Here is a 55,309-nt window from a genome sequence, read left to right as displayed (position 1 = left end):
CAGAGCAGATAGCCCGCGACCAGGGCGATGCCGCAGCCCATCAGGGAGTCGAGCAGACGGGGCACGAGGAGGGCGGTGCCCTGGTGGTTCAGGATGTCCGACAGCAGCAGGATGACCGGGGTGATCGCCGCCGTCTGGTAGCCGTAGCCCCGCGGCGTGAGCGCCGGGATCAGGGGGGCCAGGACCAGCATCACCGGGACGTCCCACCAGCCGCGCGGCACCTCCGCCAGGACCGCCGCCGCGATCACCAGGCCCGCCACCGTGCCGAGCGCGCGGAGCAGGGCGCGGGAGAACACCGAGCCGAAGTCCGGCTTCATGACGAAGGTGATGGTCAGGGCCACCCAGTACGAGCGCGGTACCGGGAGGATCGAGACGAGGACCTGGGCCACTCCGATGCACAGGGCCAGGCGCAGCCCGTAGCGCCAGGAGGCCGCGGACAGCGCCACGTTGCGGGTCGCCCGCGCGGCGCGGACGCGCAGTGCGGCCGGGCGGCCCAGGCGGTCGTCGAGGCCGCCGGGGTCGAGGTCCGGGGTACGTACGACCTCCGCCGCGTGGCGCAGGGCGTGGTCCACCGCCCGGGTCGTCTCCGAGGTGGGGGTGGGCAGCTTCAGGGCTATCGGGCCGGTGTAGCCCGTCTCCACCGCCTCCGCGAGGTGGCGCACCGCCTCGGTGACCTCCGGCGGCAGCGGCTCGCCGGTGACATGGGCCGCCGGGGCCGCCTCGACGACGGGGGTGATGGCGTTCAACTGGGCGAGGAGGCGGGTGAGGTCGGGGCTGCGGCCGTGGTGGCGGGTGCGGCGGGCCAGGATGAGGTCGTACGACTGGTTCAGGGACTGGGTGACGGTGTGGCGGGCCTGGTCGTAGGCCTCGTTGCCACAGGCCGACATCAGGGTCGCGACCGTACGGTACGTGTCCGCGACCGCCGAGCGTTCCGGGACTCCGGAGCGCAACGGCCAGGCCAGCAGCGCCAGGACCAGCACCAGCAGCCCGCCGCCGCTCATCAGCAGCGGCGCCAGCCACCACTCGCCCGGCATCGGCAGCCCGGCTCCCACCACGGAGTTGAGGAGCAGCAGCAGCCCGGACACCGACGCCACCGCGCCGATCGTCGAGATCATGCCCGAGACGAGGGCCACTGCCGTGACCACGGCCACCGCCAGCCATCCCTGGCCGAACACCAGCGACCCGACCGTCACGCCCACCGCCCCGAACAGCTGCGGGATCGCGATGTTGAGGATGCGCATGCGGTACGCGTCCGCGGTGTCGCCGATGACGCCGGACAGGGCGCCCATCGAGGCCAGGGCCCCGTACTCCACCTTGCCGACCGCGAGACCGATCGCCAGCGGCAGGGTCATCGCGATCGCGGCGCGGGCCACGGCCGCCCGGTTGACCGGGGCGGGCTGGGTTTGGAGGTTCCTGACCAGCCAGTCGGGAGGGGTGAGGCTGATGGGGAACTCTCGGGACATGCGCCTATTACACGTCATCCGCCCTGGTGCAGGTCCAGTTCGACCAGCAGCGCCCGGTGGTCGGTGTCGGGCAGGTCCAGGAAGCGGGCCTTCTCGCAGGAGAAGTCCGGCGAGACCAGCACGTGGTCGATCTGGGCGCCGAACGCGGGCGCGGTGCGGGCCGGCCAGCTCGGGGTGCGGTCGGAGCCGGCCAGCCGGGCGGCGTCCCGGAGACCGGCGTCGAGGAGGTGCCGGAAGGCCGCGTGGTCCTGGGAGGCGTTGAAGTCACCGGCCAGGACCAGCGGTGCGCCCCGGTGCCGGGCGGCGAAGTCCCGGAGCGTGCCCAGTTCCCGCTTCCACACGCCCACCTGGCCGGGGAGGGGCGGCATGGGGTGCGCGAGCTGGAGCCGTACGGCCCGGCCGTCGACGTCCGCCACCGCGCCCGGCATCCCCATCGTGCCCGGGACCGGGTCGGCGGCCGTGAGGCGGTGGCGGCTGAGGATCACCGAGCCCTCGGAGCCGGCGCCCGGCACGGTCCGCCGGTTCGGGTAGGCGACGCCGAGGGTCCGCTTCAGCTCCGCCGCGCAGGTGTACTCGCACTCCTGGACGAAGACGAGATCGGGTTTCTCCCGGCGCACCACGTCCACCAGGGCCCCCGTACCGCGCCCGAACTCGACGTTCGAGGTGAGGACGCGGAGCGAGGCGAGGACCTTGCCGTCGGGTTCGCTGATCTTCCCGTACGGCTCGATGAACCACGCCAGCAGGCCGAGCAGGGCCACGCCCCAGACCAGGCCCACCCACCACCGGGACAGCAGCGTGAGCAGCAGTCCCGCACCCGTCGGCACCAGCAGCCACGGCAGGAAGGCCAGCAGCTGGGGCACGGGCGTGATGCCGTCCGTGTCGGCCGTACGGCAGCCGACGACGATGCTCACGACGGCGAACAGCAGCCCCCCGAGCCAGGCCCCGGCCCGCCTGCCTCCTCGCTTTCCCGGCACGGCGCGTACATCGGTGTCCCCGGTGGTGGACTGGTGTGTCACGGGACCGACCCTACGAGCGCTCGTCCACCTGTGTCAGGAACGCCGCCAGCGCCGCGTTGAACTCCTCCGGCCGCTCCAGGTTCGGCATGTGGGCGGCGCCGGGAACCACCAGCAGCTCCGCGTCGGGGAGCGCCGCGTGCATCGCCTCCGCGTCGGAGACCGGGGTGTACTCGTCGTCCGTGCCGACCACCACCAGCGCGGGGACCTTCACCCGGGTCAGCAGGTCGCGGTAGTCGGGCCGCAGGGCGCGGGCGCGCAGGGCCGCCGCGGCGCCCTCGGGGGAGGTCGCCGTCATCATGCCGTGGACGTGCGCCTTGACCCGCGCGTCGGCGTACGGGGCGACCATCTTCTCCAGCACCTCGTCGGCGTACCCGCGCATGCCCTCGCGCAGCAGCCGGTCCGCCGTCGCGTTCCGGGCCCGGGCGCCCTCGGGGGTCTCCGGGGCCGGGAAGGTGTCGGCGAGGACCAGGCCGCGGACCCGGTCGGGGTACTGGCGCTGGAAGTCCATGACGATCTGCCCGCCCATCGACAGGCCCGCCAGCACGGCGGCCCCGACCCGCAGGTCGTCCAGAAGCGCCGCGATGTCCCGGGCGAAGTCGGGGAACTCCCTGACGCCGGGGAGCACCGGGGAGGTGCCGTAGCCGCGCAGGTCGGGGGCGATCACCCGGCGGCCGGCGGAGAAGGCCTCGATCTGCGGGGTCCACATCGTGTGGTCGAAGGGGTGGCCGTGGATCAGCACCAGGGGTGCGGGATCGGTCATGGTCCCGACCCTAGGCAGCCCCCGCTCCTCGGTGCAATAAAATCTTTGCCCTCGGTGCAATCGCAAGGAGCACGTGGGGGAACCGTGGACGACTACCGGGCCATCGCCGACCGGCTGGCCGACGACATCACGGCCGGGCGCCTCAAACCCGGCCAACGGCTCATGCCGCAGCGCCAGTTCGCGCGGCGGCGGGGGATCGCCGGGTCGACGGCGGGGCGGGTGTACGCCGAACTCGTACGGCGGGGCCTGGTCGTGGGCGAGGTCGGCCGCGGCACCTTCGTACGGGCCGCCGCGCACGACCCCACCGGCCGGGCCCTCATCGAGCAGGCGAGCGCCGCGCCGGTGAACATGGAGCTCAACTACCCGGCCGTGGCAGGGCAGTCCGAGCTCCTCGCCCCGCTCCTCGCGCCCCTGCTGCGCCCCGACGTCCTCACCGAGGCGCTTCTCCCGGCCGCCGCCACCGGCACGGCACCCGCGCGTCAGGCCGCGGCGAGCCTGCTCGCGACCCCGGGCTGGCGTCCCGGACCCGGCCGGGTCCTGTTCGCCGGCAACGCCCGGCAGGCCATCGCCGCCACCCTCGCCTCCCTCGTGCGCCCCGGCGGCCGGGTCGGCGTCGAGCCGCTGACATACCCGCTGGTCAAGGAGATCGCCGCCCGTCTCGGCCTGGTCCTCGTGCCGCTGGCCGACGACGAGGACGGGCCGCTGCCCGAATCGCTCCTCGCCGCCCATCGCACGGCTCCGCTGTCCGCGCTCTACCTCCAGCCGACGCTCCACAACCCGACGTCCCGGACCATGAGCGACGAGCGGCGGCGGCAACTCGCCTATGTCATCGGCGAATTGGGGCTGCCGGTCGTGGAGGACCGCATCTGGTCCTTCCTGCACCCCGACGCCCCCGACCCCTTCGCCGCCCACGCGCCCGCCCTCACCCACGTCGTCGACAGCCTCTCCAAGCGGGTCGCGCCGGGGCTGACGGCCGGCTTCGCCGTCGTACCGGAGCACCGGGCCGACGCGGTCGCCGCCGCGATCCGGTCCGGGGGGTGGAGCGCGGGGCGGTTCGCGCTGGAAGCGGCGGTGCGGGTCATCGGGGACGGGGTGGTGGAGCGGCTCGTCGAGGCCAAGCGGGCGGACGCCGCGCTGCGGCAGCGGATCGTCGCCGAGGAACTCGACGGGTTCGCCGTACGGGCTCATCCGCAGGTGTACTACGCCTGGTGGGAGCTGCCCGCGCCGTGGCGGGCCGACACCTTCGCGGCCGCCGCCGCGGCGCACGGGATCGCGGTCACGCCGGGCCCCGCCTTCGCCGTCGACCCCGGCCGCACCCCGGACGCGGTCAGGCTCGGGCTCGCGTCGGCCGCGGTGCCGGATCTGCGACGGGCACTGCGGACACTTGCCGGCGTCGCGCGTACCGGGCCGTGAGCCAGGTCGCGCAGGCCACCGTGAGGCCGAGGGCGACCAGCAGCCAGGAGACCGTGCGCAGGGTGCCGGTGAGGGCGTCGTAGATGACACCGGCGGCGCTGCGGTGGTCGGCGTCGGGCAGGTCGGCGAGGGTCATCCGGCGGCCGACGGCGACGGCGAGGCCCAGCAGTCCGCCGCCGAGCGCCGTGCCCAGCGAGGTGGCCGTCACCGCGCGGCGGCGGCAGGCGGCGACGGCGATCCCGGCGGCGGCCAGCACCAGGGCGCTGACGGGCAGCCAGAAACCGGCGAGGTCGAACGGCACGTAGGCGTCGGTGAGTCGGCGTCTGACCTGGGCGAGCTCGACGGTCGTCCAGTACGCCGCCCAGGACGCCAGCACACTGAACGGCACGAGCAGACAGGCCAGGCCGATGAGGGCGGCCGAGAGGGCGTTGCGAAGGCGTGGGCGCACCCTTCCAGGCAAGGCCGCGGCGGGTGGGGGCGCGAGCGGGGGCGGTGCATTCGGGTGTACGGCCCCCTGAGCCTGCCTCTGAGGTCGACCCTCCACGGCCTCACACCCCAGTCCCCCCAAGCCCTCTCGCTCTCCAGTGGAGGGTTCACCCGAACGGGTGTTTCCTGGATCTGGGGAGAAGGAGGCCGATCCATGCGCACCACTCCGGCCCTGCGGACCCTGGCCGCGGCCCTGCTCACCGGCGGCACCCTCGTCGCCGCGGCAGCGGGCACCACGGCCGCAGCCGCCACCCCGCCGACCTTTGCCGACGGACACGGTGGAGGCGGCGGATCCGGCGGTCCGATCTGGGGCACCATCGTCTCCGGCGTCGACCTCAACGTGAGGGCCGCGCCCACCACACACTCGCCCGTCGTCGACCAGCTCTCGCCGTGGAGCCAGGATCGCGTGGACTGCAAGGTCCTCGGGCAGAGAGTCAACGGCAACCCCTACTGGTACTGGCTCGTCGGCGCACAGGGCTGGGCGAGCGCCGCGTTCGTCGACACCGGCGGGCGCGGGGTGCCGACCTGCTCCGACCCGTGTCCCGAGTGGAAGGACGGCTCCTGGAGCAACTGGGACGACCCGTACATGAACGACTCCTGGAGCGTGTCGAGTTCCGGCACCTGGAGCTTCTCCGGCTCGTGGAGCTTCACGGTGACCAGTTCCTCGGCCGGCTGGTGAGAGAGGGAGACAGAAGGGCCCGGCAGCGGCTGCCGGGCCCTTCTGCCGACCACGTCCGGGCGTCAGCGGATGCGGTTGCCCTCGGCGTCCTCGCGCGTGTAGTAGCGGTAGAAGAACACCATGAAGATGCCCGCCGTGACCGCCACCCCGAGCGCAACGGACCTGAGCACGCTCTCGCCGGTCTGGCTGTAGAGGAAGCCGATCGCCGCGCCCGCGAAGGCGGACTTCACCAGCGAGTGCAGTTCGCGCTTGAGCTTCGGCGCGAACGTCGCCACCGCGAGGCACAGCACGATGAACGCCAGCGCGGTCACGAAGCCGAACAGGATGTTCCAGCCGGTGATCTCGCCGCCGCCGCGCCGGTTGGCGGCGGCCCAGTAGCCGTAGACCAGCCCCAGGACGACGGGAATCCCGTACCGGGCCGCCGTGTGGACCTGCGGGCTGAAGACGTCGGGCGACCGTCCGGCGAGTCCGGACCTGGCGCCGGACGCGGGTGCCGCATGAGCCATGAGAGGTCTCCTCTCTCTCCTCGCCCCCGCCTACCAGAGCACACCGGGGAGAGGGGCCTGGCAAGTCGGAGTGCGGCCCCCGTCTCCCCGTGTTTCGCTGAATCGCATGAAGCACGGGCTGAGGCCGGTCGGCGGGCGACGCGGTCCGATGGCCCGGCTGCCCCGGCCCGCCGAGGAGAGCGACGTCCTGCGCCGGCAGCAGCTGCTGCGGGTCCGCGGGCACAGCCTCGCCTGGGTACCGCCGCTGCTGATGCTCGCCGGGATCGCACTGATCGACTTCTACACCGCCGGCGAGTTCCGGATGATCACCTGGGTGGTGCTGGTGCCCGGTATCGCCGCCGCGATCTGCGGGGTGTGGGGCACGGCCGGCTTCGCGGTGCTCGCCCTGCTCACCTACGTCCTCGCCGACTCCTCCTACCCGACCTGGTACCGGAGCGGACTGGCCGACTTCCTCCTCGTCGGCATCGGCGGGGCGCTCGCCGTCCTCGCCTGTGTGGTCCGGGTCCGCGGCGAGCGGCACATGCTGCACATGCGGGACGTCGCCGAGACCACCCGCCGCACGGTGCTGCGCCCGCTGCCGCCGGACTGGGGCGGCCTCGACCACGCCGCCGTCTATCTGGCCTCCGACGTCGAGGCCCGGGTCGGCGGCGACTTCTACGACGTCCAGCAGGGCCTGCACGGCACCCGCGTCCTCGTCGGCGACGTGCAGGGCAAGGGCCTCGGCGCGGTGGAGGCGGCCGCCGCGCTGCTCGGCACGTTCCGCGAGGCGGGGTACCACGAGGAACTCGGCACCGTGGCCGAGCGCCTGGAGCTGCGCATGCTGCGCCACGGCCGGCACCTCGCCGCCCTCGGCCGTGACGACGGCGACCGCTTCGCCACCGCCGTCCTGCTCGGCTTCCCCGACGACACCTCCGGCGTGGTGGACGTCGTCGTCTTCGGCCACGAGCCCCCGCTGGCCGTCGGCCCCGACGGGGTACGGCAGCTGCCGGTCGGCAGCGGACTCCCGCTGGGCCTCGGCGAGCTGTCGGCCGACGGGCCGCCGCCCGTGCAGCGCGTCCCCCTCGCCGACACCGAGACCCTGCTGCTGACCACCGACGGCGTCACCGAGGCCCGCGACGCCGACGGCGTCTTCTATCCGCTGGCCGCGGACGTCGCCCGGGCCGTCGCCGCCGATCCGCGGGCCGCCGAACCCCGCCGCCTGGTCGCCCACGTCCGCGACGGCACGCTCCGGCACAGCGGCGGTCTTCTCGCCGACGACACCACGGTGTTCGCGGTCCGCCGCGCACCGACCGGAACCGGCCGAAAGGGACGTTCGCAGTCCTGAGGTCCACCTTTGCAGCCGCAGCCGTTACGGTGCTGACGTACGTGATCGACGGGGGATGGGGAGGGACCGATGCCCGGAACCGTGCTGCTGCTGGCCGCCGCACCGGCGGGCAAGGGGTGTCTGGTCGACGCCGCGTCCGTCCTGCCCGTCCTCGCGGCCGTGCCGCCCGCCGTGCTCTCCGGCGCGGACACCGCCAACGTGGTGGAACTCGCGGACCCGTTGGACCCGCAGGCCGTGCTGACCCGGCTGCGCGCCGCCGCGGCCGCCCCCGGACCGCTCACCGTCTTCGTCACCGGCCAGCTCCAACTGGACCGCCGCCAACGGCTGCCGCACCTCGCGCTGGCCCGCACCACCCCGGCGACCGTCCGCTACAACGGGTTCCCCTGGCACTGGTTCAAGGACGAACTGCGGCTGCGCCCGGCCGGCGCGACGGCCTTCGTCCTCGACCTGCACGCCGACCCCGAGACCTGGGAGTGGCTGCGCGCCAACCCCCTGGACACCGGCCGCAACAACGCGGTGTACGGGCGGATCGCCCCGCCGCCGTCCCGGCGCAGCCTCGGCACGCCCGCGTACATGAAGACGGTCGCGACGATCCTGCGCAGCGGACACCGGCCGCCCCTCGACCAGTTGCACCAGCAGGCGCTCGGCCGCCTCCCGCAGGAGAGCGTCGGCTATGTGCTGAGCGCGCAGGGCCCCGAGGCCGGAGATCCGCACGCCCTGATCTCGGCCGCTGTCGCCGCCCGGCGCCACGGTGACGCGGACGCTCTCGCCGCACACCACGAGCTGAACGCCGTACGGGCGCACGGCCCCGCCTCCGAGGAGGCCCTGCACTGGAGTGAGGTCCGGGCAGACCTGGCGATGTTCGCCGGGGACCCGGTGCGCAGCTGCCGGGCCTGGCTGGCGGTGGCGACCACGCGCCTGACGGCCGGGCAGGCACCGGACGCGCCCGCCGTGGAGGCCGCCGTCGACCGCGCCCACCACCAGTGGGGCCGCATCGACGACCCAACGCGGGCCCGCGAACTGGGGCCCGCGCTGGCGGAGTTGAGAGCCCGGGTGCCAGGGCGCCGGGAGGGTGCCCTGGACCATGTGCACCGGCACCTCAGTCAGTTGCAGACGCTCACTTCGTGAACGTGAAGTACTTCCAGGAGCCGTACGTCGTGGTGTTCACGCTGTCGCCCGAGCCGCTGACATAGGAGTTGCGGACCCGGAAGCGGACGCCCGTCGGCGGGGTGCCGGTGAGCTGCACGGCGGACGTGCCGGCCGAGTCGAGCTTGAAGTACTCGCGGTACGTGGTCACCCAGCTGGTGCCCGACCAGTACTGGATCTGGAGCAACTGCTTGCGGCCCCCGTACGGCGGCAGCTTCGCCGTGACCACCGGGTCCTTGGACTGGCGGAAGAACAAGTACGTGTGGCCCCACGTGGACTTGGACTTGTAGGCGCCGCTGACCGACGTGGAGATCGACACCTTGGCGCCGACCGTGCTCTGCGTCGACTTCGGCGCGTAGCGGGCGTCGCCCGCGAACTTCGCCGTCAGCTTGGTCTTGCGCTTGAGGTCCACGACGACGGACAGATTGCCGTCGGCGTTGACGGTGCCGGTCTTCACCAGCTTGTTGGGCTTGTCCGCGCCGTAGGGGTCGGCCCAGATCTCCACCGTGCGGTTCTTGTACGTCGTACCGAGGTGCGCGGTGAACTTCACGTCCTGGCCGTACGCGTAGACCTTGCCGTTGTTGTTCAGCGTCAGGGTCGGGGTCGCGCGCGAGACGTCGACGGTGTCGGAGGCGGTGGCGGCGGTGTGCTCCGCGTCGCCCGCGTACGCGACCTTGTACGTGACCTTGGCGCCGGCCGGCGGGACGTCCGTGAAGCTGAACTTGCCGCCCGTGCCGAGGGACTTGGTGCCGAGGGACGTGCCGTTCGGCGACTCCAGGTCGGTGCGGGTGACCGTGATCGGCGTACCGGCGGGCAGCGCCAGGTCGGCGGTGAGCGTGCCGGTCACCGTCAGGGTCTTGGCCCGGGGCGCGGAGGTCGGTGCGTTGACCTTGAGCGTCGCGGCGTACTTGCGGGGCTCGTCCACGACCCGGAACTGGGGCGTGTAGTAGGTGTCGGTGACGAGGAACAGCTTGCCGCCGTCCGCCGACCAGTTGGTGAGGTGGCCGCCCGGCATCCAGTCGTGCGACAGGTTGCGCACGTTGACCGGCTTGCTCGCGTCGGTGGGGAACACGTACGTGTCGCCCACGTCGTCGGTGTCGAGGACCGTGGCCGCGACCGTGCCGTCCGGGGCGACGGAGACCGTCAGCGGGTTCGACGGGACGGGGTAGGTGCGCACCTCGGCCAGGTCGGAGAGACGGTACTCGGTGAGGGCCCGGGTGCCGGGTCCGGCGACGACGACGTTCAGGCCGTCGGGGGTGAGCGCCGCGTCCTTGTAGAAGCCGTCCTTGTCCTCGGTGACCTTGAGGACCGGGGTGCCGGAGGAGATGTCGTAGACGACCATCGGGCCGGAGCTGATGTTCGTGTCGAGGGCGAGCAGCGTGCCCGGGTTGTCGGGGTCGGCGTAGAGGGCGGGCGGGCTCGAGAAGTCGTGGCCCACCGCGAGGCCCAGGGTGACCGTCGGCGTCTCGGCGGTCAGGTCGACCACGCCGAGGTCGGAGTCCCACTGGTCGCCGTAGCCGAACCACAGCTTGCCGTCGGCCCAGGCGAGGCGGGACGGGATCGTCCCGGTGCCGGTCGGGTACTCGGCGGTCTGCGCGAGGGTCGCCGTGTCGAACGCGACGATCTTGTCGGCGCCGGGGACCGCGGCGTACAGCGTGCTGTCGTCCGGGCTGAGCGTCAGGTCGCGGACCTGGGGCAGGCCGGTGAGGGTGCCGACGACGGCGCCGGTGCCGTCGGCGACGGCGATCTGGTTCGTGAACGGGTCGCTGATGAAGACCCGCTGGTGGGTGCCGTCCACGACCGTGTCGGACGCGTCCTCGAGGGCCGTGACGGGCTTGACCGAGTCGGCGAACGCCGGAGTGGCGGTGAGAGCCGCCGAGCTGAAGAGGACCGCCAGCGTGGTGGCGGCCGCGAGGGAGCGCATACGCACTTCTGTTTCGAACCCCCCGGAACGAATGTGGAGACCGCACGCGGCCGGTCACGTGCGGGACCTGTGCGTCGCGTGTGGCGAGTGAGCGAAGAGTAAGTCATGCCGCCGACAACGACGCCGGAGGGGTCACAGGTGGGCCAGCGCACCGGCGACGAGGGCCCGGACCCCCGGGCCCACCGCCGAGATGTCCGGTGCGAAGTGGGGGCTGTGGTTGCTGGGGATCGCGTCGAGCTTCGCGAACAGGTCGTCGCCGCCCGGCGCCGCGTCCCAGGTCGCGGCGGGGGTCGTGGTCACGAACCAGTAGGCGTACGGCTGCCCGTCCGCGGCCAGCAGGGAGAAGTCCTCGCTGCCCATCGCCGGGCCCGGGTCGAGGACCGTGCCGTCGCCGAAGACCTCGCGGTGCACGGCGGCCACCCGCCGGTCGGCCTCGGCGTCGTTGACGGTCGCCGGGAAGGAGGCGCCGACGCTCACCTCGGGCTCGCGCGGGCAGCCCGCGGCATGGCACTCGCCCTCGGCGATCCGGCGGATCGCGGCGACCATCCGGTCCCGGACGGCCTCGGACCGGGTCCGCAGGTTGAGGGAGATCCGCGCGGTGGAGGGGATGATGTTCGGCGCGGTGCCCGCCTCGATACGGCCGACGGTCAGCACGGCCGACTCGCGCGGCGCGATCTCCCGGCTGACGACGCTCTGGAGCCGGGTGACGAGATACGCGGCCGTCAGCACCGGGTCCACGGTCGTCTCCGGCCGCGACCCGTGCCCGCCGCGCCCGTGCACGACGATCTCCACGTCGGTCGTCGCGGACAGGATGAGCCCCGGAACATGCGGGTACAGCCCCACCGGACCCGGCGCCGCGTGCTGCCCGAGCAGCACGTCAGGCCGGGGCACGCGCGCGTAGAGCCCGTCCGCGACCATCGCCGCGGCCCCGCTGCCGGTCTCCTCGGCGGGCTGCCCGACGACGACCAGGGTCCCGTTCCAGGCGTCCCGCCCGGCGGCCAGCGCCCGGGCCGCGCCCGCCAGCCAGGTCACGTGCAGATCGTGCCCGCACGCGTGCATCACGCCGGGCGTCCGGGAGGCGTACGGCAGCCCGGTCTCCTCGGTCACCGGCAGCGCGTCCATGTCGGCCCGCAGCAGCACCACGGGTCCGTCTCCGTTGCGCAGCACCCCGGCGACACCGGTGCCGCCGACGCCCTCGACGGTGTCGTACCCGGCCGCCTTCAGCCGCCCGGCGAGCAGCCCTGCCGTGCGGTGCTCCTGCCCGGACAACTCGGGATGACGGTGCAGATCCCGGTAGAACTCCTCCAGCTCGGGGAGCCCGAGCTCAGCGGTCAGATCCAGCGCGGTACGAGCGGCGGCGGAGGTCATGCGGGGCAGCGTATGCCGAGGAACGTCCTCAGGGTCCGTCCTGGGTGTCCTGGGACCGCATACCGAGCCACTGCTCCGCGTCCCAGGCCACGAACCGCTCCACCTCGGCGAACCCCAGCTTCGCCGCGAGCCGCATGGAGCGGGCGTTGGCGGTCTGGGTGTGCAGCACGACCGGCTCCCCGGGAAGCGCGCCGGCGAGCCAGTCGAGCGCCGCGGCGCACGCCTCGCCGGCGTATCCGTGCCCCCACGCGCGCGGCAGGAACAGGTAGCCGAGATCGACCTTCCCCGCGGCGGCCGGGCGGACGTGCTCCGGCGCCCGCCTCAGCAGGAGCTGTCCGATCATCGCCCCGTCGGCCTCGACGACGAAACTCCCGGGCCACTGCTCGGGCACCTCGGGAGTCCCGCGTTCGAGCTCGTCGCGCGAGCGAGGCCCACCGAGGTAGGTGTGGACATCCGGCGAGGCGAGCAGCTCGATGAACGCCGCGCGGTCCCGGGCCTCGGGGGCGCGGAGGACGAGCCGTTCGGTCTGGATCGGTGCGGGAGGCCAGGTGACGGGTCCTAGATCACTCATGGCGGCAACGTAGCCCCCCGGCTTGATGGAACCTTTACCGGGGCAGGGGCGTTGTGCGGTGGGGATCCGTCAGACGAGTACGAGCACCGAGGTGACGTCAATGGCACTGTTCGACCGGCTCAAGGACCAGGCCAAGGGCCTGCAGCAGCAGGTGCAGGGCGGGCGCGGCACGAGCGGCGGCCATGGGGGCGGCCACGGCGGTGGCCGTGCGGGCGGCGGCTCGCGCTCTCAGCTCGTCGGGCTGTTCAAGACGCAGCTCGGGTCGATCAAGGCCGAGCTGAAGAGCGGTGCGTACCGGGACGCGAGCATGGCGATGTGCGCGCTGGTCGCGGCGGCGGACGGTCAGGTGGACGCGTCCGAGATGCAGCAGATGGAGTCGATGATCCTCACCAACGAGGTGCTGCAGAACTTCCCGCCGGAGCAGCTGCGCACGCGGTTCCACAAGCACGTGGAGCAGCTCACCCGCAACTTCGCGCAGGGCAAGTCCGAGGCGCTCCAGGACATCGCCAAGGCCGCGAAGAAGCCGACGGAGGCCCGCGCGGTCGTCCAGACCGGCATCGTCATCGCCGGCGCCGACGGCCACTTCTCGCAGGCCGAGCAGATGGTCCTGCGCGAGGCGTGCGCGGCACTGAACCTGGACCCGGCGGAGTTCCAGCTCTGACGCCGAAGCGGCCGGCGACGCGAAGAGGAGAGCAGGCGTCGCCGGCCGCGACGTGCGTCAGAAGGCGGGGACCGCAGAGGGCCGGGCCTTGTTGATGTTGTTGACGAGGTTGTTGGTCAGCGGGAAGTTGGCCCTGCCCCACTGGGAGTTCCACAGGGCGTCGCGCGGTGCCTGGGGCATCTGCTCCATGGTGACCAGGGCCGGGGTGTCCCAGTGGTTGCCCGGGCCCCAGGCCTCCGTGTCCTCGCCCCATCCGGCGAAGCGGAAGGCGTGGGTGCTCGCGCCGTCCTTGTGATAGACGATCTTGACGTGGTTGCCGTCCATCGGCACCTCGTTGATCGGGTGGGTGCTGTAGTCGCCGTGCCGGGAGGCGGCCAGGTACCGGGGGCGTTCCTCGCCCTGCTTCTGGAAGACCACGACGGATTCCCAGTCGTGGCGGTGCCCGAAGGCGTCGGCGCCGTTGAGCGTCTGGTCCTTCTCGAAGTACAGCGCGTACACGTAGGCGCACCAGCCGTTCTCGCACCGGGACTGTGCGTAGGTGTTGGCACGGCCGAGGTGGTTGCTCTGGCAGCCGCCGGTGATCGAGCCGCTGGGGTTGAGGCCGCCGTTAAGGTGTCCGCTCGCGTCCACGGCAGCCGCGGGGTAGCAGCCGTCGTTGTCGTAGTCGAACTCCGGCATGTACTTGTTCTGGAACGTGCTCGCGTTCCACGGCAGCGGGTTCAGGATCTCGGCGCTCGCGCTTCCCGTCAGACCGACGGTCAGGGCGGCGGCGCTGCCCAGGACGAGGGCGGCCCGGGCGAGGCGGGACCGGCGGCGGGACGTGGCTGTCTGCGGCATGTGGGTGCTCCAGCTGTTCGGGAGGGTCGTTCTGCCGGGACTCCGGCGGTGACGACACCGAGACTGGAGTACGGGGAATTGATCGGCGGCATGCTCTGACCAGGTCGTTCAAACATTTTCGGGGCTTCGTCCACAGCTGTGGACGGCGCCCGCGCCACGCAAAAAGGCCGCCGGCGGACGGGGGGGCGTCCACCGGCGGCGGGCCGGCGGACGGGGGGCGTCCGCCGGCGTGTGCACCTCGGGGGGATGAGGGGCACGGACTCAAGACTGGCAGCCGGAGAGTTGATCGGCAGCCCGTCTGATCAGGGCAATCAATGCAGGTCGGGTCAGGGCGTGGTGCCGAACGCCGAGGGACTTGTCCCGTATGCCGGGTCGATCGACTTCGTGGCGGAAGGGGATTGATGGACGTCACATGCCGTATCGCCGGTATGTCACCTGTCGGCAACCTGGCCGTCACCGCGTGACTTGTACGTTCGTCGCGCTCGTCGTCCCGTTCGCGAGCTGTACGGAGGTGAGCGCATGGGGCGCCCGGAAAGACCCCTGGACCCGACGGCCGGTCCCGTCGCGCGGCTCGCGCATGAGCTGCGCGAGCTGCGCAAGGCCGCGGGCAGCCCCTCGTACCGGAGGATGGCCGAGGCGGCGGGCTTCTCCGCGACAACGCTGTCACAGGCCGCGGCCGGTGAACGGCTGCCGTCCCTCGCCGTCGTCCGGGGCTATGTACAGGCCTGCGGCGGCGACCCGGACGCATGGGAGCCGCGGTGGAAGGACGCCGACGCGGAGGTGGCGGGCGAGGTCCGCGACGACGACGAGGACGTGGTGCCGTACCGGGGTCTCGCCCGGTTCGAGCCGGCCGACCAGGGGCTGTTCTTCGGGCGGGCCCGGCTGACGGAGGACCTGCTCCGGCTGGTGTGCGGGCACCGCTTCGCCGCGGTGTTCGGCGCCTCCGGCAGCGGGAAGTCCTCGCTGCTGCGGGCCGGGCTCATCCCCCGGCTCCAGAAGGAGATCGCCGGCCGGGGGCGTCCGGCGGTGCTGCGGGTGCTCACGCCCGGCGACCGGCCCGCCGCCACCTACGGTCATCTGCTGACCCCGGCCCCGGACGAGCCGGAGAGCTGGGTGGTGGTGGACCAGTTCGAGGAGGTCTTCACCCTGTGCCGGGACCGGGCCGAGCGGACCCGGTTCATCGACCTGCTGCTCGCCGCCCGGGACCCCGGCAGCCGGCTGCGCGTGCTCATCGCCGTACGGGCCGACTTCTACCCCCGCTGCGGCGAGCACCGGGGCCTCGCGGACACGCTGAGCGGCGCCGGGCTGCTGGTCGGTCCGATGACCGCGCAGGAGCTGCGGGAGGCGGTGGTCAAGCCCGCGCAGGAGGTCGGGCTCCTGGTGGAGCGGGAGCTGACCGCGCGGATCGTGGAGGAGGTCCTCGACGAGCCCGGCGGGCTGCCGATGCTCTCGCACGCCCTGCTGGAGACCTGGCGGCGGCGCAAGGGCCGGGTGCTCACCCTGACCGCGTACCAGGCGGCCGGCGGGGTACGCGGCGCCATCGCGGCGAGCGCCGAGGAGGCGTACGGGCAGCTGACCGAGGAGCAGGCGGACGCCGCGCGGCGGCTGCTGCTGCGGATGGTCGAGCCCGGCCAGGGCACCCCCGACACCCGGCGCCCGCTGATCCGGGCGGAGTGCCGGGAGTGGGCGTGCCCGCACGTGCCCGTGGTGGTGGAACGGCTGGCCCGCGCCCGGCTGCTGACGGTCGACGAGGAAACCGTGCAGCTCGCCCACGAGGCGCTGATCACCAGCTGGCCGCGGCTGCGCGGCTGGATCGAGGAGAACCGGGAGCGGCTGCGCCACCACCGCCGGCTGACCGAGGCCGCCCGGGTCTGGCTGGAGCACGACCGCGACTCCGGCGCCCTGTACCGGGGAACCCGCCTGGACCGGGTGGCGGAGCTGTTCCCCGACCACGAGCACGACCGCTTCCTGACCGCGCCCGAGTGCGAGTTCCTCACCGCCGCGCTGGCCGCCCGCGAGACGGAACGCCGGGCCGCCGCCCGCGCCGCACGCCGGGCACGGGCCGCGGTGGGCGTCCTGTCGGCCGTCCTCGCGGTGGCGCTGATCACCGGTCTCGCCGCGTGGCGGCAGGGCCGGGACAACGAGCGTCACCGCGTCGACGACGCGGCCCGCCGGATCTCCTCCGTCGCGGAGAGCCTGGCCACCACCGATCCGCGCACCGCGCAGTTGCTGGGCGTCGCCGCCTGGCGCGTGTCCCGGCTGCCGGAGGCCCGGGAGGCGTTGCTGGGCGCGCTCGACCAGCAGGAACTGGACGCGTTCAGCGACCGGGCACCGGGCGACGGCCCCTTCCGCCGGCTGACGGACTCCGGCCGGACCCTGCTCAGCGTCGAGGGGAGCACCTGGCGGACCTGGGACGTGGCACGGCACCGGCGGATCGCCGAGGGGCGGCTGCCGGAGGCCGGCATCACGGTCGGGGCGAGCCCAGACGGGCGGCTGCTGGCCGTCTACGGACGGGGCCCGGGCGACGGGGTGCGGCTGTGGGACACGGCCGCCGGACGATGGACCGGCGACCAGCTGCCGGCGTCGTCCGTCGTGGACTTCGGCAGCAGCACGTACACCGTGCGCGGCCTGGACGAGCCCCGGGCGGCGGTGCACTCGGCCGCGGACGGGAAGCCGCTGTTCGAGGCGGCGGACACCGCGGCGCCGAGCGAGGACGGCGGGCTGATCGCGGCCTGCCCCCGCGGCACAGGCGACGCGCCGCAACTGCGGGATCTCACGGACCGGAGCACGGTGCACGGCCCCTGGGAGCGCGCAGGCGGCATCTGCGGCCGGAAGACCCTGCAACTGGTGCTCGGCGGCGGGGGCCGCCGGCTCGCCGTGGTGCTGCCGGGCGGCGTGCGGCTGTGGGACGTCCGGTCGGGGAAACGGCTGCCCGACCTCGCCCGCACCGGAGTCAGGTACGCGGCCTTCGACGCGGAGGGGAAGTTCCTGGCGCTCGCCGACGGGGAGGAGATCACGCTGTGGCGGCTGGGCTACGGCTCCCCGGTGTTCCGGTACTCCCTCGACAACCAGCACCTGGGCGGTCTGGCCTGGGACCCCACCCGCCCGGTCCTGCGCTATCTGGAGGCCGGCACGGTCCACACCCTGGACGTGGCGACGGCCGTGACGCCCGCCTGGCGGGACCGGCCGCTGGACAAGGTGCTGATCAGCCCGGACGGCCGCACGTTCGCCACCGCGCGACGCACCGGCCACACCTACCGCTTCGAACTGCGCGCCACCGGCGACGGACGCCTGCTCAGCACCCTGCCGCCCACCCCGCTCGGCGTGTCGCACGACCCGTCCCGGCCGGTACGTCCCGAATACACCCTCCCCCATCTGGCCTTCACCCCCGACGGCAAGGAGCTCGCCTACGCCGTGACGGCCCCCGGCTACGAGGCCTCCCCGCAGCGCCTCACCGTCTGGGACGTCACCCGGGGCCGGGTCCGCACGACACTCGACCTGGCGGAGAAGACCTCGGCCAAGGCGGTGATCACCATCGCCCTCGGCCCGGACGCCCGCACCCTCCACCTCACCCGCACCACGACCGTCGGCGACCTGACCAACGAGACCTGGGACCTCACCCGCCACCGCCGCACGGCCGTCCTCACCGGCCTGGCCAGCAGCCACCTGGCCGTCCGCCCCGACGGCCGCCTCCTCGCCGGCGACAACCGGACGGCGACCCTGCCGGGCGGCAGGACCACCGGACGCGACCTGGTGCAGGGCGACGAGATCGGCGCCCTCGCCTTCGCCCCGGACGGTTCACGGTTCGCGGCCGGGGACCAGACGGGCCGGGTGGGGCTGTGGGACGCGGCGCTCCGGCAGCGCGAGGGCATCCTGCCGAACGTCTTCCCACCGCTGTCCGACGGAGAGACCGGCTGGCCGGACGGCGGCCCCGACCCGATCAGCGACGACACCTCCGAGGCCGTCAGCGCCCTCGCCGTCAGCCCCGACGGCCGCACGCTCGCGGTGGGCGGCGAGGCGGGCAGCCTCCAGCTGTGGGACATCGCCACCCAGCAGCCGCTCGGCGGCCTCCTGTCCACCCCCGGCGACCCGATCGACACGGTCGCGTTCGGCCCGGACAGCGGCACGGTGTACGCGGGGAGCGCGCATGTGCCGCTCCAGCGCTACGTCATCGACCCGGTCCGGGCGGTCGCCTCGGTGTGCGCGCGGGCGGGAGCGCGCGAGCTGACGCGGGCGCAGTGGCGGACGTACGTGCGGGACGTGCCGTACCGCACGGTGTGCGGCGGCTGATGCGAGGTCAGCTCCGCCCGCCGTGCTCGACCTGCTGCACCTGGTCGGCCCGCTGGCTCGGTCCGTGCTCCACCGCCCGTGCGGGCCCTGCGTTCGCCGCCAGGACCAGGGCCGCCACGGCGACCACGGCGGCGATGACGCCCCTTGCGTAACGCTCGGTGGTGCTGGTGCGTTCGAGCACGACGACCTCGCAGTGACGACGGTGACGAATGCGGTGACGGTGTTTTCCCCGCCTATTTACGTACTGCCTATTAAGCAGGCTTAATACGCCGTTTAACCTAGAGCCCGGCGCAGCCTAACGGCAAGAGGTGCAAGGGGAGTTGGCCCATGTCCGACCGTGACGACCCGGAGATCATCGGGCGCAGGGTGCAGCACCTCCGGGTCGAACGCGGCCTGACCCAGCGGCAGCTGGCCGAACCCGCCTACACTGCCGCCTACATCTCCACGCTGGAGTCCGGCCGGGTCCGCCCCTCCGACCAGGCGCTGCGCCATCTCGCCGACCGCCTCGGCGTCGCCTTCGACGAGCTGGCCACCGGCCGCCCCGCCCGGCTCGTCACCGATCTGCGGCTGCGGCTCATCGAGGCCCAGCGCACCCTCGCCACCGGCGACACCGAGGAAGCCGCCCGCCGTTACGCCGCCCTGCTCGCCCAGGCCGAGGAACTCCAGCTCGCCGAGGCGCAGTACGACGCGCTGATCGGGCTCGGCGAGGCGGCCGTGGAGAGCGGTGAACTCGTCGAGGGGCGGCGGTACTTCGAGCGGGCCGAACTCGTCCTCGCCGACGCGCCGCTGCCCGCCCGGGTGCCCGCCCTGCGCGGCCGCGCCCTCGCGCACTACCTGGCCGGCGAACTCCGGTACGCCGTCTACCTGCTGGAGACCACACTCGACGAACTCAACCGCGGCGGCCTCCACGACCCGGACGCCCTGCTCCTCCTGTACGCCAGCATCATCGGCCCGTACATGGACATGGGCGCCCACGCCCGCGCCGCCCAGGCCGCCGAACTCGCCCTCGCGCTCGCCCCGCAGGCCGGCGACCCGGCGCTGGTCGCCCGCATGCACCGCTCGGTCGCCCGCACCCTCATCGCCGAGGGCCGCGTCGCCGAGGCCGACGCCTCCCTCGCCAAGGCGGCCGAGCTCTACCGCGGGCTGCAACTGCGTACGGAACTGGCCAACTGCCACTGGATGCGCGGGTACGTGTGCGCCCAGAACGGCGAACTGGAGCGGGCGGAGGCGGAGTTGAGGCAGGCGCTCGCCATGCTGTCCGCGAAGCGCGCCGCGCTCTATTCCAGCCAGGCCGCGGTCGAACTGGCCGACGTACTGCACCGCCGCGGCAAGTCCGAGGAAGCCGCCGCCCTCCTCCACGACGTCCTCGGCGACCTCTCCTCCGAACGCGGCGCCGTCCACTCCGCCGCCGCGCACCGCCTGCTCGGCATCATCGCGGAGGACGCCCGCGACCCGGAGACCGCGGAGGAACACTACGTCCGTGCCCTGAGCCTCCTGGAACGCGCGGGCGCCGCGGGCGACCTGGCCGACCTGTGCCGCCTGCTGGGCGACCTGCTCCGCAGGGAGGGCCGGGTGGAAGCGGCCCTGGACGCCTACCGCACCGGCCTGGGCCACCGCACGGCCCCCGGCACCACAACCCTGGGCCCGGCCCCGGCCCAGCCCCCTCTGTGACCGGCCCGCGCAGCCTCCTCGGGCCCCGGCCCAGCCCCCTTTGTGACCGGCCCGCGCAGCCTCCTCGGGCCCCGGCCCAGCCCCCCTCTGTGACCGGCCCGCACAGCCCCTCGGGGACCCCGCACCACCCCCTCTGTGACCGGCCCCGGTCTCGTGCTCGCGCGCCCCGCGTTGGTGGGGCGGCCACCGCCCAGGTGGCCGGGGGTGGCCGCCCCTTGCGAGGACCGCGGATCCCTGCGGGGTCCTCGCCCGACATCCCCGGCCCCGCTCGGAGCGGCGGGAGACGCCCCGGTCGGCGTCGCGGGATCGGGGACAGGTCATGGCGAGACGGGTGCTGACAGGTGTCGATGGCTGTTGACGGGTGTTGAAGGTCCGGGTCGGATCGCCCAGGCCACGGGGGTGAGGCGGCACGAGGACAGCGCCGGGAGCGGCTCCGGCACGGGATGGACGTCGTGGGCGGCCGCTTCCTGACTCGCACCACGACCGACGGTAGCGAGCCGCCCCCCGCCGTGTGAAGCCCCCTTCGGGAACGCCCTTTCGCTGATGCCGGGCGGGGCAAGGGGGCCGCGGCGAGACGTTCAGACCTCCACGCGGGCCTGCTTGCGCACGTCCGCCAGTCGCTGCGCGGCCAGTTCGGTGACCGCCTGGGTGACCTCGGGGTAGACGTCGCCCAGGCCGCCGTTGGTGAGGATCAGCGCGTCGTCGCCGACGCGTACGGCGGCCACGTCGAGGGTGAGCACGGTCTCGTCGCCGTCCGCGTTCTCCCCGGTGAGGGTGAGCCGCAACGCCTGCCGGGCGTCGCCGATGCCCGGCAGCCGCGGATCGCTGACGGCGGCGTTCTGGACGGCGCCGGTGGCGGTCGCGGCGGTGAACGTCCCGCACTTCTTCGGCAGGGTCTTCAGCCAGGCCAGCGTCCTGTCCACGTCGGCGGGCCGTACGGCGACGATCTGGTGGTGCAGCTGGGAGTCGTTCCAGGTGTCGTCGAGCCCGGTCGCGGCCCGCACCTGGGCGCCCGCGCCGAACAGCCGCTCGGAGTAGAGGGAGTCGAGCAGCTTCTGGCAGTCCGGCGCGTTGGCGGTGGCCTTGAGCAGCCCGTCCCGCCAGGTGGCGGCGCCCTCGGTGGGCGCCCAGGGTTCACCGAGGTCGGTGTAGGTGACGAGCGCGGCCTGCGCCTGGGCGGGGGTGAGGGCGGGGACGGACGCGGGGGTGGGCCGGGCGGAGGCGGCGGGCGCCGAGGTCCTGGCGGCGGACGGGGTGGCGGTGGCCGGAGCCGCCTTCTCCGTCCGGATGGCGGAGCAGGCGGTGGTCGCGAGGGGCAGCACGAGCGCGACGGCGAGAAGGACGCGACGGGTCATGCCCCCAAGGGATCACCGCGGCTGAGGGGGCACCACTGGTCCGGGCTGTATGGGTTACGCGACGGCCGCCGAAGAGCGGGAGAAAAAGCCGTCGCCCTCGGGCCGACCCCTTGTTACGGTCCCCCCATGAAGCGCGCCAACCCGTCTTCCACGACGACGCCGGACATGGTCCCGGCGCGCTGACACCTGAGCTGACGCGAACCCCGGGGCGAGTGCCCCGGGGTTCGTGCTGTGCGGCGGCGCTCGTCTCTCGATACGGAGGACAACGCCATGAACGCCGACAACCCCCGACACGACCACCGCCGACTCGGCCGTGACCTCGGCCTGTTCGACACCGACCCCCTCATCGGCGCCGGGCTGCCGTACTGGCTGCCGGACGGGGCCGTCGTACGGCACACCCTGGAGGAGTACGTCAGGGAGGCGGAACGCGGCGCCGGGTACCGGCACGTGTACTCGCCGGTGCTCGGGAAACGGGAGCTGTACGAGATCTCGGGGCACTGGGACCACTACAGCGAGGACATGTTCCCGCCCATGAAACTGGGCGGCGAGGACGTCGTGCTGCGCCCCAGCCTCTGTCCGCACCACGCCCTCATCTACCGGTCACGGTCCCATTCGTACCGCGAACTTCCCCTCCGCATCGCCGAGTTGGGCGGCATGTACCGCTCGGAGCTCTCCGGGGTGCTCGGCGGGCTGACCCGCGTGCGGTCCATCCAGCTCAACGACGCCCATGTCTTCTGCACCCTGGACCAGGCCGTCGAGGAGGCCCGCGCCGCCCTCGCGCTCATCCGCCGCGCCTACGCCGACCTCGGCATCCGCGCCGCCCGGTACCGGCTCTCCCTGCCGGGGGAGGGCGACAAGTACGTGGCCGACCCGGAGCTGTGGCGCCGGGCCACCGCACTGCTCGAACAGGTCCTGGACGGCGTCGAGTACGAGGCCGTCGAGGGCGAGGCCGCCTTCTACGGGCCGAAGATCGACGTGCAGATCGCCGACCCCGCGGGCCGCGAGTCCACCCTCTCCACCGTCCAGATCGACTTCCACCAGCCCGAACGCTTCGACCTGCACTACATCGGCCCCGACGGCGCGAAACACCGCCCGGTCATGGTGCACCGCAGCATCATCGGCAGCGTCGAACGGGCCGTCGCGCATCTCGTCGAGGAGCACGGCGGGGCGTTCCCGGCCTGGCTCGCGCCGGTGCAGCTGGTCGTGCTGCCGGTGGCGCAGGAGCAGTGTGCGCAGGCGGAGAAGGTCGTACGGCGGGCTCTCGACCTCGGGCTGCGGGCCGAGCTCGCCGGTCCGGAGCACGGCACCCTCGGCGCCCGGGTGCGCGAGGCGCGGCTCGTGCCGTACGTCGCGGTGGTCGGGCAGCGGGAGGCCGACGGCGAGCTGGCCGCCGTACGGCTGCGGGACGGCCGCAAGCCTGGGTCGGTGCGGGTGGACGAGCTGCTGCACCGCGTCCGGTCGGTCGTCGAGGATCGTGGCGCCGAACTATGGGCTGCTGCGTAAGGTCGGTGACACGACGGAAGGAGTCCCCGTGACCGCCCAGCCCCTCCCCGTGATCATCGACTGCGACACCGGCGTCGACGACGCGCTCGCCCTGCTGTTCGCCGTACGGCACCCCGGTCTCGACGTCCGCGCGATCACCTGCGTGGCCGGGAACACCGACGTCGACGGGGTCGTACGCAACACGCTGACCGTCCTGGAGACGGCCGGCGCCGGGGACATCCCCGTCGCGCGGGGCGCCGAGCGGCCGTTGATCGAGCCGGTGCGCACGGCCTCGCACGTGCACGGGCAGGACGGCATGGGCGACCTCGGGCTGCCCGCGCCGACCCGGCGCTCGGTGGACCTCGACGCGGTGGCCCTGCTGCGGCGCGAGATCCTCGCCTCGCCGCGCCCGGTGACCCTGATCCCCACCGCCCCGCTGACCAACATCGCACTGCTGCTGCGGACCCACCCGGAGGTGACCCGCAACATCGAGCGGATCGTGTTCATGGGCGGCGCGGTGGAGGTCGGCAACGCCACGCCGGTCGCCGAGTTCAACGTGTGGCACGACCCGGAGGCCGCCGCGATCCTGCTCACCGCGGGGGTGCCGATCACCATGTACGGCCTCGACGTCTTCCGGCGGGTCATCGTGCCCGCCGCGGACGTGCAGCGGCTGCGCGGCAGCTCGGACCCCCGGCTGCGGCTGGCCGGCGAGCTGCTCGCCCACCGCGACCCGGCCACCTCCGGCGACCCCACGCCCACCGGCGGCCTCGGCGACGCGGGCGCGGTGTGCGCGGTCGCCGACCCCGGCGGTCTCACCACCAGCCTCCTGCCCGTCGAGGTCTCCCTCGCCCCCGGCCCGACCCGCGGCCAGACCATCGTCGACCGCCGCCCGCGGCCCGGCGAGGCCGAGATCCACGAGGGCGAGCGCGAGCTGCGCCTGGTGGACGTGGCGTTGGACGTCGACGTCGAGCGGTACGTGAAGCTGTGGCTGGGTGCGGTGGAGGGCTAGGCAGCCCAGAACGCACTGGACGCACTGAACGCCGGGCAGGTCCCCTTGCCCGGCGTCCAGATGACGGTCGATTCCCTTGGCGGAATCCCTTACGCGCGCGTCGCCTTGCGCCGACGCGTCGCCAGGACGATGCCCGCACCGCCGGCCAGCAGCACGGCCGCGCCGCCCGCGATGATCGGGGTGTTGCTGCTGGCGCCGGTCTCCGCGAGGTCGCCACCGCCGCCGTTCGGGGTGGCGGCCGGGGCGGTGGAGGACGTGGACGCCGACGGGGTGTCCTCGCCCGCCGGGGTGGACTCCGAAGCCGACGGGGTCGGGGTCTCGGACTCGGACGCCGGCGGGGTGGTCTCCTCGGCCGGGGTGGACTCCGAGGCGGACGGGGTGGGCGTCGGGGTCGGCGACGGCTGGGCCGTGCAGTCCTTGGTGCCGCCGTTCCAGGCCGCGATCAGCTTGTCCTTGATGACCGGGTGGTCCGGGCCCTTGGGCAGGTCGCCGTGCTGGAAGCCGTCGTTGGCGTCGAGCTTGCCGTCGAACTTCGTGTTGCCCCGGTAGAGGTCGATCTGCGCGTAGCAGCCCTGGTCCGGGATGGCGATGTCGAGGGTGTCGGTCCCGCCGGCCTTGACGGTCACGGTGTCGAAGTCGTGGAAGACCTGCTCGCCGGAGGTGGCGAAGGTCGGACCGTGCGCCCGGTAGGAGGCGAGCGAGGCCGTGCAGGTGGACGCGTTGCCCGCGGTGCGGACCGTGACGTGGACCTTGCCGTCGTCGGTCGGCTTGAGGTTCTGGTCGTCGACCTTGACGGAGGGGAAGAAGTTCTTGCCGTCGAGGGAGAACTCGCACAGCTCGGTGCCGGTCTCGGTGCCGGCGCCCGTGCCGGGCTTGTAGCTGCCGCCGTCGTCCCAGCCCTTTCCGCCGGGGCAGTCGGTGGCCGAGGCGACGGAAGCGGTGAAGGCGCAGATGGCGAGCGTCGCGGCGCCCGTCCCCAGCAGGCGGCGCACAGTGACAGATCTCGCTATGGACATGCGTATCCCATCAGGGTGGAGTGAACCGAAAGGCGCTGTGGAGCGCTGCGGAGCGCAAAAGGGCGCTCGGAAACATTGGACCCATTGGTCACACGAGTCACACGCACAACAGCGTTCGGACATCGTGGATCTCCCGCCGGAACCCTGTCAACCTGCGGGAATACAAGGTTGGTTCGGCGGTCATCACAATTTCGCCACACAGGGAACGCGCTGCTCCACGAAATGCACGGGGTTCGCCCGTGCACAGCTGGGGACAGATTCCCCTTTGTATGTCTTTTCCGTCCGCACGGATCAGCCAGGAGCGCCGCGTGACCCCCGACCTCTCGTCCAAGGACCCGAACTGGTGGCGACAGGCCGTCATCTACCAGATCTACCCCCGCAGCTTCGCCGACGCCGACGGTGACGGCCTCGGGGACCTGAAGGGCATCACCGCCCGCCTCACCCACCTGGCCGCCCTCGGCGTCGACGCCCTGTGGCTGAGCCCCTTCTACCCCTCCGAACTCGCCGACGGCGGCTACGACGTCGCCGACTACCGTGACGTCGACCCCCGGCTCGGCACCCTCGACGACTTCGACGCGCTGGCCGCCGAGGCCCACCGCCTCGGCCTCAAGGTCATCGTCGACCTCGTTCCCAACCACAGCTCCCACCGGCACGCCTGGTTCCAGGAGGCGCTCGCGGCGGGGCCCGGCTCGGCCGCCCGCGCCCGGTACGTGTTCCACGACGGCCGCGGCGCGCACGGCGAACTCCCGCCCACCGACTGGCAGTCGGTCTTCGGCGGCAGCGCGTGGGAACGCGTCCCGGACGGACAGTGGTACCTGCACCTGTTCACCCCCGAGCAGCCCGACTTCGACTGGGGCAACGAGGAGGTCCGCGCCGACTTCCGCACCACCCTGCGCTTCTGGTCCGACCGGGGCGTCGACGGCTTCCGCGTCGACGTCGCCCACGCCCTCGCCAAGGACCTCGCCGAACCCCTGCGCGACCTGGGCGCACCCGCCCTCAGCGGCGAGGACGCGCTCACCGAGTTCGCCCCCGGCACCCACCCGTTCTTCGACCGCGACGAGGTCCACGAGATCTACCGCGACTGGCGCACGGTCCTCGACTCCTACCGCCCGCCCCGCATGGCCGTCGCCGAGGCCTGGGTCCCGAGCGCCGAGCGGCGCGCGCTCTACGCCCGCCCCGAGGAACTCGGCCAGGCCTTCAACTTCGCCTACCTGCAGACACCCTGGGACGCCGACGCGCTGCGCCAGGTCATCACCGACTCCCTCGCGGGTGCCCGCGCGGCCGGCGCCTCGGCCACCTGGGTGCTCTCCAACCACGACGTCGTACGCCACACCTCACGCCTGTTGCTCCCGCCGGGCACCGACGAGAACGCCTGGCTGCTGTCCGGCGGCCACGCCCCCGGGATCGACCCGGAACGGGGCCTGCGCCGGGGCCGCGCCGCGACCCTCCTCATGCTGGCGCTGCCGGGTTCGTCGTACGTCTACCAGGGCGAGGAACTCGGCCTGCCCGAGGTCGCCGACCTGCCCGTCGAGGTGCTCCAGGACCCCGTCTGGGAGCAGACGGGGCGGGTCCGCAAGGGCCGCGACGGCTGCCGGGTGCCGCTGCCGTGGACGCGGACCGGCCCCTCGTACGGCTTCGGGGCGGGCGGCGCCTGGCTGCCGCAGCCGGAGAGCTTCGCGGCGTACGCCGTCGAGGCGCAGGAGGGCGTCGAGGGCTCGACCCTGGAGCTGTACCGCACCGCCCTGAAGCTGCGCCGCAAGCTGCTTCAGGGCGAGACGCTCACCTGGGCCGCGGACGGCCCGCCGGGCGTGCTGGAGTTCGCCCGGCACGACGGCTGGCGGTGCGTGACGAACCTGTCGGACACGGCCGTCGCGCTGCCGGAGGGTGAGGTGCTGGTCGCCAGCGGCCCGCTGGAGGGCGGGCTGCTGGGACCGGACACCACGGTGTGGCTGGCGTAGCGGTCAGCCGATGGTCGGGCTCGGCGTCGCGCCCGCGCCCCCCTGCTCGCCCGGGATGGCGATCGGGGTGGACGTCGGGCTCGGCGGCGGGGTCAGCACGACCATGGGGGCGCCGGGCTGCGGGGCCGGCGGCGTCAGGTCGGTGTCCGGCAGCTTCGGCGGGGTGGTCTGCTGGAAGAGGGCCTGGTCGAAATTGACGAAGCCGGTCTTCTCCATGACCGTGATGTGGTCGAGGACCGTGTTGTTGGCCATGTCGGCCAGCGAGCGCACCAGCGAGTTCTTGGTGGTGGAGCGGATCTTGGCGATCGCGTTGAAGATCGAACCGTGCGTCGTGCGCAGGATGTTGGCGAAGTTCGAGTCGAACTCCCTGCCGTTGCTGGTCTCGATGGTGTTGACGAAGCCCTGCTGCTGCGGGCTCGCCACGTTCGGCAGCGTGACGTTGAGCATCGGGGCGATCTTGCGGCAGGCCGCGTCCAGGGCGGCGTGACCGTCGATGAGATGCCGGCCCGCCTCCTTGACCTCGGGGGTCGTGCCCTTCTCCAGTGCGACCTTCCCCAGCGGGTACTCCCACAGTCCCGCCGCCCGCACCTTGACCACGAAGTCGCGGTCCTGCTCGGTCAACGGCCCCCACTGCGTCTGTGCGATGACGCGGTCCTGGGCCGTGGCCGTCTTGCTGACTCCGAGCATCGTGGGATAGGCGAGCGCGACGATCGTCAGGCTGAGCGCACCGCCCACGAAGAGCGTTCCCGTCGCGTTCCGCGAAAAGCGCACCGTGGCTCCTGTCCGGTCGGGGGTCGTACGACCCTCTGTACGGACGAGGAGCCACGGTTGTTCATGCTGTGACAGGAGCCACGCGGGGTCTGCCACTTGAGGTCATGCCCCCCATCAGGCGACCGCTTCCGCCATACGGCCGCACAGCGCACGTGCCCCGGCACGGCACCCCGCGACAATCGCACCAGGGGGTGGGCCCGACCGACCTCGTCCGCACAGGGAGCCCGCACACGATGAGCAGGTCCAGGAACACCGTCGCCCTTGGCATCGCCTCCGCCCTCGCCGCGCTCGGCGTGATGACGCCCGCTCAGGGAGCGGAAAGCGCACGTGAACTGTGGGGAGACGTCACGGTCCTGCCCGGCCGGGAGGGCATCGTCGAGATCGCCGGGTACGAGGGGGGCGCGCTCGGCGCCGGGTCCCGGCTGACCCTGACCGCGCCGGAGGGCGCCGAGGTGACGCAGACGCCCCTGCGCGCCCAGGACTACCGGGGCCGGGTCGACGCCGACGGCGACAGCGCGTCGTACACCTGGTCCGGTCCGGCGAGCGGACGTCCCTGGCAGGGCCGTTCCTTCCCGTTCGTGCTGGCCGTGCCCGCCGACGCGGTGCCCGGCACCCGGCTCGCCGGCTGCGTGGTGCGTCTCACGGACGCGCGCGGCACCCGCAAGGACGTCGGGACCTGCGCGGTCACCGTCGGCCTGCCCGAACCGACCCTCACCCGCCCGGCGTCCGGGATCGCGCTCGCCGCGCGGCCGGTGACGGGCGGTACGGCCTACCCGGGGGCGCAGATCACCGTCCGGTACGAGGACACGAAGGACGAGGGCGTGACCGGGCAGGGCCCGGAGCCGGGCACCGAGGTGTGCACGGCGACGGCGGGCCGGGACGGCAGGTGGACCTGCGTCCCCTCCACCGCACTGCCGACGGGCCCGGGCCGGTTGCAGGCGACGGCGACCTTCAACGGGGTGACCGCGGTGAGCGAGCAGATCTATGTGGCGGTCGGCGGCGCCGGGCGGGCCGGGGGCCGTCAGGGCGGGGACGACCTCACGCAGTGAGCGTGACTGGCGAATTACTGAGTCTTGGGGTTCGTAATGCGGACGATTCAGTGCGTGACCTCCCGTATTCCGTCTGCACGTTGACCGTTCATTGACCGGTTCGCGGGGGAGTCCAGACCGGTTCGCGGGCGAGTCCAGAACCGGCCCGGCCCTAGATTCGGCGCATGCCCCCACACCCCTCCGGAACGCTGCCCGTTCTCCCGTACCGCAAGCCCACCAAGGGCCGCGACTACTGGGTCCTGGACGATGTCCTGCCCGACGCGCACGCCGTACGGGAACGGTGTCTCGCCAAGGACGACTGGGTGGAGGGATACCCGCACCGGCCGGAGACCTGGCCGGGGCTGCGGGCCATGCCCGGTCTGGAGCCGGGGGAGCTGGCCCGGGTCGAGCGGCTGGTGCGGCAGGCCACCGGCGCCAAGGAGCTGTGGGTGCAGTCGGCGCCCGGCGGCGGCACCCTCAACCACAACTGCGTCCAGGTCGTCGGCGAGGGCGAGAGCACACCCCGCCCGCACACCGACTCCCGCGCCCTGTGCCGGTACGCGGCGGTGCTCTACCTCAACCCGGGCGTCCCCAAGGACTGCGGGACCAGCTTCTACCGCCAGTCCCTGCCCGGCGGCCGGCTCGGCGGCAATGTCGTGCAGGCCCCGCACAACAACCTCGTCGAGGCGCTCGGCACCCGGTTCGTGGCGCCCGACGCGTTCGAGGAGGACGTACGCGTCCCGCACCGCTTCAACCGGCTGCTGCTCTACAACGCCAACCTCGTGCACAGCGCGACCGGCTACTGCGGTACGACGCTGGAGGAGAAGCGGATGACGGCGGTGTTCTTCTGGATGGCCTGAGCCGTCACGCCGGGTGGCCGCCGGGGCCTGCTCAGTAGCGGACCGCCCTCGCCACCTCGGCCTTCACCGTGCCGGACAGGTCGCGGTTGCTGCGGGCGGTGGCCTTCTGGGTGCCGCCCGCCGATACGCCGGAGACGGTGACCGCGGCCGCGTCGGCCAGGTCGCCGTCGGCGTTCCTGAAGTTCACCTGCACCAGGAACGACTTCTGCGAGCCGGCGGAGTTCCTGACGGTGATCTCGACCGTGGTGCGGCCGTCGGAACCGGTCCGCGGGGTGCCCAGGGTCACGTCGTCCTTGACGTCGACGCCGTTCTTGACGTCGTCGAACTTCTTCCCCGCCGCCGCCGTGGCCGACGCGAACACCTCCGTCGCCCGGGAGGCGGCGGACGCCGCCTTGCTCGCGACCGAGGACGGGGTGTCGTCGCCCGAGCAGCCCGTCAAGGTGGTCAGGGCCGTCAGCGCGGCGATCGCGACGAGCGTGATCGGGGCGCGGTGCGTCCGGTTACCGGTCATGTCCTCCAGTGAAGGTCCTCGCGCCCGCCGCCGCACTCGGGCCGTCACCCGAACGGCGCAGCCCCTCGGGCGCCGCCCCCGCACCGCGCGGATGGTCGAAGCATCACCGACACCGACGCGCGGACCCGCGCGAGAGACGGGGTACGGACATGACCCAGCAGCCGCACACGACACCGCCCAGCACGCCCACCACGCCGCCCGGGTGGGACCAGAGCCGGCAGCAGGCCGAGCCCGCTCCGCCGCCCGACCGCCCCGGCAGCGGCTGGGCCACCGGCGGAGTCGTCTTCGCCGGTGTGCTGATGCTGGTCAACGGTGTGCTGGCGATCCTCCAGGGCATCTCGGCGCTGGCCGCGGACGACATCTACGACCGGATCGGCGACTACGTCTACAAGATCAGCCTCACCGGCTGGGGCTGGATCATGCTGGTCCTGGGCGTGGTCCTGGTGGGCGCCGGCTACGGCGTCCTCAAGGGCGCCTGGTGGGCCCGGATGACCGGCATCTTCCTGGCGTCGGCGGCGATGGTGCTGCACTTCCTGTTCCTGCCGTACTCGCCCGTCTGGTCCGGGCTCATGATCGGCGTCGACTTCTTCGTGATCTGGGCCCTCGCCACGGCGCCCGACACCTCCGGCGCCCGGCGCGGCATGACCTGAGCGGCCTGAGCCGGGCCGTGTGAAGAGGGGCTGCCCCGCCTGACCGGCGGCGCAGCCCCTGCCGGGTGCCGGCTGTCAGACGTGGCCGAGTCCGCCGCTGCCGAAGCCGCCGCTGGAGCCCGGAAGCCAGCGTCTGCGGTTCTGGTCCTTTCCGCGTTTGGTGCCCGAGTGATGGAGCTGGTACGGCATGAGCCGTTCCTGCTCGGCGAGCGGGAGCTCGTCCGGTTCCCGCATCTCCCTGATCTCACGGATCGCGCCGGTGCTGGGCAGACTGGGCTGTTCCTCGGGGCGCGGCCGGGGGAGTTCCCGGTCCCGGACGCGCATCCCGAACTGTACGGCCCAGATCAGTGCCCCGGCGATGACCGCGCCACCGACGAATGCGGCGATCACGTTGAGCACATCGCTCCCCGCGGCCGCGACTACGAACGCTGCCGTACTCATATCGCAATTATCACCGAAACGGCCGAAAAGGGGAGTCCGGGCCTCCGGACCTCCGGGACCCCGGGAGCCCGGGATTCGGGGATTCCGCGGAGCACCCGCGCAGCACGCGCCCGCTCGCCATACTGGACGCCGACGACTCTGACCGGCGGGAGGAGCGCGGGTGGGCGACGTGGACACGGCGGCGCCGGTCCTGGTGACCGGGGGCAGCGGTTTCGTCGGCAGCCATCTGGTGAAACGGCTGCTGGAACGCGGCTACCGGGTGCACGCCACCGTCCGCTCCACCGCCCCCTCGGCCAAGACCAGGCCGCTCATCGCGTTGCAGGACCGATTCCCGGGCAGGCTCGACCTGTTCGCGGCGGACCTGCTCGTCGAGGGCTCCTTCGACGAGGCGGCGCGGGGCTGCGCGACCGTCTTCCACGTCGCCTCCCCGTTCCTCATGCCGGAGAAGATCAAGGACGGCCGGCGGGACGTCGTCGAACCCGCCCTGCTCGGCACCCGCAATGTGCTGGGCGCCGTCGAACGCACCCCGGCCGTCCGCCGCCTGGTGTTCACGTCCACGGTCGGCGCCATCTTCGGTGACTACATCGACGTACTGGAGACGATGAAGGACCAGGTCCTCACCGAGGAGTACGTCAACACCACCAGCACGGTGGCGAACAACCCGTACCACTACGCCAAGACGGTCGCCGAGCAGGCGGCCTGGGAGGCGGCGAAGGCGCAGGACCGCTGGCGGATGGTGGCCCTCAACCCGGGCCTGATCCTGGGCCCTTCCCTCACCCCCGCCTCCGAGTCGGGCAGCCTCTTCCTCCTGGAGGAGCTGTTCAAGGGCTACTTCTTCTACGGCGCCCCGGACTTCAGCTTCACCACGGTCGACGTCCGGGACGTCGCCGACGCGCACATCGCGGCGGCGGAGAACGAGGCCGCGCACGGCCGGTACATCCTCGCGGCGGAGACCATGAGTTCCTTCCACGACATGGCCCGCGTCCTGCGCACCGCCCACCCCCGTGACCTGCGCCTGCCCCGAACCCGCCTGCCGCACTGGCCGGTTCGGCTGCTGGGCCCCGCCTTCGGGCTGACCCAGGACTACATCCGCAAGCACCTCGGCATCCGCTTCCGCGTCGACAACAGCCGCAGCCGCACCGAACTCGGCGTCACCTACCGCCCGTTCGAGGAGACGATCCTCGACCACCACCGGGCCTGGCGGACGCCGACGGGATGACCGTCACCCGACGGAAGTTGCACACGTCCGTGGTGTCGGCCTGCGGCACCTGATGGGCCTTGAGGGCCATGCTGACCAGGCTCATCAGCAGGTCGACGTCGGTGTCGCAGTCCAGATGGACGGTGACCCAGCGGGAGCCGGGGACCAGCCGGATCGCCGTCGACTCCGCGAGGTCGACCCCGAAGCGGTCGAGTGCCCGGTCGGTGAGATGCAGGTCCACCTCGTGGGCGGAGTGGAAGTGCACGATCTCGCTGCGACCGGCGCGCAGCGCGCTTCCGGTGCCGCAACTGGCCTGCCCCGTGCGGAGGTCGGGCCAGACTCGCAGGCGCTCCAGGGCGCGCTCGGCCAGCGTCATGCGCCCATCGTCGCCTGCTCACCGCCTCGCAACCAGGGGTTGAGCAAAACGTAACCGTCCCTCCTTCGGAGGAACCCGGGCGGGACTTTCGGTTCAACAGGCAACCTCGACACACCATTTACCAGTCTCACAGGTTGCTCACAGAACCGGCCCAGGCGCGTTGGGGCGCGCCCGTATCAGCGGCCGTCCGGTGAGCTGTCCAGTCCGATGCCACTGACCATGGCACTCGCAGACGAGGAACCGATGACCAGTCAGCACCATCGAAGCCGCGCCCGACGCGTGGCGCTCGCCGCCTCGGCGGCACTCACCGTCGTCGCCACCGGCGCCGGGGCCGCTCCCGGAGCGGGTGCGGCGCAGGCCGCCACACCCGGCAAGCCGAAGCTGAAGCTGATCGCCGCGTCGAACGCCGTGACGCTCGACCGGTACGAGGGGGAACCGGGGGTCTACCTCGACCTCGGGACGTACGTCACCGTCGACAACGCGCCGCTGGAGTTCCAGGTGAAGCGCAAGTCGTACAAGGACCCGGTCGTCGCGCGGCAGATCCTGCGCGACGCGAAGGGCAAGAAGATCGGGAGCAAGGCCCTGCCCGCGGGGCTGGTGAAGGACTTCTCCGGACTGCCCGACTTCCTGGAGGTGTCCATCAAGAACGCGCAGGGCCAGGAGGTGGCCAGGCCCAAGGGCACGTTCTGCCCGAACAACGCCTCCGGCCGGCTCCGCCCGGACGCCCCGGCGACCTCGCACTACCCGGAGAGCTGCCCCACCAACCCCTTCACCCTCGGCTCGGTGTGGGGTGTCGAGAAGGGCTGGGCGGCCAACTCCTCGACCGTCGACTACGACAAGCCGGTCGATCTGCCGGCCGGTGAGTACACCGCGAAGGTGGGCGTCGCCAAGAAGTACCGCGAGCTCTTCGGCATCCCGAACGACCAGCGGACCATCAAGGTGACCGTCCGCCAGTACAGCGACGGCGGCGGCGAGGGCCGCGGCATGTCCGCCCTGCACGGCGGCCACGACATGAGCGGCATGAGCGGTATGGCGGGTCACTCCATGGCCCACCACTACGGCCCGCGCGGCGCCGACGAGCCCACCCCGGGCGCCCTCTCGCACGCGCTGGAGGACCGCGGCCTCGCCCACCACCTGGGCGACGGCACCGGCCACACCGACGGCTCCCGCATCGCGCCCGCGCTGAAGCCGGCGAGCCAGCGGCCCACCGGCCGGGCGGGCGCCCCCGCGGGCGTGCCCAAGCCCGACCTGCGGTCGCTGCCCGCCTGGGACATCGCCATCACCGACGGCGAGGACGGCGACGCGCCGGGCAAGGACTACCTCGCCTTCAGCGCCAACGTCTGGAACGCGGGACCGGCGCCGCTGGTCGTCGACGGCTTCCGCAAGCCGGGCGCCGACCTGATGGACGCCTACCAGTACTTCTACGACGCCAAGGGCAAGCAGGTCGGCTACGCGCCCACCGGCACCATGGAGTGGGACCCGCGCGTCGGCCACGAGCACTGGCACTTCACCGACTTCGCCAGCTACCGGCTGCTCGCCGCCGACCAGCACGAGATCGTCAAGAGCGGCAAGGAGGCGTTCTGTCTCGCCAACACCGACGCGATCGACTACACGGTGAAGAACGCCAACTTCAAGCCGTACAACACCGATCTGTCGACCGCCTGCGGCCAGCAGAACTCCATCTCGGTCCGTGAGGTCCTCGACGTCGGCTCCGGCGACACCTACACCCAGTACCGCCCCGGTCAGTCCTTCGACGTGACGGACCTGCCGAACGGCACGTACTACATCGAGGTCATCGCCAACCCGGAGAAGCGCCTCCAGGAGACGAACCTGAAGAACAACGTGGCCCTGCGCAAGGTGATCCTGGGCGGCGAGCCGGGCAAGCGCACGGTTCAGGTCCCGCCGATCGACCTGGTCAACGCGCCCTGACGCGGGCGTGAGCGACTGTGCGGGCCTCCCTCGGGGGCCCGCACTCCCGCTGTGCACGGGAATTGTGAAACATGGCGTGACGGGTGGGGGAGATTCCGCGCCCGACTGCTGGGAGCGGCCTGCGCGCGAGAGGCTCGGGATCCCGCAGGGCCGATGTCGCCGTGACGTGATCCGGCCGCCCTGCCGTGCAATCGCCCGGAAGGCCCTGGAACGTGAACGCTCGTACCCCCCACAGCACCGCCGCTCGTCTTGCCCTCGCCATCGGTTCCGCCCTCCTGCTCACCTCCTGCGGTGTCGTCGACGCCGCGGACGGCGGGGGCAGCACGCAGAGCCCGGCGAAGCGCGACGACCTCACGGTGGGGCTGCTCCTGCCGGACAAGGAGACGACGCGTTTCGAGAAGTTCGACCACCCCCTCATCGCGGCCCGCGTCGCCGCCCTCACCCACGGCAAGGGCAAGGTCCGCTCCGCCAACGCCGAGGCGAGCGCGAAGCGGCAGAGCAAGCAGTTCGAGCAGATGATCTCCGCACGGGTCGACGCCATCCTCGTGGACGCGGTCGACTCCAAGGCCATCGAGACGGACGTCAGGAAGGCCAAGGACGCGGGCATCCCCGTCATCGCCTACGACCGCCTCGCCCAGGGCCCGATCGACGCCTACATATCCCACGACAACGAACTCGTCGGCGAGGTGCAGGGCCGCGCCCTCATGGAGGCGCTCGGCGACAAGGCCGAGAGCAGCAAGATCGTCATGCTGAACGGCTCACCGGCCGACCCCAACAGCGCCCGCTTCAAGCAGGGCGCTCTCGGCGTGCTCCAGAACAAGGTCGCCATCGCCAAGTCCTACGACGTCGAGGAGTGGCTGCCGAAGATCGCCGAGGCGGACATGCGGAAGGCCGTCGCGGCCATCGGCCTCAACGACATCGCGGCGGTCTACGCCGCCAACGACGGCATGGCGGGCGCGGCGATCGACGCCCTGAAGAAGGCGGGCGCGACGAAGATCCCGCCGGTGACCGGCCAGGACGCCGACCTGCCGGCGGTCCAGCGGATCGTCTCCGGCGAGCAGTACATGACCGTCTACAAGTCGTTCCTGGAGGAGGCGAACGGCGCCGCGGACATGGCCGTCGCCAAGATCCAGGGCCAGGACATCATGTTCGACGCCCTCACCCAGGACACCGTGGACAGCCCGACCGAGAACGACATCCCCTCGATGCTGGTCCCGGTGGTGGCCCTGACCCAGGCCAACATCAAGGAGACGGTGATCAAGGACGGCGTCTACACGGTCAAGGACATCTGTACGGCGGCTTATGCGGCGCGGTGTGCGGCGATCGGTCTCACGTAGTCGTCGGACGGGGTTCTCGGCCGGGTCGGGGAGGGCGTAACGGTTCAGCACGCTCGTTCGAGTGAAGCGTGGGGCATCGCGGCGCAGGGGGCGTGGGCGGGGCCCCATCGTTCTGCCGGGGCACCCGCCGCGGGCTTAGCCTGGCATCAGCGTGATGAGGAGAACCAGGGATGAGTGCCGAACCCATCTGGGAGCAGCCGGTCATGGAGCAGCCGAAGCCGCAGGACCCCATCGATTTGTTGACCGCGCTCGAAAAGGCGTCCAAGACGCCGATTCGGCCGGAGTACATCGAGGGGATGGCCATCGTGCCGCCGACGCCGAACGACAACCACAACGAAGGCGCCTTCGAGCTGAGCTTCCAGTTCCGGGCCGCGGGCTTCCGGCTCGTGGGCATGGGCAACGGCTACCGGGCCGTCCTCAAGGACGGCGCGACCGCGGCTCTGCTCATCCCCGACTTCTACGTCCGTCGCCGCAAGCCGACCGAACTCGACGAGTCGTACCGCAAAGCCCACAAGGGCTGGTATCCCATCGACATGATCGAGCTCGTCGGCGAGGTGACCTCGACCAACCACGAAACGGACACCGGCCCGAAGCTCCGCGCGTACGCCGCCGCCGGGGTCCCCACCTACGTCCTCATCGACCGTCATTCCAAGACGGCCCACTGCTACACCCACCCGGTCCTCCCCGGCGACGACCCCACCGAGGCCTACTACGACACCGACACCAAGGTCAGCCTCGGTCAGACCCTCCCCCTCCCCGCGCCGTACCCCGCCCTGGACACCGCGGCGTTCAGCGCGGAGTGAGCGCCCTGGTCTGATCCACAACCGCCGCCTAGGGTCGGGGACATGTCTCCGACCGTGACGGACGTCGATCGTTTCGAGGCCTCCAGGTATCGCCTGCAGGCGCTGGCCTACCGTCTGCTCGGGTCCGTCGGGGAGGCCGAGGACCTCGTGCAGGAGACGTTCCTGCGCTGGCAGGCGGCGGACACCGAACGCATCGAGGTGCCGGAGGCCTGGCTGACCAAGGTCCTCACCAACCTGTGCCTCAACGAACTGACCTCGGCCCGCGCCCGCCGCGAGACCTGCGTCGGCCAGTGGCTCCCCGAGCCCCTCCTCGGCGGCGACCCCATGCTCGGCCCCGCCGACACCGTCGAACAGCGCGAGTCGGTGTCGTACGCCGTACTCACCCTCATGGAACGCCTGACCCCCAACGAACGCGCGGTGTACGTGCTGCGCGAGGCCTTCGACTATCCGCACCGCGAGATCGCCGAGATCCTCGACCTGACCGAGGCCGCCAGCCAGCAGCTCTACCACCGGGCGAAGAAGCACGTCGCCGACGGCAGGGCCCGCACGGCCCGCGAGGAGATCGACGAGGCCGCCGCCCGCCGGCTCGTCGAGGAGTTCCTCGCGGCCGCGACCAGCGGTGAGACGGCCTCCCTGATCCGGCTGCTCACCGACGACGCGACCAGCGTCGGTGACGGGGGCGGGAAGATCCCGGTCCGCGCCACGCCGTTCAGCGGTGCCGTGGCGGTCGCGAAGTTCCTGTGGAGCCTGTTCAGGCCCGCCCAGATCAAGCGGGACCACGCGGGCGGCCGGCCCGAGATGTACGCCTGGACGGCGAACGGCGAGCCCGCCGCGGTGGCGGTGGTGGACGGCCGGGTCGTAGGGGTGATGTGCCTGGAGGTCACCGCCGACGGCATCGTCGCGGTCCGCAACCAGGTCGACCCCGACAAGCTGACGCGGGCGACCGAGCGGTGGGCGGCGGTGGACCACGGGAAACCCCTGTTCCAGGCCTTCTGACACACCTGTGCGAGAGCAGTGACGCAGGTCACTTCCGGAAACTGTCAGGAATCCACGGGCTGTCCGGTTCAAGGTGCGGAACCGAACAGGAACGCCACCCTGAACCGGACAGGAGCCCGAACCATGAAGCACCGCATCGTCGTCCTGGGCGCCGGCTACGCCGGAGCGACCGCCGCCGGGCGCATCGCCCGCCGCCTGCGCCGCGGGGACGTCCGGATCACCCTCGTCAACGCCGAGCCCGACTTCGTCGAACGCGTCCGGATGCACCAGCTGGCCACGGGCCAGGAGCTGAAGCCGCGCCCGCTGGCGGACGTGTTCAAGGGCACGGGCGTCGAAGTCCGCGTCGCCCGGGTGACGTCGGTCGACACCGAGGCGAAGACGGTGACGCTTGTCGCCGACGGCGCCGACGGCGCCGAGGGCCGTCTGGAGTACGACACCCTCGTCTACGCCCTCGGCAGCGGCTGGACCGACCAGGGCGTCCCCGGCGTCGCCGAGCACGCCCACCAGATCGCGGGCCGCCCCGGCGCACTCCGGCTGCGCGCACGCCTCACCGAACTGACCGCCGGTGCCCCCGTGGTCGTCGTCGGCGGCGGCCTCACCGGCCTCGAACTCGCCACGGAACTCGCCGAGTCGCGGCCCGACCTGGACATCGCGCTCGTCGCCCGCGGCGGCCTCGGCGACTGGCTGTCCCCGCAGGGCCGGGCCCACGTCCGCAAGGTCGCGGCCGACCTCGGCATCACGGTCCACGAGCACACGACGGTGACCTCGGTGGAAGCCGACGCCGTCCACACCTCCACCGGCCCGCTCCCGGCGGCCGCGACGATCTGGACGACGGGCTTCGCCGTCCACCCCGTCGCGGCGGCGACCTCCCTGAAGGTCACGGACACCGGCCGGATCGTCGTCGACGCCACCATGCGCTCGGTCTCGCACCCCGACGTGTACGCCGTCGGCGACGCCGCCTACGCCCTGGGCCACAGCGACAAGCCCCTGCGCATGTCCTGCGCCTCGGGCATCCCGGCCGCCTGGCTCGCGGCGGATGTGATGGCCGCCCGCCTCGCCGGCACGAAGGTCCCGCAGACCGTGATCGGCTACACCCACCAGTGCGTCAGCCTCGGCCGCAACCAGGGCCTCATCCAGATGGTGACCCCCGACGACACGGTGAAGGACCGAGCGTGGACGGGCCGCGGCGCCGCCCGCTACAAGGAACTCATCTGCAAGGCGGCGTACTGGTCGGTGGCGAAGCCGGTCATGTATCCGGTGCGGCGGCGGAAGGTCGTGGGGCAGCCGGCCGGGGGGCGCGCGTTCGACACCGCCTCTGCGTGAACGGGTTGTACGGGTGGGCGTGCGGCTCAGGGGTGAGTCAGCTTCGGTGCGCCCTTGGGGGGACGGCGCCACTTGCGGACCTCGATGGTCTGCCGGGTGGCCGGATGGTTGTCACCGAGTACCGCGCGTTGGCGGTCGAGGGTTTCCGCGCGGAGGTTTTCCGCGTCCTCGAGCCGGCCGAGGGGCTCGAGGTCCATCGAGAGGTTGTGGGCGGTGTGCAGGGTGTCGGGGTGTTCAGGGCCGAGCACCCCCCGCTGGATGATCAGGGTCTTCTCCCCGAGGTCGGCTGCCTCTCGGTACCGGCCGAGGGCCGACAGGTCGACGGCGACATTGGTGGCGGTACGCAGTGTGTCGGGGTGCTCCACACCGAAGAGGTTCCGCTGCCGGCCGTGGAGCTCCGTGTCCAGCAGGTACGCCTTCTCGTGGTCGTCCGTGACGGAATAGGCGTGCGCCAGATAGCCGGCCGCGGCCAAAGTCTCCACGGCCTCCACGCCCAGCTCCCGTTTCCAGGTCTCGTACAGTTCCTCCAGCCTGCGCCGTGCCCCCGCGTTGTCGCCGAGGTCCATCAGGTACCAGCAGGCCCCGAGCGTCGCGAGCCGCGCGGCTTCGGTGACGAGGTCGCCCGGGTCGATGGCCAGGTAGTGGGGCAACAGGTCACGCCAGCGCTGCCAGGCGTCCGGGTCGGTGTCGCCGGGGACGACGGCGGCCAGCAGTCGGCAGGCGAGGGTGGCGGCGGGGGCCCGCTCCTCGGAGGCGAGCTGGTCGCGTAGCACGGCCTGGGCCAGGCGGGGGATCCGAATGCTGCCGCCGGACACCCGGGCCAGCCCGATCCGCTCGACCGTCATCACCATCTGTCGGAACGCGCGGGGGCTGGACCCCAGGTCGGAGGCTTTCAGAGGAAGCGGGGCGGGGGCGAGCAGCGTGCAGGCGCGCACCAGGAGGGCGGCCTCGGTGTTCTCCGCGGCCAGTCTCGTCAGGCTCAACTCCAGTTGGGAGGCGAGGGACCCCCGGTAGTCGGGTGGCCCGTCGTCGGCCAGTGCTTCGGCGGCGTGCTGTCGCAGCAGGAGCAGGTACTCCTCCGGGGGGAAGACGTACAGGGCGTCCGCGGCCTGTACCAGCGCCAGGGGCAGATGGTCCAACTCGTCGGCGAGTACGAACGTCAGCCGCTCGGGCAGGTCGCGACTGCGAGCCGTCAGCAGCGCGACCGCATCCGGGGGAGGCAGGGTGCCGACGTCGAGCGTGTTCGCGACCTGATGCCAGTGCGGGTTGCGGGAGGTGATCAGCACATGCCCGTCGCCGCTCGGCAGGTCCCTGGCCAGGTCGGCCGGGTTCTCGACGCCATCGAAGATCAACAGCCATCCCGACCGCTTGCGCAGGTCCTGTTGGAGGGCGCGCACGGCCGCGGGAGGTGAAGTGTCGAACTGCGCGCAGCCAAGGGCCACCGCCAACTCCGCCAGATGGTAGACCCGGTCCTCGCCCGGCGGCACATACCAGACCAGGTCGTACTCACCGCTGAACCAGTGCGCGTACTCGAAGGCCAACTGGGTCTTGCCCACCCCGCACGGCCCGGTCAGCACCAACGGCGCCGTGGAGTCCGCCAGCCTGGTCCTGATCTGCGGCAGCAGGTCGTCCCGCCCGATGAAGCCGGCATTGCGCGTGGGGACGTTCCACACGGTCGGCTGGTCCGCCCGTGCGCCCGCCGCATCCGCCGCCGGGAACGCGGGCGGAGCCGAGGGTGTGCTGCGGGGGTTGGCGACCGCTCGCAGCAGCGCCTCCCGTGCCTCCCGCTCGTCGACACCGAACAGGTCGGTGTACCCGTGCCGTTGGAGCTGTCCCGCCACCTCGACCTCCTCGACGCGCAGCGGAACGAACTTCTCCGGAGACGCCAGCAGCGCCGCCGTCCATGCGTCGGACATCAGGCCCTCGTTGGCGAGCGCGGCGGAGTACAGGACCACGATCCGGTCCTCGGGCGGGAGGCTCGTCACAGACGTGTGGACGCTGTCCTCCTGTCGCCCCGGCCACCCCTGGGCGACTTCGTACCCCGCCTCCCGCAGGATCCAGGTGACCCACTCCTCCCACGCCCGGTCGGGCCACGAGCGAACCACGAACACGCGCCCTCGTCCCGACGAAGACGCCACTTCGAAACCGGGCTGCGAAGCCTCCGACCGAACCCGCGCCGAGACCCCCCGCGCGACCTCCCCCAGCTGGTCCTCCGCAAGGCTGTAGGACGGCAGTGCCTGCACCAGCGACGGCAGGTCACGCAGCACCCGCGTCGAGCCGACCACCGGGAACACGGTGCGGTCCGACTGCTCGTCCAGCGTCTGCCGCAGGAAGTAGTTCAGCTCGTCCCGGTGCCAGGAGTCCACCGAGTCGCGGGCCAGGAGCAGGAGATGGCGGCTGCTGTCGATGACCGGCCGAAGGCTCTCGCGCGGGCCGGCGTCCGGTTGCTGGGCCGAGAAGCTGGACAGGCCCGCCTCCGCCAGCAGCGCCGCGAGCCTGGTGGCCGCGCTCTCCGTCTTCGGCGTACCGCTGATGAAGAAGTCGTACTGGTAGTGCCCGCCCCGACGCCCCGTTCTGATCGCCGCGTCCACATACGCGTCGCGGCTCTCCGTGAACAGCCGCGCGTCCTCCAGGTTGCGGGCGATCAGCGCGGCGATCGACGCGATGCTGTGGCTGATCAGCTGGGGGTTGCGGAAGTCCTCGGTGACGACCGGGAGGTCCTCGCCGAAGGACCAGTACGCGGAGTAGGGGACCGTGCAGTTGTCGAGGACCCGTTCGACGGGGGAGCCTTCGGGGACCCAGGCGTCGTAGCTGGACTTGAGTTCGCCGCGCAGCTTCTCCCGCCATTCGGCGGCCCGTTCGTACTCCTCGCTCATGTCGAAGCGGCAGAGGAGCGGGAGGGTGAGGAGGCGTGAGCGGTCGTAGGGGAGGGTGTTGCGGGTGGCGGAGGCTCGGCGTACGACGTCCAGCACGCCGTCGACGTTCTGCTGGTTCGCCGTGAACGTGTAGGCCAGGATGTGCGGCAGCTGGGCTGTGCAGATGCCGCCGGAGTCCGAGATCCCGGTACGGCTGTCGATGAGGATCACGTCGTAGGAGTCGAGCCAGCGCTCCCGCCAGCCCTCCAGCACGTTGCCGAAGTCGTGCTCCAGGTACAGCTGTTCCCAGTCGATGCTCTGCAGCTTGGGCACGTAGTCGTTGCCGACGCCGCCGGCGGCGATCAGGTCGAGCCGCGCCCCGTCCTCCAGGGTGACCGGTGTGATGTGGTCGAGCGCGCCGACGCGCTCCCCCTCGCGTACGGCGAGCGCCATGTCGGTCAGGCCGGTGGCGGGGACGTCCATGTACGGGCGGAAGTAGTAGTGCAGGCCCGGGGCTTCCAGGTCCCAGTCGACGCAGAGCACCCGGTAGCCCCATCGGGCCAGCAGCACAGCGGAGTTGGAGAGCAGGAAGCTCCGTCCCACGCCGCCTTTGTAGGAGTAGAAGGTCGCGATCCGGCCCTGGCCCATCGTCATCACAGCCTCGGGACGGAACGCTGGGGGGACTCCGCGTGCGCGGCGGGACGGACGATCGGCCAGCCCTCCTGCCACTCCGGCGCGCAGGCGAGACAGGCCGCGATCTCCTCGGCGACGGTACGCATCCGGTCCTGGAAGCCGAGATAGGCGGGGGTGTCCCGGAACTGGGGGCCGTCGTAGCCGTACTTGGTGAGTTCCTTGTACTGCTGGATCTTCTGCGCCTCCTCGGGGAAGTGCTCGCCGTCCATGAAGTTGATCGGGTAGACGAGCGTCGGCACCTGGCCGTTGACCTGTGGCAGCGACTCCTGGCGCAGCTGCATGCTCTTCCACTCCGCCATGCACCAGTCCGAACGGAAGTACGGCGGCGACCAGATGGCCACGAGGCAGCGGCTGCGCAGCAGCGCCTGTTCGAGGCGCTGGGGCCAGGGCGAGCCCGCGGGTATCTCGAAGTCGACGAAGACGCGCGGGTCGGAAGGCAGCAAGTCCTCCAGATACAGCTGGAGTTCCCGGCTGAAGTGGTTCTTCACCCAGTCCCGGACATGCCCTCTGTGGCTGTAACTGATGAAGACGTCGTAGTCGTAGTCCACCGTGCCCCCTCCGGCGTGCCGCACGGCGCCAAATCTAGGGCAGGAAGGTCAGATACGTCCTGACCTTCCCGTCCCGGGGTACCGAGAGACCTACAGCGTGACCTGCTTGCCGCCGAACGTGACCACCAAGCTTCCGTTGGACGCGAAGGACCAGCCCAAGGCGCCCGTGTACGACGAACACCGCGACCCGTTCGTGCCGGACCAGAACTGGTTGGAGCTGTCGGCGTCGCCGGTGTAGCGGTCGTTGGCGCCGCTGTCGCAGGACGTGTTGGAGCGGAAGACCGAGGTTCCGGTCTCGAAGTTGAAGTTGCGTTCGGTGTTGGCGACGGCCACGTTGCCCGTGATGGTCATCGAGCCCGGGTTGCTGTTGTACGTGAACCCGTGGTGGCCGTTGCCGTAGGCGATGCTGTGCTGGACGACGTGGTTGACGGCGATGGAGTCGCCGCCGAGCTTGTAGCCGTTGCGGTCGCCGTTGCCGGCCTGGGAGCCGTCGCTGAGGGTGCCGTTGTTGTACGAGAGGGAGTATTCGATGGTCACCGGGCCGATCGCGCCGGTGTCCGTCTTGGTGTAGAGGTCCCAGCCGTCGTCGATGTTGTTGTGGGACACCGCGTAGCGGAAGACGTTCCCCGTGCCCGTCGTCAGCTTCGCGGCGAAGCCGTCCGCGTCCTCGCCGTCGGAGTCGGCGTTGTCGTGCGACTCGGCGCTGAGGACGAGGTTGTTCGACGGCCATGCACTGCTCGGCGTGGTAGAGGCGATGCGGCCCAACTGGAGGCCGGTGTCACGGTTGTAGCGGGTCACCGTGCGCTCGATGACGTTGTTGCTGCCGCCGACGTAGATGCCGTTGTCGCCCGCGTGCTCGACGACGAGGCCGTAGAGCCGCCAGTAGTCGGCGAACAGCTGGATGCCGCGGTTCGTCGAACTCTCGCTCTGCGCGGAGAAGTTGAGGACCGGTGTCTCGCCCGGGTACGCGGAGAGGAGGGTGCGGGCGGTGGACGTGCCGTTGCTCCCGGCCGGGATCGTGATGGTGGACGCGTAGGTGTACGTGCCGCCGCGCAGGTAGATCGTGCCGCCCGCCGTGATACGGCTGATCGCCGACGTCAGCGTCGTCGGCGCGGACACCGTGCCGGCCGCGCCGTCCGTGCCGGTGGGCGAGACGTACAGGGCGGTGGCGGAGGGCGGGGTGGTCGTGCCGGACGTCTCCACGTCGATGTAGTCGATGTTGGCCAGGCCGCTCGCGCCGGTGGGGTTGAGGCGGAGGGTGTTGCTGCCGGCGTTCACCGGCACGGTGAACGTCTTCGTCACCCAGGCCGTCCACGCCCCAGTGCCCTCGAAGGACGCCGAGGCGGCGGTCGTGCCGTTGACGACGACGTCCATGGGGCGGGCGGTGGTGGTGCCGTTGGCGAAGCGGACGCTGACGGTGGCGGTGCCTCCGGCGGGGGCGGAGACGGTGAACTGGTTGTAGGCGCCGGCGGCGTTGGTGCCGTTGCAGTAGCCGCTGCCGGAGTAGCCGGTCCATTCCGTCTCGACGGCGCCGGTGCAGACCGCGGGTGCGGTCTCGGCCTCGTAGCGTGTGGTGGCGGCGTTCGCGGTGGTGCCGGACAGGGCGACCAGGGTGCCTGCGAGCAGCCCGATGGTCGCTGCGGCGGCCAGGGGTCTCGTGCGGGGAGCGGAGAACGTGGTCATGGGAGCCGTGCCCTTTCTGTTGCGGGTTCCAGAGAAGGGGAAAGCGCTTTCTCCGGACCGTAAGGGCCTGCTCTGTACGCGTCAATAGACGTGTATGTGATTACCGTTCATGACCATGAACTCGAAGAACGGGATACCAAGACCATCGCAATGATCCCGCAAAGATCATTGACGATAGGCCGTGCGGCGTTGTCGCATCGAGGCGACTAGGAGGAAACGTTGAACACTGCTGTTCGCCACGGCGCGGTCCTCGCCGCCACCGCCGGCATCCTGAGCGCGCTCGCCGCCCACGGTGCCGTGGCGGTGACCAAGGACGCCGCGACGGAGTACGACTGCCGGTACGGAGCCGTATCGGTCTCGGACCCCGCCGGATCGGTCGTACCCACCGCACAGAAGCCCGGCGTTCCCCTCCACGCCAAGCTCCGGCTCCACAACACCGAGAAGACAGCGCTGACCAAGGCCTCGTATGTCTTCGCCATCGGCAACCTCATGAAGAACCGGGGCCCCGCGCCGCACGTGCGCTGGCGCGTGGGCAGGGGCTCCTGGCACTCGATGACGCTGCACTGGAACAGCAGGACCAACGGCTCACTGCCCCTGTGGAACTCACAGTCCCTGGCCGTGGGCACCATCCCCGCGCGCGGCACTGTCACCACGGAGATCTCCGTGACGTTCCCCAAGAAGTCCATCAAGGCCGTCAACTACGACTTCCTGGACGTGCACAGCGGCTCCTGCGGCAAAACCCGCCTGGACTGGTACACCGGCAACGGCTTCTCCTACTGGCCGCGGAACGGGACCCCCGGCAAGCCCGCCTAGGCCTGCCTGGGCTCGGTCTGCTGGACGACCTCGAAGGACCACAGCGTTGATCCCGTGGCGGCCGGCTTCGGCTTCTCGCCGCCGTTCTCACCACCGCTCTGGTGAGCCGCCCGCATGGGGCCCTCGAGCCAGGCCTGGAAAGACTCCTCGTCACGCCAGCGCGTGTAGACGAGGTAGGTGTCGGTGCCCTCCACCGGGCGCAGCAGCTCGAACCACTCGAAGCCGTCCGAGCCCTCCACCGCACTGGCCCGGGCGGCGAACCGCTTCTCCAGGACCTCGCGCTGCTCTTCGGGAACGGTGAGGACGTTGATCTTCACGATGCTCATGCGCCCATTGTCCCCGGAGGTGGCGTCCGGGCGACGGCGGGCCGGGTGCGGAAGGTGCGGCGGTAGGTGTCCGGGGGGACGCCGACCGTGCGGTGGAAGTGGCGGCGCAGCGTCGTGGCCGTGCCCATGCCCGTCGCGGTCGCGATCGTGTCGACGCCGTCGTCGGTGGACTCCAGCAACTCCTGGGCGCGGCGGATGCGTTGGGTCAGCAGCCACTGCAAGGGGGTGGTCCCGGTGGCCGCGCGGAAGTGGCGGGTGAGGTGGCGTGAGCTCATCCCGGCCCGGCGGGCCAGGTCCGTCACGGTCAGCGGCTGGTCCAGGCGTTCGATCACCCAGGGCAGCAGCTCGGCGAGCGGGTGGTCGTCGCGGGCGGGCACGGGCGCGGCGACGAACTGGGCCTGGCCTCCGGCCCGGTGCGGGGGTACGACGAGCCGGCGGGCGGCGGCGTTGGCGACCGACGATCCGTGGTCGAGTCGTACGAGATGCAGGCACAGGTCCATCGCCGCGGCCTTCCCGGCGGAGGTGAGCACGCTGCCGTTGTCGACGTAGAGGACGTCCGGGTCGACCTCCACCTCGGGGTGGCGGGCGGCCAGCTCGTCGGTGTGCGCCCAGTGCGTGGTCGCGCGCCTGCCGTCCAGCAGACCGGCCGCGGCCAGCACGAACGCGCCCGTGCACAGCGAGGCCACCCGCGCCCCCGCCGCGTGCGCCGCGCGCACCGCCTCGACCAGCTCGGCGGGCGGATCCACCTCGACGTCCGCCCAGCCCGGCACGATCACGGTGTCCGCCTCACGCAGACGATCGAGACCGTGATCGGGTGCGAGCCGGAACCGGCCCACCCGGACCGGCGCCGAGCCGCACACGGTGACCTCGTACCAGGGGACGGTCACCCCGTCCGGCACGGCGCCGAACACCTCGTACGCCAGGGACAGCTCGAAGTGCAGCATGCCGTCGGTGACGGCGAGGGCGACCGTGGTCATGTCCGTAATTGTATGGGGCGTGTCGTTCCGGACGCTCACGCCGCGGTCCGCGGGCCGCCCAGGATGGTCGTCATGGGAACGGAACAGCCGGCCGGGAAGCGGGGAACGGACATGGCAGCGGGTGGGGGAGCGGGAGCCGGACGGACGGTCGCGGTCTTCGGCGCGTACGGGCACACCGGGCGCTTCGTCGTGGCGGAACTGATCGCACGCGGCTTCGTGCCGCTGCTCTCCGGCCGCGACGCCGTGCGCCTGAAGGCGATGGCCGTCGAGTACGACGTTCAGGCGCGTCCGGCGCCGGTCGACGACCCGGCCGCGCTGGACCGTGCGCTGGCCGGCGCGGCGGCCGTGATCAACTGCGCCGGGCCGTTCGCGACGACGGCCGCGCCGGTGATCGAGGCGGCGCTGCGTGCCCGGATTCCCTACCTGGACGTGGCGGCGGAGATCGAGGCCAACGTCGACACCTTCGCCCACTTCGCGGACCGTGCCCGGGCGGCGGGCGTGCCGGTGGTGCCCGCGATGGCGTTCTACGGCGGACTCGGCGACCTGCTCACCACGGCCGCGATGGGGGAGTGGACGGCGGCCGACGAGGCGCATGTCGCGTACGGCCTGAACAGCTGGCACCCGACGCCGGGCACCCGGATCGCGGGCGAGGTGTCGCGGGGGCGGCGGGACGGGCGACGCGTCCGGTTCAGCGGCGGGCGGCTGGAGTACCGGGACGACGCGGCGCCGGTGCTGGAGTGGGTGTTCCCGGAGCCGCTGGGGGCGCGGGAGGTCATCGGGGAGTTCACGATGGCCGACGTGGTGACGGTCCCGAGCCATCTGCCGATCCCCGAGGTGCGGACGTACATGACGGTGGAGGCGGCGCGGGACCTTTCGGCACCGGAGACCCCGGCACCGGTCGCGGCGGACGAGGACGAGGCGGGACGCTCGGCGCAGACCTTCCTGGTGGACGTGGTCGTGCGGTCGGGTGGGGCGGAGCGGCGGGCGGTGGCGCGGGGCCGGGACATCTACGCCGTCACGGCGCCGCTGGTGGTGGAGGCGGCGGAACGGGTACTGACGGGGCGGACCGAGGTGGGGGCGGGTGTGGTGTCGGCCGGGGAGATGTTCGACGCGACGGACTTCCTGCGAGCGCTGGCGGGCCAGGTGACGGTCGAACTGCCTTAGTGCCCCAGGCGGTTGTTGTGTGTCGTGTGGTGACTCTTGGTGTGGTGGGTAGGGCGGTTGTTGTGCGTCGCGCGGTGACTCTTGGTGTGGTGGGTAGGGCGGTTGTTGTGCGTCGCGCGGTGACTCTGGCGTGGTGGGCAGGGCGGTCGTTGTGCGTCGCGCGGTGATCCTTGGCGTGGTGGGCAGGGCGGTTGTTGTGCGTCGCGCGGTGACCCCTGACGTGGCGGAGAGAGACGTGGCTGCGCGTCGCGCGGTCACCCTTGACGCCGTCCTGGGCGGGCGGCATCTTGGGAGCGCTCCCAGACGGCTGGCCCCTCCGCTGTCCGACAGCACCCCGGATTGGAAGCGTGGCCCATGCAGAGTCAGACCAAACGCCGGCTGTCCCCCGCCGATCTCGACGCCCTGCTGCGGGCCTCGGCCGGGATCGGGGGCAGGCCGGAGGCCGAACTGACCGACGGCTGCTACAACACGGCCTACCGCGTCCGTCTCGACGACGGCCGCCCCGCGATCGTGAAGCTCGCTCCGCCGCCGGAGGTGCCGGTGCTGCGGTACGAGCGCGGGATCATGGCGACCGAGGCGATGGTCTACCGCAGGCTCGCGGAGCTCCCGCGGGGACAGGTGCCGGGCCCCGAACTCCTCTACGCCGACGACGAGTTCCTCATGGTCTCCCTTCTGGACGGCACCCCCTGGGACAAGGTGGCCAAGACCCTCTCCCCGGCCGCCACCAGTACCCTGCGTCGCGAACTGGGCGCGGTCACCGCCCGGTTGAACACCCTGGTGTCCGAGGACGGCCGGTTCGGCTACCCGGCGGCCGCGTCAGGGCTGTCGGCACCGGACTGGCGGACGGCGTTCACGGTGATGGTGGACGCGCTGCTGGAGGACGCGGCCCGCTGGAACTCGGCGCTCCCCGAAGAGCCGGACACGATACGGAAGTTGGTGGCCGAGGGCGGCTACGCGCTCGACGAGGTCACCGAACCCCGCCTGGTCCACTTCGACCTGTGGCCGGGCAACGTCTTCGTCGACGGCGGCGATCACCCCCGTATCACCGGCCTCATCGACCACGAACGCGCCTTCTGGGGCGACCCGGCGGCCGAGCTGATCTCTCTCGCCTTCGGCGGCGACGTCACCCCGGACAGCGACGTCGTCACCGGTTACGTCGAAGCCGGCGGCACCCTCGACTTCACCCCCGCCCTCCACCACCGCCTCGCCCTCTACGAGCTCTACCTGGGCCTCATCCTGGTCATCGAGGACGGCCCCCGGGCCACGGACGACGCGGGGCACGTCGCCTGGACCCGGGAGTATCTGGCGGAGGCGGTGACGCGGGTACGGGGGCTGGGGTAGGGCGCCGGGGTGCTCAGGGTCCGGCCGCGCGGGCTCGCTCAGCCCTGCGCCGCCGCCGTGATGTTCACCATCCACGGCACCCCGAACCGGTCCGTGCACATGCCGAAGACGTCGCCCCACATCTGTTTGTCGAGGGGCACCGACACCGAGCCGTCGGCGGACAGCTTCTCCCAGTAGCCGCGCAGTTCGGTGTCGTCGTCGCCGCTGAGGCTGATCGAGTAGTTGGTGCCCACGGTGTTCGGCATGTCCGGGTGGGCGTCGGCGGCCATGAGGGTGAAGCCGGACGGGGTTTCCAGCATGCCGTGCATGATCTTGTCGGCCAGCGGCGTGTCCGCCTGGCCGAAGTCGCCGTACGTGTTCAGCGCCAGCGTGCCGCCGAACACCTCCTGGTAGAACTCCATCGCTTGTCGAGCGGTGCCCTCGAAGCTGAGGTACGGGTTGAGGCGCGAGGCCATGGAAACCTCCCGGTATGGGGTGCCGGTACTCCTTCGGAGGCTAGCCGGGGCCACTGACAACAGCATCCGGTGAGTGATACCTTCACGAAGGAATTTTTTTTAGCGCCCGGTACCGTGCCGGGCCCCGAGGGGGAGGTTCTGGGAATGACGGTGGTAGCGGACATAGCCGGCGGCGTGCGGACCGACGCGGCGCATCGGCCGGCCTACCTGGTCTTCTGCGACGTCGACGAGACGCTCATCAACTGCAAGAGCATGTTCGAGTTCCTGCGCTTTCAGCTCGTGCGGCGGTTCGGTGAGGAGGGAGAGCACCGGTACCGCCTCGTCGAGGCCGACCTCAAGGGCCGCTCCGCCGCCGGCGTGCCCCGGGAGGACGTGAACCGGGCCTACTACCGCTCCTACGCCGGGGAGAGCGTCGAGGAGATGGCCGCACTCGGGCGGGAGTGGATCGCCCTCGCCGCCGCCGACCCCGGCTTCTTCATCACCTCCACCGTCGACGAGCTGAACCGCCATCGCGCCGCCGGCGCCGAGATCGTGCTGGTCTCCGGGTCCTTCCCGCCCTGCCTCGACCCGGTCGCCGAGCGCGTCGGCGCCCGGCACGTCCTGTGCTCCTCGCCCGTCGTGCGCGAGGGCCGCTACACCGGTGAGCTCGCCGAGCCCGTGATCGGCGAGGGCAAGCGGGCGGCGGCCCTGCGGATGCTCGCCGAGCACCCGGGCGTCAACCCGCGCGACTGCTTCGCCTACGGCGACCACCCCTCCGACTTCCCCCTCCTCGACTGCGTCGGCCACCCCCGTGGCGTCGGCGACGACCCCGTCGTACGCGGCTATCTCGCCCGGCGTGCGGACCGGGCCGCGGCCGCCGTCTCCGGGTGCGCGCTCGCCTGCTGGTCCATGGGCCGCGACGAGCACTCCGAGGGCTGCTCGGGGGGCTGCGCCCTGCCGCTCTGCTGAGCACACAGGGGTGGAGGGGCGGAGGGCCCGGACGGCCTCCGCCCCTCCACCTGTGTGCGGGGTCAGTCGATGCTCCGGCAGATGTGGGGCTCCAGCTCCGCGTCGTCCGCGTCCCCCGCGAGGTGGAGGACGGGCCGCCGTGCCTCGGGGCCGGTGTCCAGCAGGTACCAGGCGCCGCCGTGCTGCACCGAGGCCAGGGTGCCGTTGGCCAGGACGTACAGGCGGGGGAGCCGGGGGCGTTGGGCGCTCGCTGTCTTCTGCAGGGTGATCATTGCTGCTCCTGAGGGGCGTCGGTGACGTCAGTGGTCTGTGCACGCGTGGTGTTTCTCCGTCGTGGGCGCGTCCGTGCCGGCCGGGTGATGGTCCCCGTCCGCTACCTCGCCCCGGCCAGCACCGGCTCCCGTACCTCGGCCGTCGTACCATCGCGTGCCGGGCGGGCGTGGGCCGTCGGGGCCCAGCGGAACAGGGCCGAGCCGACCGACATGCCGCCCCCGAAGGCCGACAGCACCGTCAGGTCGCCCTCGGTGAACAGGCCCCGGCGGTGCGCCACGTCGAGGGTGATCGGGACGGACGCGGCACCGGTGTTGCCGTGGTGGGCGAGGGCCAGATGCATCCGGGCGGTGTCGAGGCCGAGCGCGGGCCACACCTCGGCGAGCATCACCCCGTTCGCCTGGTGCGGGACGAAGTGCCGTACCGCGCGGCCCGGTACGCGCGCCTTGGCCAGCAACTCGCCGATCGCGCCGGGCAGGTTGTCGTGCACGAAGCCGCGCACCCCGCGGCCGTCCATCGTGAACCAGTGCGCGCCCTCCGCGACCGTGTCCGCCGACGCCGGGCGCCTGCTGCCGCCCGCCGGGACGCTGATCAGGCGGTGCTGGTCGCCCCGGGTCGTCAGGCTGGTGGTGATGCCGCCGGTCCCGGCCGGCACGGGCCCGAGGACGACGGCCCCCGCCCCGTCGCCGAACAGGATGGCCGTCTTGCGGTCGGCCGGGTCCAGGATGCGGGAGTAGATGTCCGCGCCGATGACCAGGGCGTACGGTCCCTGCTCCGACGCCGTGCGCGGCTCGGCGCGCAGCATGCGGTCGGCGGCCGTCAGCGCGAACATGAAGCCGCTGCACACCGAGTTGACGTCGAAGGCGGCGGCCCGGCGCGCCCCGATGAGGTCGGTGACGATGGCGGCGGTGGCGGGCTGGGGGTGGTCGGGGGTGGAGGTGGCGACGACGACGTACGTGATCTGGTCGGCCGTCAGGCCCGCCTGGAGCAGCGCCTGCCGGGCCGCGTGCGCCGCCAGGTCCGACGTGGCCTCGTGCGGGGCGGCGCGGTGTCGTCGTCGTATGCCGGTCTTGCGTTCGATCCATTCGGCGGTCACCCCCGCCGCGGCGCCGACCTCGTCGTTGTGGGCGACGGTCGCGGGCAGGTAGGAGCCGGTGGCGATGATGCCGATCGGATTGCCGTCCATGGTCTCTCCTGAGGGTCACGTGGCATGGCAGAAAGGTCAGTTCCGGTCAGTGGGACGGTCAGCCGGCGGGTTCGGTCGTGAACTCGCCGAAGCTCGGGCCCTGGAGCTTCAGCTGGGCGTGGATGTCGCCGCCGAGGCCGAAGTGGCCGATGGCGCCGCCGTAGTTCTGCTGGTAGCTCATCCACAGCACGACCACGTTGATCACCCGGTTGGAGCCGGGGGTGCCCGGTGCCGGGAAGGGGTTGGGCAGGGTCGCCCGGTAGTGGGCCATGCCGTTGCTGTCGCTGATGAAGGCGTTCGGCACGCCGAGCGGGCCGGGGCGGGTCGGGCCGGCCGGGTCGAGGTCGTGCTCGCGCAGCGACATGACCGTGTAGAGGCTGTCCGGGATCAGGCCGGTGAAGGCGAAGGAGAAGTCGGCGCTGCGCCGGTGCGCCGGCACATGCACCTCCAACTGGCCGCGCGCCTTGGTCCATTGGCCGAGCGTGATCGGCTCCCGCACCTTCGGGCCGTCCTCCTCGCGCAGGTCCGGGATGGGCGCCCCGTGCAGCGGATAGCTCGGGCGGCGCACGTCGTGCGCGTCGGGGCGCTGCTCCGGGGCGAACAGCATCGGGTAGTTGTTGCAGGGCAGAGGGAGGGGGAGGGTGAAGAGCTGGACCTGGGCGTCGGGACCGGTCGGGTCGGTGAGGTCGAGCTCGCGGACGATGTCGTACGGCAGGTTCTGGCCGAGCGGCGGCAGCGGGCTGTCCGGGGAGACCACCGCGCCGCCCCACGCGGAGACGGTGCCGCCGTCGGGGCCGGGCCGGTTGACGCGGCCGATGACGACGAAGTCGCCGTTCTCGTCGACGATCTCGCTCGGCGGGTAGAGGGGGCCCTGGGTGGTGACGCTCAGGTCGTAGGTCCGGGTCATGGGGGCGGCCGCGACGGGCGCGGGGGCCACGGGGGTCAGGGTCATGTCGGTGCTCCTTCGCGGACGCGAGGTGGAGAGGTGGATGGACGGGGGGAGAGCCGGAGACGGCCGGCCGCGCAACGCCGCGCTCAGTGCACAGGGGTTCCGCGGCCGGCCGTGGGAGGGGAGGAGCGGGGCCGGTGGGCGTCAGGCGGTGACGCGCTCGTAGATGCGGGTGTACAGGCCGTTGTCGCCTCCGGTGATGTAGGTGTCGCCCGCCTCGCGGACGATCTGCTGGTAGCGCGGGGAGGTGAAGGCCTCCATGTACTTCGCGGGGTCGGCGTCGAAGCCGGACACGAACATCACGCCGGGCTCGGTGCTGGCCAGCGAGTGGAACGCCTGGAAGCTCTTGACCTCGTCCGTGGTGCGCACGACGTCGAAGATGGTCTCCTCGCGCCAGGCGCGGTACTGCCGGTAGACCCGCGGCACGACCTCGACGTGCCGCATCTGCACGTAGTGCGTGTCGGGCAGGGCGCCGGCGGCCGGCTTGGGCGCCTCGACGAACTGCAGGAACTGGCGGCGGAAGTCGCCCTCGCCCAGCGGGCCGACGGCCTCCCACAGCTTCCACCAGTCGGCGCGCAGCTCCTCCATCTGCTCGAAACCGTTGTGCAGCGGGGCGAGTTCGAGGACGGAGTTGCTCTCCAGGCCGCGGTAGAGGATGCGGCCGTCGAAGCCGGACGCGTCGTTGTGGGCCTGCCAGGCCTCGGCGACGGCGTCGATCTGCTCGGGCTTGGCGAACAGCTCGGTGGCGGTGATGAGGGCGGCGGAAGCGGACATGGCGTTTCTCCTCGGGTGAGTGACTGCGTGAGTGAGTGACTGCGTGAGTGAGTGAGTGCGTGAGTGCGTGAGTGCGTGAGTACGTTCCTGACGTGCTCGTAAGGTGCTCAGACGGCGGCCGGCACCGGCTCCGCGGGCGTGATCGTCACGCGGGCGTTGCGCACCGTGTGCTCGACGGCGAACTGGGCCCGGCGGTGCTCCTTGGCCTCGATGACCGGGGCGTCGAAGGCCGTGTAGGTGACGGTGGTGATGGAGGCGCGGCGGCCGGCCTGGTGGAGGGAGATCTCCGCGGCGAAGGACAGCCGGTCGGGGTCGTCGAGTTCGGCGCGCAGCGAGTGGTAGACGATCGTGGCGTCGACGGGGAAGAGGAAGTTCTCGAAGTCGGTGTTCATCGATTCGATGACGTAGTAGTACGAGCGGTCGAGGTAGCGGCAGGCGTGGTAGCGCTCGCTGACCGCGAGGAACATCTGCCGGGCCGCCTCGACGGCGACCATGCCCTGGACGTGCTCGCCGGTCTGGTGGTCGATGAGCAGCTCGTTGTCGTTGTGGACCCGGAGGGTGGCGGAGAAGAGGTCCGCCCCGTCCCGCCGGAGGTCGGCTATCAGGGTGTTGCAGCTTCGGTGTTTGTGGGCCTCGCCGCGGCCGGCCAGCGCCGGCGCCCGGAAGTCGAGGTCGAGACGGTCACCGAGACCGAGCAGCAGGGCCGCGTCCCTGACGATGTCCGCGTCCTCGGCGGTGATGCCCTGACCCGCGCGGACCCGGACCGGTCGGTTGTCCCAGGAATAGACCCCGAGGCGCATCTCCTCGATGAACTGGCTGACGGTGAGGACGTCCTGCTGGGCGGCGAATCCGGCGAAACGGTCACCGACGAGCAGCAGAGTCCGGAGGGTGGCTGTGGCTGACATGCGTTTCTCCTCAGCTGACATGAGGGGCCTGCCGCCTCTTCCGCACCGGGTTTTCCGGGGTGGCGGGGCCGATGTGAAAGACCGTAGAGGAGTCGCGACGAGAGTGCAACCATCTAGTTGGTTTTTCTGAACCATCCAGTTGGTTGTGCGGTGGACTACGCTTGCCTCATGGCTGAGACACCCAAGGCGCAGGCGACCCGCGCCAAGCTTCTGGAAGCCGCCGAGGCGGAGTTCTCCGAGCACGGGCTCGCGGGTGCGCGCGTG

At 72.0% G+C, this 55,309-nt stretch carries 51 protein-coding genes (2 of these 51 cut by a window edge); 24 read left to right on the top strand and 27 right to left on the bottom strand.

From position 1 onward, the window contains the following. The 3 genes in view from ACFUO4_RS32875 to ACFUO4_RS32865 are tightly spaced (at most 14 nt apart) and all read right to left on the bottom strand, a layout consistent with a single transcriptional unit that may run on beyond the window. Positions 1-1,463, bottom strand: partial view of an FUSC family protein gene (locus ACFUO4_RS32875; protein ID WP_079311278.1) — the 5' portion only. It extends 475 nt beyond the left edge of the window; 1,463 of the gene's 1,938 nt are visible here — the first part of the coding sequence; the start codon lies at positions 1,461-1,463; the stop codon falls past the left edge of the window. A 14-nt stretch (positions 1,464-1,477) separates the two neighbouring features. Continuing rightward, positions 1,478-2,479, bottom strand: a complete 1,002-nt coding sequence (locus tag ACFUO4_RS32870) for an endonuclease/exonuclease/phosphatase family protein (protein WP_383491741.1) — start codon at positions 2,477-2,479, stop codon at positions 1,478-1,480. 10 nt (positions 2,480-2,489) lie between these two features. Then, positions 2,490-3,239 (bottom strand): alpha/beta fold hydrolase, encoded by a 750-nt coding sequence (locus ACFUO4_RS32865; RefSeq protein ID WP_383491739.1) that lies wholly within the window; start codon positions 3,237-3,239, stop codon positions 2,490-2,492. Between the two features lie 84 nt (positions 3,240-3,323). On the opposite strand from ACFUO4_RS32865, the gene ACFUO4_RS32860 reads away from it, so the two are divergent. Continuing rightward, entirely contained in the window at positions 3,324-4,652 is a 1,329-nt protein-coding gene (locus ACFUO4_RS32860; RefSeq protein ID WP_383491737.1) for a PLP-dependent aminotransferase family protein, read from the top strand. Here ACFUO4_RS32860 and ACFUO4_RS32855 read toward each other — a convergent pair. Then, on the bottom strand, positions 4,567-5,100 hold the full coding sequence (locus ACFUO4_RS32855; protein ID WP_383491735.1) for a hypothetical protein: 534 nt from the start codon (positions 5,098-5,100) through the stop codon (positions 4,567-4,569). The two genes, ACFUO4_RS32860 and ACFUO4_RS32855, sit on opposite strands and share 86 nt — an antisense overlap. A gap of 192 nt (positions 5,101-5,292) precedes the next feature. Here ACFUO4_RS32855 and ACFUO4_RS32850 point away from each other — a divergent pair, with 192 nt between their 5' ends. After that, on the top strand, positions 5,293-5,817 hold the full coding sequence (locus tag ACFUO4_RS32850; protein WP_079311277.1) for a hypothetical protein: 525 nt from the start codon (positions 5,293-5,295) through the stop codon (positions 5,815-5,817). 62 nt (positions 5,818-5,879) lie between these two features. Here ACFUO4_RS32850 and ACFUO4_RS32845 read toward each other — a convergent pair whose 3' ends face one another. Next, on the bottom strand, positions 5,880-6,323 hold the full coding sequence (locus ACFUO4_RS32845; protein ID WP_383491733.1) for a hypothetical protein: 444 nt from the start codon (positions 6,321-6,323) through the stop codon (positions 5,880-5,882). 148 nt (positions 6,324-6,471) lie between these two features. On the opposite strand from ACFUO4_RS32845, the gene ACFUO4_RS32840 reads away from it, so the two are divergent. Continuing rightward, positions 6,472-7,647, top strand: coding sequence for a PP2C family protein-serine/threonine phosphatase (locus tag ACFUO4_RS32840; protein WP_383492247.1), 1,176 nt, complete (start codon positions 6,472-6,474; stop codon positions 7,645-7,647). A gap of 69 nt (positions 7,648-7,716) precedes the next feature. Next, positions 7,717-8,775, top strand: coding sequence for a hypothetical protein (locus ACFUO4_RS32835; protein ID WP_079311274.1), 1,059 nt, complete (start codon positions 7,717-7,719; stop codon positions 8,773-8,775). On the opposite strand, the gene ACFUO4_RS32830 is transcribed toward ACFUO4_RS32835, so the two are convergent. From ACFUO4_RS32830 to ACFUO4_RS32820, 3 genes are all read right to left on the bottom strand, one after another. Beyond that, positions 8,765-10,717 carry a YncE family protein gene (locus tag ACFUO4_RS32830; RefSeq protein ID WP_383491730.1) on the bottom strand — a complete coding sequence of 651 codons (1,953 nt, stop codon included), beginning with the start codon at positions 10,715-10,717 and terminating at the stop codon, positions 8,765-8,767. The genes ACFUO4_RS32835 and ACFUO4_RS32830 overlap by 11 nt on opposite strands. A gap of 132 nt (positions 10,718-10,849) precedes the next feature. Continuing rightward, positions 10,850-12,085: an amidohydrolase gene (locus ACFUO4_RS32825; protein ID WP_383491728.1), complete on the bottom strand. Its 1,236-nt coding sequence runs from the start codon at positions 12,083-12,085 to the stop codon at positions 10,850-10,852. Between the two features lie 28 nt (positions 12,086-12,113). Next, complete coding sequence (locus tag ACFUO4_RS32820; protein ID WP_383491726.1) at positions 12,114-12,656, bottom strand: GNAT family N-acetyltransferase; 543 nt, start codon at positions 12,654-12,656, stop codon at positions 12,114-12,116. Positions 12,657-12,756: 100 nt separating this feature from the next. Between ACFUO4_RS32820 and ACFUO4_RS32815 the strand changes: the two genes are divergently transcribed. Then, positions 12,757-13,317 carry a tellurite resistance TerB family protein gene (locus ACFUO4_RS32815; RefSeq protein ID WP_079311271.1) on the top strand — a complete coding sequence of 187 codons (561 nt, stop codon included), beginning with the start codon at positions 12,757-12,759 and terminating at the stop codon, positions 13,315-13,317. 57 nt (positions 13,318-13,374) lie between these two features. Here the strand turns inward: ACFUO4_RS32815 and ACFUO4_RS32810 are convergent, their stop codons facing one another. Next, positions 13,375-14,154: an NPP1 family protein gene (locus tag ACFUO4_RS32810; protein ID WP_383491724.1), complete on the bottom strand. Its 780-nt coding sequence runs from the start codon at positions 14,152-14,154 to the stop codon at positions 13,375-13,377. Positions 14,155-14,673: 519 nt separating this feature from the next. Between ACFUO4_RS32810 and ACFUO4_RS32805 the strand changes: the two genes are divergently transcribed. Next, the gene (locus ACFUO4_RS32805; RefSeq protein WP_383491722.1) at positions 14,674-18,444 is read left to right on the top strand and encodes a hypothetical protein; all 3,771 of its coding nucleotides are present in this window, start codon (positions 14,674-14,676) and stop codon (positions 18,442-18,444) included. A gap of 7 nt (positions 18,445-18,451) precedes the next feature. Here the strand turns inward: ACFUO4_RS32805 and ACFUO4_RS32800 are convergent, their stop codons facing one another. Then, positions 18,452-18,625, bottom strand: a complete 174-nt coding sequence (locus ACFUO4_RS32800; RefSeq protein WP_383491720.1) for a hypothetical protein — start codon at positions 18,623-18,625, stop codon at positions 18,452-18,454. A 146-nt stretch (positions 18,626-18,771) separates the two neighbouring features. On the opposite strand from ACFUO4_RS32800, the gene ACFUO4_RS32795 reads away from it, so the two are divergent. Further along, the gene (locus ACFUO4_RS32795) at positions 18,772-20,115 is read left to right on the top strand and encodes a helix-turn-helix transcriptional regulator (RefSeq protein ID WP_079311269.1); all 1,344 of its coding nucleotides are present in this window, start codon (positions 18,772-18,774) and stop codon (positions 20,113-20,115) included. A 578-nt stretch (positions 20,116-20,693) separates the two neighbouring features. On the opposite strand, the gene ACFUO4_RS32790 is transcribed toward ACFUO4_RS32795, so the two are convergent. Continuing rightward, positions 20,694-21,470, bottom strand: coding sequence for a hypothetical protein (locus ACFUO4_RS32790; protein ID WP_383491718.1), 777 nt, complete (start codon positions 21,468-21,470; stop codon positions 20,694-20,696). Between the two features lie 270 nt (positions 21,471-21,740). On the opposite strand from ACFUO4_RS32790, the gene thrS reads away from it, so the two are divergent. Further along, a complete protein-coding gene (gene thrS / locus ACFUO4_RS32785) occupies positions 21,741-22,973 on the top strand; it encodes a threonine--tRNA ligase (protein WP_383491716.1) in 1,233 nt (410 codons plus the stop codon). A gap of 28 nt (positions 22,974-23,001) precedes the next feature. After that, entirely contained in the window at positions 23,002-23,961 is a 960-nt protein-coding gene (locus tag ACFUO4_RS32780) for a nucleoside hydrolase (protein ID WP_383491714.1), read from the top strand. An 89-nt stretch (positions 23,962-24,050) separates the two neighbouring features. Here the strand turns inward: ACFUO4_RS32780 and ACFUO4_RS32775 are convergent, their stop codons facing one another. Continuing rightward, the gene (locus tag ACFUO4_RS32775) at positions 24,051-24,977 is read right to left on the bottom strand and encodes an LAETG motif-containing sortase-dependent surface protein (RefSeq protein ID WP_079311458.1); all 927 of its coding nucleotides are present in this window, start codon (positions 24,975-24,977) and stop codon (positions 24,051-24,053) included. 269 nt (positions 24,978-25,246) lie between these two features. Between ACFUO4_RS32775 and ACFUO4_RS32770 the strand changes: the two genes are divergently transcribed. Continuing rightward, positions 25,247-26,935: a glycoside hydrolase family 13 protein gene (locus tag ACFUO4_RS32770; protein WP_383491712.1), complete on the top strand. Its 1,689-nt coding sequence runs from the start codon at positions 25,247-25,249 to the stop codon at positions 26,933-26,935. Between the two features lie 3 nt (positions 26,936-26,938). On the opposite strand, the gene ACFUO4_RS32765 is transcribed toward ACFUO4_RS32770, so the two are convergent. Continuing rightward, a complete protein-coding gene (locus ACFUO4_RS32765) occupies positions 26,939-27,670 on the bottom strand; it encodes a DUF4142 domain-containing protein (RefSeq protein ID WP_079311481.1) in 732 nt (243 codons plus the stop codon). A gap of 269 nt (positions 27,671-27,939) precedes the next feature. On the opposite strand from ACFUO4_RS32765, the gene ACFUO4_RS32760 reads away from it, so the two are divergent. Further along, a complete protein-coding gene (locus tag ACFUO4_RS32760) occupies positions 27,940-28,755 on the top strand; it encodes a carboxypeptidase regulatory-like domain-containing protein (RefSeq protein WP_383491710.1) in 816 nt (271 codons plus the stop codon). Positions 28,756-28,919: 164 nt separating this feature from the next. Further along, positions 28,920-29,594, top strand: coding sequence for a DUF6445 family protein (locus tag ACFUO4_RS32755; RefSeq protein WP_314206668.1), 675 nt, complete (start codon positions 28,920-28,922; stop codon positions 29,592-29,594). 31 nt (positions 29,595-29,625) lie between these two features. On the opposite strand, the gene ACFUO4_RS32750 is transcribed toward ACFUO4_RS32755, so the two are convergent. Continuing rightward, entirely contained in the window at positions 29,626-30,105 is a 480-nt protein-coding gene (locus ACFUO4_RS32750; RefSeq protein ID WP_383491707.1) for a hypothetical protein, read from the bottom strand. Positions 30,106-30,254: 149 nt separating this feature from the next. On the opposite strand from ACFUO4_RS32750, the gene ACFUO4_RS32745 reads away from it, so the two are divergent. Next, positions 30,255-30,755 (top strand): hypothetical protein, encoded by a 501-nt coding sequence (locus ACFUO4_RS32745; protein WP_079311463.1) that lies wholly within the window; start codon positions 30,255-30,257, stop codon positions 30,753-30,755. Between the two features lie 75 nt (positions 30,756-30,830). On the opposite strand, the gene ACFUO4_RS32740 is transcribed toward ACFUO4_RS32745, so the two are convergent. After that, positions 30,831-31,196, bottom strand: coding sequence for a DUF6479 family protein (locus ACFUO4_RS32740; RefSeq protein ID WP_079311464.1), 366 nt, complete (start codon positions 31,194-31,196; stop codon positions 30,831-30,833). A gap of 160 nt (positions 31,197-31,356) precedes the next feature. Here ACFUO4_RS32740 and ACFUO4_RS32735 point away from each other — a divergent pair, with 160 nt between their 5' ends. Further along, on the top strand, positions 31,357-32,415 hold the full coding sequence (locus ACFUO4_RS32735; RefSeq protein WP_079311465.1) for an NAD-dependent epimerase/dehydratase family protein: 1,059 nt from the start codon (positions 31,357-31,359) through the stop codon (positions 32,413-32,415). Here the strand turns inward: ACFUO4_RS32735 and ACFUO4_RS32730 are convergent. Beyond that, positions 32,348-32,770 carry a luciferase family protein gene (locus tag ACFUO4_RS32730; RefSeq protein WP_079311466.1) on the bottom strand — a complete coding sequence of 141 codons (423 nt, stop codon included), beginning with the start codon at positions 32,768-32,770 and terminating at the stop codon, positions 32,348-32,350. The genes ACFUO4_RS32735 and ACFUO4_RS32730 overlap by 68 nt on opposite strands. Positions 32,771-32,989: 219 nt before the next feature. Between ACFUO4_RS32730 and ACFUO4_RS32725 the strand changes: the two genes are divergently transcribed. The 5 genes from ACFUO4_RS32725 to ACFUO4_RS32705 all read left to right on the top strand — a co-directional run bounded on the left by ACFUO4_RS32725 (position 32,990) and on the right by ACFUO4_RS32705 (position 39,158). Next, positions 32,990-34,699 carry a lysyl oxidase family protein gene (locus ACFUO4_RS32725; protein WP_383491703.1) on the top strand — a complete coding sequence of 570 codons (1,710 nt, stop codon included), beginning with the start codon at positions 32,990-32,992 and terminating at the stop codon, positions 34,697-34,699. Positions 34,700-34,911: 212 nt separating this feature from the next. After that, positions 34,912-36,036 (top strand): sugar ABC transporter substrate-binding protein, encoded by a 1,125-nt coding sequence (locus tag ACFUO4_RS32720; protein WP_383491701.1) that lies wholly within the window; start codon positions 34,912-34,914, stop codon positions 36,034-36,036. Between the two features lie 170 nt (positions 36,037-36,206). Further along, a complete protein-coding gene (locus tag ACFUO4_RS32715) occupies positions 36,207-36,839 on the top strand; it encodes a Uma2 family endonuclease (protein WP_383491699.1) in 633 nt (210 codons plus the stop codon). A 42-nt stretch (positions 36,840-36,881) separates the two neighbouring features. Next, positions 36,882-37,835: an RNA polymerase sigma factor SigJ gene (gene sigJ / locus ACFUO4_RS32710; protein ID WP_383491697.1), complete on the top strand. Its 954-nt coding sequence runs from the start codon at positions 36,882-36,884 to the stop codon at positions 37,833-37,835. 123 nt (positions 37,836-37,958) lie between these two features. After that, on the top strand, positions 37,959-39,158 hold the full coding sequence (locus tag ACFUO4_RS32705) for an NAD(P)/FAD-dependent oxidoreductase (protein ID WP_383491695.1): 1,200 nt from the start codon (positions 37,959-37,961) through the stop codon (positions 39,156-39,158). 26 nt (positions 39,159-39,184) lie between these two features. Here ACFUO4_RS32705 and fxsT read toward each other — a convergent pair whose 3' ends face one another. From fxsT to ACFUO4_RS32690, 3 genes are all read right to left on the bottom strand, one after another. Continuing rightward, on the bottom strand, positions 39,185-42,667 hold the full coding sequence (gene fxsT, locus ACFUO4_RS32700; RefSeq protein WP_383491693.1) for an FxSxx-COOH system tetratricopeptide repeat protein: 3,483 nt from the start codon (positions 42,665-42,667) through the stop codon (positions 39,185-39,187). Further along, a complete protein-coding gene (locus ACFUO4_RS32695; RefSeq protein WP_383491691.1) occupies positions 42,667-43,278 on the bottom strand; it encodes a toll/interleukin-1 receptor domain-containing protein in 612 nt (203 codons plus the stop codon). Before ACFUO4_RS32695 ends, fxsT begins: the two co-directional genes overlap by 1 nt. Before the next feature lie 66 nt (positions 43,279-43,344). Continuing rightward, positions 43,345-44,937, bottom strand: coding sequence for a carbohydrate-binding protein (locus ACFUO4_RS32690; protein ID WP_383491689.1), 1,593 nt, complete (start codon positions 44,935-44,937; stop codon positions 43,345-43,347). A gap of 219 nt (positions 44,938-45,156) precedes the next feature. On the opposite strand from ACFUO4_RS32690, the gene ACFUO4_RS32685 reads away from it, so the two are divergent. Then, positions 45,157-45,750, top strand: coding sequence for a hypothetical protein (locus ACFUO4_RS32685; RefSeq protein ID WP_383491687.1), 594 nt, complete (start codon positions 45,157-45,159; stop codon positions 45,748-45,750). Here ACFUO4_RS32685 and ACFUO4_RS32680 read toward each other — a convergent pair. Together ACFUO4_RS32680 and ACFUO4_RS32675 are read right to left on the bottom strand one after the other, a co-directional pair. Continuing rightward, positions 45,747-46,076 (bottom strand): antibiotic biosynthesis monooxygenase family protein, encoded by a 330-nt coding sequence (locus ACFUO4_RS32680; protein ID WP_383491685.1) that lies wholly within the window; start codon positions 46,074-46,076, stop codon positions 45,747-45,749. The genes ACFUO4_RS32685 and ACFUO4_RS32680 overlap by 4 nt on opposite strands. Further along, positions 46,073-47,053 (bottom strand): helix-turn-helix domain-containing protein, encoded by a 981-nt coding sequence (locus ACFUO4_RS32675; protein WP_383491683.1) that lies wholly within the window; start codon positions 47,051-47,053, stop codon positions 46,073-46,075. Before ACFUO4_RS32675 ends, ACFUO4_RS32680 begins: the two co-directional genes overlap by 4 nt. A gap of 72 nt (positions 47,054-47,125) precedes the next feature. On the opposite strand from ACFUO4_RS32675, the gene ACFUO4_RS32670 reads away from it, so the two are divergent. Both ACFUO4_RS32670 and ACFUO4_RS32665 read left to right on the top strand, forming a co-directional pair. Next, the gene (locus ACFUO4_RS32670) at positions 47,126-48,217 is read left to right on the top strand and encodes a saccharopine dehydrogenase NADP-binding domain-containing protein (protein ID WP_383491681.1); all 1,092 of its coding nucleotides are present in this window, start codon (positions 47,126-47,128) and stop codon (positions 48,215-48,217) included. Between the two features lie 354 nt (positions 48,218-48,571). Beyond that, positions 48,572-49,558 (top strand): phosphotransferase family protein, encoded by a 987-nt coding sequence (locus ACFUO4_RS32665; protein ID WP_383491679.1) that lies wholly within the window; start codon positions 48,572-48,574, stop codon positions 49,556-49,558. A 38-nt stretch (positions 49,559-49,596) separates the two neighbouring features. On the opposite strand, the gene ACFUO4_RS32660 is transcribed toward ACFUO4_RS32665, so the two are convergent. Continuing rightward, complete coding sequence (locus ACFUO4_RS32660) at positions 49,597-50,013, bottom strand: VOC family protein (protein ID WP_079311476.1); 417 nt, start codon at positions 50,011-50,013, stop codon at positions 49,597-49,599. A gap of 144 nt (positions 50,014-50,157) precedes the next feature. Here ACFUO4_RS32660 and ACFUO4_RS32655 point away from each other — a divergent pair, with 144 nt between their 5' ends. Beyond that, positions 50,158-50,961, top strand: coding sequence for an HAD family hydrolase (locus ACFUO4_RS32655; protein ID WP_383491677.1), 804 nt, complete (start codon positions 50,158-50,160; stop codon positions 50,959-50,961). 62 nt (positions 50,962-51,023) lie between these two features. Here the strand turns inward: ACFUO4_RS32655 and ACFUO4_RS32650 are convergent, their stop codons facing one another. From ACFUO4_RS32650 to ACFUO4_RS32630, 5 genes are all read right to left on the bottom strand, one after another. Further along, positions 51,024-51,233: a hypothetical protein gene (locus tag ACFUO4_RS32650; protein ID WP_079311477.1), complete on the bottom strand. Its 210-nt coding sequence runs from the start codon at positions 51,231-51,233 to the stop codon at positions 51,024-51,026. A 101-nt stretch (positions 51,234-51,334) separates the two neighbouring features. After that, the gene (locus tag ACFUO4_RS32645; protein WP_383491675.1) at positions 51,335-52,417 is read right to left on the bottom strand and encodes a 3-oxoacyl-ACP synthase III family protein; all 1,083 of its coding nucleotides are present in this window, start codon (positions 52,415-52,417) and stop codon (positions 51,335-51,337) included. Positions 52,418-52,475: 58 nt separating this feature from the next. Continuing rightward, the gene (locus ACFUO4_RS32640; RefSeq protein WP_383491673.1) at positions 52,476-53,369 is read right to left on the bottom strand and encodes a hypothetical protein; all 894 of its coding nucleotides are present in this window, start codon (positions 53,367-53,369) and stop codon (positions 52,476-52,478) included. Positions 53,370-53,510: 141 nt separating this feature from the next. Then, on the bottom strand, positions 53,511-54,140 hold the full coding sequence (locus ACFUO4_RS32635) for a hypothetical protein (protein WP_079311479.1): 630 nt from the start codon (positions 54,138-54,140) through the stop codon (positions 53,511-53,513). A gap of 107 nt (positions 54,141-54,247) precedes the next feature. Next, on the bottom strand, positions 54,248-55,045 hold the full coding sequence (locus ACFUO4_RS32630) for an AfsA-related hotdog domain-containing protein (protein WP_179143538.1): 798 nt from the start codon (positions 55,043-55,045) through the stop codon (positions 54,248-54,250). A 168-nt stretch (positions 55,046-55,213) separates the two neighbouring features. On the opposite strand from ACFUO4_RS32630, the gene ACFUO4_RS32625 reads away from it, so the two are divergent. Continuing rightward, positions 55,214-55,309, top strand: partial view of a TetR/AcrR family transcriptional regulator gene (locus tag ACFUO4_RS32625; RefSeq protein WP_079306016.1) — the beginning only. It continues 507 nt past the right edge of the window; the window shows 96 of its 603 coding nt (coding positions 1-96); its start codon is at positions 55,214-55,216; its stop codon lies off the right edge, out of view.

The sequence above is a fragment of the Streptomyces sp. NPDC057280 genome (assembly GCF_042668605.1).
Lineage (GTDB): Bacteria > Actinomycetota > Actinomycetes > Streptomycetales > Streptomycetaceae > Streptomyces.
The sequence above is the reverse complement of the archived record's forward strand: the minus strand, read 5'-3'. Positions and strand labels throughout refer to the sequence as shown.

What these genes read in the sequence shown, in the direction of transcription:
- sigJ (WP_383491697.1), top strand. Translation starts at nt 36,882, where the DNA reads ATGTCTCCGACCGTGACGGACGTCGATCGTTTCGAGGCCTCCAGGTAT.
- ACFUO4_RS32805 (WP_383491722.1), top strand. Translation starts at nt 14,674, where the DNA reads ATGGGGCGCCCGGAAAGACCCCTGGACCCGACGGCCGGTCCCGTCGCG.
- ACFUO4_RS32655 (WP_383491677.1), top strand. Translation starts at nt 50,158, where the DNA reads ATGACGGTGGTAGCGGACATAGCCGGCGGCGTGCGGACCGACGCGGCG.
- ACFUO4_RS32725 (WP_383491703.1), top strand. Translation starts at nt 32,990, where the DNA reads ATGGCACTCGCAGACGAGGAACCGATGACCAGTCAGCACCATCGAAGC.
- ACFUO4_RS32675 (WP_383491683.1), bottom strand. Translation starts at nt 47,053, where the DNA reads ATGACCACGGTCGCCCTCGCCGTCACCGACGGCATGCTGCACTTCGAG.
- thrS (WP_383491716.1), top strand. Translation starts at nt 21,741, where the DNA reads ATGAACGCCGACAACCCCCGACACGACCACCGCCGACTCGGCCGTGAC.
- ACFUO4_RS32840 (WP_383492247.1), top strand. Translation starts at nt 6,472, where the DNA reads ATGGCCCGGCTGCCCCGGCCCGCCGAGGAGAGCGACGTCCTGCGCCGG.
- ACFUO4_RS32745 (WP_079311463.1), top strand. Translation starts at nt 30,255, where the DNA reads ATGACCCAGCAGCCGCACACGACACCGCCCAGCACGCCCACCACGCCG.
- ACFUO4_RS32660 (WP_079311476.1), bottom strand. Translation starts at nt 50,013, where the DNA reads ATGGCCTCGCGCCTCAACCCGTACCTCAGCTTCGAGGGCACCGCTCGA.
- ACFUO4_RS32635 (WP_079311479.1), bottom strand. Translation starts at nt 54,140, where the DNA reads ATGTCCGCTTCCGCCGCCCTCATCACCGCCACCGAGCTGTTCGCCAAG.
- ACFUO4_RS32835 (WP_079311274.1), top strand. Translation starts at nt 7,717, where the DNA reads ATGCCCGGAACCGTGCTGCTGCTGGCCGCCGCACCGGCGGGCAAGGGG.
- ACFUO4_RS32845 (WP_383491733.1), bottom strand. Translation starts at nt 6,323, where the DNA reads ATGGCTCATGCGGCACCCGCGTCCGGCGCCAGGTCCGGACTCGCCGGA.
- ACFUO4_RS32795 (WP_079311269.1), top strand. Translation starts at nt 18,772, where the DNA reads ATGTCCGACCGTGACGACCCGGAGATCATCGGGCGCAGGGTGCAGCAC.
- ACFUO4_RS32650 (WP_079311477.1), bottom strand. Translation starts at nt 51,233, where the DNA reads ATGATCACCCTGCAGAAGACAGCGAGCGCCCAACGCCCCCGGCTCCCC.
- ACFUO4_RS32830 (WP_383491730.1), bottom strand. Translation starts at nt 10,717, where the DNA reads ATGCGCTCCCTCGCGGCCGCCACCACGCTGGCGGTCCTCTTCAGCTCG.
- ACFUO4_RS32740 (WP_079311464.1), bottom strand. Translation starts at nt 31,196, where the DNA reads ATGAGTACGGCAGCGTTCGTAGTCGCGGCCGCGGGGAGCGATGTGCTC.
- ACFUO4_RS32640 (WP_383491673.1), bottom strand. Translation starts at nt 53,369, where the DNA reads ATGACCCTGACCCCCGTGGCCCCCGCGCCCGTCGCGGCCGCCCCCATG.
- ACFUO4_RS32665 (WP_383491679.1), top strand. Translation starts at nt 48,572, where the DNA reads ATGCAGAGTCAGACCAAACGCCGGCTGTCCCCCGCCGATCTCGACGCC.
- ACFUO4_RS32865 (WP_383491739.1), bottom strand. Translation starts at nt 3,239, where the DNA reads ATGACCGATCCCGCACCCCTGGTGCTGATCCACGGCCACCCCTTCGAC.
- ACFUO4_RS32775 (WP_079311458.1), bottom strand. Translation starts at nt 24,977, where the DNA reads ATGTCCATAGCGAGATCTGTCACTGTGCGCCGCCTGCTGGGGACGGGC.
- ACFUO4_RS32750 (WP_383491707.1), bottom strand. Translation starts at nt 30,105, where the DNA reads ATGACCGGTAACCGGACGCACCGCGCCCCGATCACGCTCGTCGCGATC.
- ACFUO4_RS32815 (WP_079311271.1), top strand. Translation starts at nt 12,757, where the DNA reads ATGGCACTGTTCGACCGGCTCAAGGACCAGGCCAAGGGCCTGCAGCAG.
- ACFUO4_RS32810 (WP_383491724.1), bottom strand. Translation starts at nt 14,154, where the DNA reads ATGCCGCAGACAGCCACGTCCCGCCGCCGGTCCCGCCTCGCCCGGGCC.
- ACFUO4_RS32825 (WP_383491728.1), bottom strand. Translation starts at nt 12,085, where the DNA reads ATGACCTCCGCCGCCGCTCGTACCGCGCTGGATCTGACCGCTGAGCTC.
- fxsT (WP_383491693.1), bottom strand. Translation starts at nt 42,667, where the DNA reads ATGACGATGGGCCAGGGCCGGATCGCGACCTTCTACTCCTACAAAGGC.
- ACFUO4_RS32820 (WP_383491726.1), bottom strand. Translation starts at nt 12,656, where the DNA reads ATGAGTGATCTAGGACCCGTCACCTGGCCTCCCGCACCGATCCAGACC.
- ACFUO4_RS32690 (WP_383491689.1), bottom strand. Translation starts at nt 44,937, where the DNA reads ATGACCACGTTCTCCGCTCCCCGCACGAGACCCCTGGCCGCCGCAGCG.
- ACFUO4_RS32630 (WP_179143538.1), bottom strand. Translation starts at nt 55,045, where the DNA reads ATGTCAGCCACAGCCACCCTCCGGACTCTGCTGCTCGTCGGTGACCGT.
- ACFUO4_RS32670 (WP_383491681.1), top strand. Translation starts at nt 47,126, where the DNA reads ATGGGAACGGAACAGCCGGCCGGGAAGCGGGGAACGGACATGGCAGCG.
- ACFUO4_RS32760 (WP_383491710.1), top strand. Translation starts at nt 27,940, where the DNA reads ATGAGCAGGTCCAGGAACACCGTCGCCCTTGGCATCGCCTCCGCCCTC.
- ACFUO4_RS32715 (WP_383491699.1), top strand. Translation starts at nt 36,207, where the DNA reads ATGAGTGCCGAACCCATCTGGGAGCAGCCGGTCATGGAGCAGCCGAAG.
- ACFUO4_RS32755 (WP_314206668.1), top strand. Translation starts at nt 28,920, where the DNA reads ATGCCCCCACACCCCTCCGGAACGCTGCCCGTTCTCCCGTACCGCAAG.
- ACFUO4_RS32645 (WP_383491675.1), bottom strand. Translation starts at nt 52,417, where the DNA reads ATGGACGGCAATCCGATCGGCATCATCGCCACCGGCTCCTACCTGCCC.
- ACFUO4_RS32850 (WP_079311277.1), top strand. Translation starts at nt 5,293, where the DNA reads ATGCGCACCACTCCGGCCCTGCGGACCCTGGCCGCGGCCCTGCTCACC.
- ACFUO4_RS32730 (WP_079311466.1), bottom strand. Translation starts at nt 32,770, where the DNA reads ATGACGCTGGCCGAGCGCGCCCTGGAGCGCCTGCGAGTCTGGCCCGAC.
- ACFUO4_RS32790 (WP_383491718.1), bottom strand. Translation starts at nt 21,470, where the DNA reads ATGACCCGTCGCGTCCTTCTCGCCGTCGCGCTCGTGCTGCCCCTCGCG.
- ACFUO4_RS32680 (WP_383491685.1), bottom strand. Translation starts at nt 46,076, where the DNA reads ATGAGCATCGTGAAGATCAACGTCCTCACCGTTCCCGAAGAGCAGCGC.
- ACFUO4_RS32705 (WP_383491695.1), top strand. Translation starts at nt 37,959, where the DNA reads ATGAAGCACCGCATCGTCGTCCTGGGCGCCGGCTACGCCGGAGCGACC.
- ACFUO4_RS32770 (WP_383491712.1), top strand. Translation starts at nt 25,247, where the DNA reads ATGTCTTTTCCGTCCGCACGGATCAGCCAGGAGCGCCGCGTGACCCCC.